The sequence below is a fragment of the Ekhidna sp. genome (genome assembly GCF_040220215.1).
In the GTDB taxonomy this organism is placed as follows: Bacteria; Bacteroidota; Bacteroidia; order Cytophagales; family Cyclobacteriaceae; genus Ekhidna.
The window spans coordinates 1-57671 of sequence record NZ_JAVJTR010000019.1; the positions used below are offsets into that span (position 1 = coordinate 1).

Below are 57671 nucleotides of genomic sequence, written 5' to 3' on the forward strand. Positions count from 1 at the left end.
ATCCAGCTGAGGGACAAATTCCCCACCCATACGCGAAAATGTAAATCCGGCAACTCCCAGCAGCACAATAGCCACAATGATTACGATAGCCTTAAAACGGAGGGCACTTTTTAGCAATGGCAGGTATGCCTTATGAATACCGCCGATTATTTTGTCACTCACCTTTTCCAACCAGCGTTCAAACTTCCCAAACCAGTTCTTTTTGTTTTGGATGGGCTTCATAAATAAGGCTGACATCATTGGCACGTACGTCAGACAAAGGAAAATGGCACCAATCATGGCAAAACCAAAGGTGTAGGCCATCGGCTGGAACATCTTACCCTCAACACCTGTCAGAAACAGGATCGGAGCGAACACAATGAGAATGATAATCTGACCGAAAAAGGCAGAACCCATCATGGTGCTTCCGGACTCAAAAGCTACCTCGTCCATGACACCTTGGTTGAACTTAATTTTACCAGAGCGTATGCGTTTCTGGATTTCATAGACCGTTCCTTCTATGATGATCACCGCACCATCTATAATAATTCCAAAGTCAATGGCACCCAAGCTCATCAGGTTGGCCCAGACATTGAATTGCTTCATCAGTATGAATGCAAAAAGCAGTGAAAGTGGAATAGTAGTGGCCGTGATGATACCACCACGCAAACTTCCCAATAGAATGACGAGCGCAAATATGACGATGAGTGCTCCTTCGATCAGGTTGGTTTGCACTGTACTGGTCGTTCTGGAAATAAGATCACTTCTGTCAATGATGGTATTGATTTCCAATCCTTCAGGAAGCGATTTCTCGACCTCTTCCATTCGCTCTTTCACATTTTGTATGACCGCATTGGGGTTAGAGCCTTTTAGCATCATGATGATGCCGCCCACCGATTCACGGCCATCCTGTGTGAATGCACCATAGCGTACCTGGTGTCCAAAATGGACTTTAGAAGCAACATCACCAATCGTGACAGGAATGCCATTTTCGGTTTTGATAACAATTTTTCGAATGTCGTCTAATGAGCGAATCAATCCTTCTCCTCTTATGAAGTTGGACATTCGATTCTTCTCAATATAAGCCCCTCCGGTATTGACATTGTTTCTCGCTAGTGCTTCATATACCTGCGATATGCTAACTTTTTGTGCGTTGAGTTTTTCAGGATTGATGGCTACCTCGTATTGCTTGATGTAACCCCCAAATGAGTTGACTTCAACTACTCCATCCAGTAGCGTGAGTTGTCGTTTTACAATCCAGTCTTGGATAGTGCGCAGGTCTGTTGGCGAGTATTTTGTTTCAAAACCCTCCTGAGGTTGGATGGTGTATTCGTAAATCTGCCCCAAACCTGTGGAAATTGGTCCCATAGTGGGACTTCCGAATTTTTGGGGAATGGTCTCCTGGAGTTCGTTCAGTTTTTCCTGCACCAGTTGGCGTGGCAAATAGGTGCCCATGTCATCTTCAAAGACGATGGTCACCACCGACAGGCCAAATCTTGAAACAGAGCGAATCTCATCTACTCCCGGAAGGTTACCCATGGCCAACTCGACCGGATAGGTGACGAACTGCTCGATATCTTCAGTAGCCAGATTGGGTGAAACCGTCATCACCTGCACCTGGTTATTGGTGATATCCGGGACGGAACCCAGATTGACCGTTGACATGGAATAGATCCCCACACCTATGAGTGCAAGTGTGAGTAAGCCCACAATGAATTTGTTCTTTATCGAGAACGATATGATTTTATTGATCATGTATGAAATGATTTAGTATCAGTTAAAATGATTCTGTTTCGATCCTTTAGAGTAGGATCGAGTTGGACGGAGTTGTCCTTATGAAACTGATATTAAACCTGAGGTGGCTGTAGCAGTGAGCCGACAAATCCTGATGTTATTGGATCTGTATAGGTGCTTCCCTGGAGAGGAAATGTAAGGATACCTAATTCACTTATAAAAGTTTGCTGAACGACAAGATGTGAATGGCAGCAATGACAAACACATAAAGGAGAACATAAATCTTCGGATTCATTGTGGTCCTGATCCGAACCAGGTTGTTCGTATGAAACCTCGATGCTATCTGCTGTGGTTTCATCCGCACACGGTGCTACCGATAGCCCTAACAGAAACAGCGATAATATGAATGCGGAAAATTTCACTATGCAAGTATAACGAAAAAGGAGTGCAACTTGTTTGCAAAGTTTAGGAGCAGTTCGCGCATGTGCCTTTGTACACCATGCTGGCACTGGCTGCCTTGAATCCGGACGGAATGTTTGTTTGAGGGATTTTAGACTGAGTTAGGCAATAAGTTTCACCACATTTGATACAATGAAAATGAATATGCTGGTCTTGCGGTTCGCATTCACAGCCTTCTTCGCAGAGGGCATATTTCACCGCACCGGTTCCATCATCAATACTGTGAATGAGCTTCTTGTCTTCAAATGTTTTGAGGGTTCTGTAGAGCGTAGCTTTATCTGCCCGTTCAAATTTTGTTTCCAGGTCACTGAGACTTATGGCAGCCCCTGATTCTACGAGCTTTCTGAGTACTAACAGCCGCATGGCTGTTGGTTTGATGTCTCTATTTTCAAGTTTTTGTTCGAGCATGATTTAAAAAGTAAATGTCTTAAAATAGTCAGGTTAAGCAGTTTAACCTGACTATAACTTTCTTATCCTTCTGAGAAGAATAAGAGTTCTATTTTGAACGGTAGCACACTTAAATAGTTAACGTTATAAATCCTTTCTTTTTAAGCTGCAAAGCATGGAGTATTCCATTGTCAACAATGGTGAGATCATCAGGAAGCTGATCAATACTAATATCAAACTTTGACAGTGACAGACCGCAGACTAACACTTGTATTCTTTGCTTGCGTGCTTTCCCCAGTAACTCCCTAAATGCTTCATTTCCTCCTATATCTTTTACCGTTTTACCGCAGATTAAAAAATGAAATTCTCCGAATGACTGCCCCCCATTTTTTTCTAAATCCTGGGCGGTAAGAATAATAGGTTTTAGTTGCTGAATATTCTTAGAAATTACCAGGTAGTTGTCTTTGGCATCTTGAATACTTTGGCCATTTGCTATTTCTGCACCTGTCACGAATAGTATTGTTAGTGCTATTGTTAAATTTCTCATTGTTTTTGTTTTTTGAAATTATCATTAATACTGAAGAAAAGAAGGCCTCCCATGATGGCAATGTTCTTAAAAAGAGGACCTACTGTAGCCAATTGCCCAACCTGAATTGTGAGGGTGATTGGAATCAAAACAGCAACCAGCGCTAAAGCTGAATACCGAGTTTTATAGCCAAATAATAAAGCCAACCCAGCTACCAACATTATAATGCCTGATAGAATCACCGAAACTTGCAGAGATCCCAATAGATAACCAATACTCCCAAAATTGGCATTTTCTATGCGTGCAATTACCTTATCTGTGTTGAAAAAATGATTTGTGCTCGCCACGATAAATATGAGGCTAAGCATTATGCGAAGTGTGACTACAGATAGATAGTCCACTTCAATTTTTGAATATTGAAATTTCATTTTGAATTTGTTTTATTGATTGAATATCAGTCCTGAATGGACATTTATATCACAGTACCTGGTTCAATCAGCTAAAAACAAATTTTCAAACTTGAGTACAAAATATATAAAGCGACAGATGCAGCATTGGAAGATGACGAAGTGAATGTGTCATACTTTATCAGGGTTTTGATGGACAGAGACAGAACGCAATTGCTACCATCAAAAATCAAGTGATGATTCACACTCTTAGATGATCCAATTTTTGCTTCACTCAGAACAGTTTCCGTAATTCCGTAGCAGCCAACATTTGAATTTGTCGCTTTGTTTTTATTAAAAACCTTCGTTTGAGGTACTTCAAGTTGGGCTTGAATAAAATTTCGTACCTGGCACGGGGCTATTAATAAAATTAGACTTAAGCCTAATACGTAGAATGTGGATTTATTTAATGAAGCTTTGAAAAACATCAGATTTGAATAACGAATAAAAATTTGGAAAGTTTGAAGTAAATGTGAATTACCGGATTTCTTGTCTTCAAAGGTTTTGAGGGTTCTGTAAAGGGTGGATTAGAATGATTGCACCTTTCGTGATTGCCAGCTGATCACTCGGTGCCAATCGAATTATTGAGTCTCAAGAATTACTGGCTCTTGTAATACAGCTCCGATTTACCTAATACTCTTAAACCATGATATCCTGTGATTTTTATTAAATCCAAGCTCATCATTTTGATATAACATTCCACCTCATGTGCCATCCCAGGTAGCTTGATTTGTCCATTGTTCCATTCCATTGCGTCAGCATCATAAACAAGGTTCCAAAGGATCAGTTTCCCAATCTCGTCTGGATTATTGGACTTAATAATATCAGCCTTGTACGTATTATCTTCTTTGAAAACGCGAACTGTCCGGACATCATCAGACGAGACCCATTTTCCAACAATGCTATCTGGTCTTTTTTGTGCTATTGTATTTACTGTCAGGCCCATGTAAAGAAGTAGTATAGAAATTAGCTTGATCCTCATTTCTTAAACGGATACACCATTTGAGTGATATAGGATTTTGGAAAATTCGGTTCCTCCTCAATGCCAATTTCACCAATATCCTCTGATTTGTAAATCTTTGGATCATCATAATTGGTTTTAAACAAATAATCCCAAACCGTAAGCCACGCTCCATAGTTTACCTGCGCATCCTCATAATCTGCGCGGTGATGCCATCGGTGTAGTTCAGCAACACAAAAAAGCTTCTTGAGTACTCCAGCCTTATAATTTAGATTAGTATGCTGCATCATCATATTGATTGCCAATAGTGCCAATGCCGCTACTACCACGGGCTGAGGAACACCAATTACAAGACATACAATGATTCCGGGTCCACCCTCTAAAATCTGATGGATGGCGTGGCGTTTTTCTCCATTCAAAAAATATAAACGCTCTGAACTATGGTGGATAGCATGCAGTTTCCAGAGCCATTGGTACTTGTGACTCTGCCAATGAACGAAGAACAAGAAAAAATCTATGATCGTCAGGGCTAAAAGCACCTGCGCCCAAAAGGGTATGTCAATGGGGAACCAATCAAAAAAAACAACATAAGTTGATAGCCAAATAAAGCTAAGCTGAGCAGACACTTTGATTAGATAATTGACGATGTAATAGGTGAAATCAAGGTTCCAATCTCTTCCATTTACCCATTCTTTTTCAAAGGGCATGAATCTCTCCAGAAATAGAGCAATTACACCGAAGAATGTAATGATAGGGACTGTCGCCAAGTATTGATTGATGCCTGTTTGCATAGCCCAAAGTATCAGGCTCCATGCAGAGATCATAAAAACCGGATAGATACTGAATTGAAAGATTTTTTTCATATCTGCTTACATTTTGTACTCTGCAAAAATGAAAAATTCGAATATTGATAGCTTGTATAAACCTGCTAAGCTTTCAACACACTGGAGGGTGAAACCCCAAACATGTCCATAAAAGTCTTTGAAAAGTGAGGCAGATCAGCAAAACCACCCACATAGCACGCAGACGTAAGAGATTTCCCATTCATGATGGCTTCAACTGTTGTCTGAAGCCTAGTCCATAATACAAATCTTCTAAATGGAATCCCTACCTGCTCTTTAAAAAGATGAGCATATCTGCTTTCTGAAAGATGAACTTTTTCAGCCATATTAGCCAGGCTAATTCCTGAATGTAATGAGGCTTTTATGTGCTTTATACTTTCTACAATTCTATCATCGAGGCTGATGGTATGGGGTTCATGACTTGCTAAATCATGGATGAGCTGTGTGATTGTCAAAATAATGTCTATGTCGCTCCCATCGACCCAGGATCGAATGTCTTTCATGATTGATGAACGGGGCAGATTATCAACACTTACAATTTCCTTATCCAACGAATAACTCTGTGCAAGCTGCTGTGTCAGATAATGAAACGGGTCTAAATAAATGAAAATCGGTGTGATGTTTGACGTATTTATGAAACGATGCTTAATGTCATGGGGTATTAGTGATAACTGGTATTCCCGCTCTATATTCAATGCATCAGCCACTTTAAAGTTTCCCTCTAACCCATATATAATCTCTGTAGCATGGTGCGTATGTGGCTTTGTTTCTAACACCTTACCGGTATAGATACCAATCCCATTTTGAAAGTAAATTCTGAAAGTATTCATTTAGTGTTTTTTAACCAAATCCAACACTTTTTCTGAATTCGTGGGCAAAGATTTGCAATTATGGATTAATTATCGGATTACAATTCTTTTTACTTCTGAGGCCCGTCCCCCGTCAAGAGTGCTACTGACTTCCAACCTAAAGAAGTATACACCTTTTCCTATAGGCTGTCCTGAGTAGTTGGTTACATTCCATTTCATATATTCTATTCTTCGTGGGCTATCATCAAAGGTATTGTTCCAGCTGTTTACCCTGCGACCATGGGTATCATATACCTCAATGGAAACAATAAGTTCTTCCCCGATCCTGTCATGTTCAAAACTGAATGTAGTGGTTCCATTGGACGATACAGGGTTGGGATAATTAATTACATCGTACAAATTCAAGAGAGGCTTATCAGATACCCTGAACTCAATAGGCCAACTGGAGGAGTTATTGTACGTATCCCAAACGGTTAACTCCGCCATGTAATAGCCAGGTTCCAGATTTTGGATGGGATAAACAATGGTTCCCTTGGTGTAATCATCAAGATCTGCGGTATAAAAATCATTGAGTATGATGGGTTCTTTATCATTAAGTACCAATTTTAGACTTTGACTAAACCCATTGGTGCTTATACTAATCCCACTTTCATCGGATAGTTTAGCAATAAAGAGGCTGTTCGATCCTACTAGGTCACCGTTTTTAAAAGTAGGTTCGTTTAGGTAGAGTTGTGCAGAGGGGGATTTGGTATCCTGTACCGCATCACGGTCAGTACCACCCAATACAAAATTTCTCGAAGCGCCAGATGCATCGATGTTGTCTTGTTCGCTGAAAGCGTAAGCCGTAATTGTTCCGTTTTGATATCTGTATGAGGAGTTTTTCGGCATAATAAAGGTAGCCTCAAATGCACCGTTCGTCACCGAGACTGCTCCTCGAAACAGAGCGTTTTCTTGTTCTTGGTATTCGAAAGGGCTGTTGTCTAACCCCAAAGTATAGCGCTCTCGCGGAATATCCAATACGGTTACAATGGCGGATCCATTAAAATAGGTTGCCTCTGTCGAATTGTCAAACACCTTACCCGAGATCGTCACCTTCTCTAATGCACTTAGGGTATCTGTTTCACTTTCCAGCTCGTCAAATACTATTTCATACCCGGGATAATTTAGCATCAGCATTGGGTCACCCATTAAGGCAAAGTTTCTATTGATAGGTCCCGCCAGGCTGTTGTTCTTCGTTTGTCTGATCACGTCTCCAAGCCTGGGATAGCGCCCATTTTGCTTGGATAACACTGCCTCCTGAAACGCTTCGTTTAACGGTAGATTAGTGGAAGAGAAAACGGCACGTGTAGTTGTGAGCAAGGCAATAGCACCACCATTCGGGTTAAGCATCATGTTTTCCCCACCAGATACAAAGATGGGATTGTCATACTGACCAAAATTGCAAGTGGCGGTCATAAACAAAGGTAGCCTATGTCTGTTTTTTAGTTCTTCCAATAGTGGTATGGTAATGACTGTTTTTAACCTATTCTCTTCATTTCGCTGCATAAGTGCGGAAGGGCTGCCATGTCCAAGAAAGTCCAGAATCAGAACGCCCTCAGTCATTTTATCCAGAAAAGCATCCTGCATGGATTCCACAGTTTTGAAATTGTCAAGATAGAGTCGACCCACATTTACCTCGGCATATCCCTCTCTCACAATTTTGTTGACTGTCTCTGACTGTCTCATGTGTACCGCACCATCGCCATCATCAGCCATATACACCGCCTCAGACCGCCACTTGCCCAGTGCATTTACACTGGTGGAATACCTGATGATTTTATTTACCACATCGTCTGCTTCTTTAGGGGTTTTTACCGGTAGTCTGCCAATTCCCACATCAAGGGTGTGATCGGTATAACCTATCGGGAAACGAGTGCCGTTGTAAAGCTCCAGCACGCCTTCGTCCCAATAGCCTTCTTCATCCTCCAAAAACCCAAAATAATCGTCAGAGGAATGGCTGTAAAGTCGGTGGAATGATTGCCTGGACTCGTATACTGGCACAAAATTGGTATTGTTGTTCAACCTGTTTTTATAATCATACGAGGCATCACCCATCAAAAGCACATACTTCAGTCGACCACCGTTCTGCCAAACATATCTGATGAAATTTCGAATAGCTGAAATATCTTGTCTGCCACCGGAAAATTCATTGTAAATCTGATTGGTAGTAACTACTGTCACAGACAATCCATCATTACCTTCATGAAATTTCGCCAGCCGTTCAGCAGCATTGAGAAAGACCGGTGCGGTAATGATGACGCCATCTATACTCGTTTGTCCTTTAATATTCTGATTGGTCACTTCTCCGAAAAAGGTTGGATTGGGAAAATCTCTGCCACTAAAAATGATGTACTCATTTAGCAGTGTATCCTGCACGGATCCGAAGCGGATGCAGTTACCGGCTTTTAAAAATTGCTGATTTTTTGGGGTTACAGGATCGGTGATATCCCATAGGTACACATCATCAGGATCGGTATTCTGGATCTGATAACTAATGGCATTACTTACGGACAGGGTGGTTCTAAATTGTGTTTGGTTACCATAGAGCTGCAAGTTCCTTTTGAAACCTAGTATGAAATAGTCAATATAAGCTCTTCCAGAAGAGCTGGCCTCTGTATCAAATCTGAAGGTAAGTCTCAAGTCATTGGAAGAAAAATTGTTTCTTGAAAACACACCATAGCTTTCCGTACCGCGGAAAGTATATCTTACCCTAGAAAAATCGCTGTAGCTAGAGACTGATGGAATGGAATCAATCGCTACGGTTCCAAGAGTGCTTTGATTGAGTAACAATTCGAAAGAACCAGGAGATTCGGACTGACCAATCAGGCGGGTAAAAACTCCTACCGAATCCAGAATACCAGGTATCTCATAGTTGAAATCCTGCCTGGAAAGTCCACTAGACCCCCCAAAGCGCTCACCAAACCATTCCCTTCCCGAACCCAGGATATTGGTTTCATCTATTTCGTGAGTGAGGTAGTCATCAAAAGTGTTGATAGTTAGAGCACCCTCATTTTGTGATTCAAGATTCTCCAGCTGCAATCCTGCATCCCCACCGAATGTTAAAAAATAATAGGCGGTATCTGAATAGAGGTTTTTCTCATAGTCGAGTGCCCCGTTCGTTTTTAGCTTTGCCTTATCAGGGGCTTGAGCAAAAAACAAGAAGTAATCCTCTACATCAAGCTTTCCATCTTGCGTACCTCTTCTAAGTAGCGGTATTTCCGGAGGGTCGTTGTACCAGGTAGCACTGTTTTCCTGCGAAAGCATACCACCATTAAACCCGTAAACTTTAATGGTATTAGCATCCAGGTTTGAAATATTAATACCTAGTGCATTGACAATAAAGTCACGATCTAACTTGTAAATACCACCCTGCGTAACGCCCAACTTATACCACGAACCTTTAGAAAACACACTCTGACCCTGTACTGCCAAAGTCAGTAATATTAGGGTCAGTGCTATAATAATTTCTTTATTCATGAATAGCTGTTGGCTTTAAAATCAAAAAATTATTTTTTATAGAGAGATTCAAGACTGAATTCTCCAATAAGCTTAACAGTAAATCAAATTCATATACAATGGAAAATACAGACATTTTAATGATCATATTATCGATTGTTAAGTAGTCTTTTTACGAACATGACTGTGCTATTTATTACTAGTCTAAAAGTCATAATTGAATATTTTAAAGTAATCAAACCCAAAAAACCTCAAATTTCTTTTACAAAAAATCCGGAGCTAAAGTTCTAATCTCCATTAGGATCGAGTCTGCTTTTTCTACATCTTCATTTTGTAGCAGTAAATAATTGAAATACAAATGACCAACCTCAATGTATGAAAGTTCTTGCGCAGGCATGTTAAAGAGATATGGATCTTTATTTGGGAGTACCTTCCTAAGGTTATGATAAAGTTGCGCTTGCATTGGCCCAGTCAGAAAGGTTGCCTTTCCAGCGTTCGCTTGCTGGGTGGCAATTGGTGCCATGAATTCGATTGTTCGTTTATCGTCTGTATTTATCGGTGAATTTTCTATGGTGGAACGAATGGCTTCAATATTGCCCAGGTAAAAAAGTCCTGCCATATGAAGTGTTGTACTTTTTTCATCACTCACTACATTTTCTATATTTTTTAAAAGCACCTCGTTTCTAAGCCTGGCATTTGTCCTTTGACCTATCAGGGCAATGCTTGGTTTTTCACTTGAAAAGTCTGCACGCCAAAACGTGGTGGTTGGGAAAACCTTGCTGAAGGTTGCCACTATTGATTCAAAACTTTCCTGAGTGAGCTGATATAAGGGAAGCCATTGTGCAAACAGACCACCTGAATCCAGCTTACTTCTAACCATCTGAAAGTGCTCCAGGGTGTACAGGCTTCCTGTTCCACTATGCCAGGGAGAGAACAAATCACCAATTATGACATCATATACCTCCTTAGTCCCTAATAAATGATTACGTGCGTCATCATGTATGATTTTCACCCGATCGTCGGTATACAGGTCATTGGTCCAAGCTGAAAAATATTTATTTGCAGCAGGAACCACATCTGCCACAATTTCAACTACATCTACGTGTTTAGCGTCATGGTTCAATGCAGCTCCGGCGGTAATCCCCGTACCCATCCCGAGGAAAAGTACCTTCTCTGGTTTCGGATGAATGAGCAACGGTATGTTGGCTTGCATCTGCTCCACCAGCGCTGACTGAGCATCTCCAAGAATGTAGGTATTGTTTAATCTCATATCTATGTTGCTATCAGACTTTACCACAGTTACAATACCATCGGCAGACTGCCAGACTCCCAACAACTGCTCTGATTCCGATAACCGAACTACCTGTGGAGAGCTGAAAAACAAGACCGCAACGGTGGCAAAAGCTGACACTGTGATCTTTCTTGAAGAGTAGCCAATCCCGGAAGACATAAGAAAGTAGAAAAGCAGAACCCCATACCCGATGGCGATTGCTTTAATGGAGACCCATACACCAATCAATTCTATAAGCACAAACCCCAACAATATGGGGCCAACTACACTCCCGAGTGAATTGAGAAAAACCATCCTACCAATGAATTTCCCGGGTACCAGATTAAATAGGGAGTTTGATTTGATGAGGTATGGAAATAAGGTGCCGAGTATAATGGCTGGAATGCCTATCACCCCCAGACTAAGAAAAAATATTGAAATCAGATAATCTGTCCATGCAGCAGTTAACCCAACATAAGAGAGACCATTGGTCATAAATTCAAAAACCCAGGGCGTACAACCAACTAAAAGTATTGAAAATAGCAGTAGAAAGAATATGATGTTTTGAATTTTAAAGGATCGTTTCACCAGGTAATGAGCAAAGGCCCCACCTATTGCCAGGGACAAAAGGAATACTACTAAAACAATCGAAAATGAATATACTGAGTTTTGCAAAACCTGTGTAAACATCTTGATCCATGCCGTTTCGACGGCCAGAGCAAGCATTCCTGAGCCAAACGCTATTATATGAAACTGTGTAATGCTCAAGACTGAAGTTGTCTTTGGGTTAGCTTGTGATGGTTGGTTAGTGGATGGCGGAGCTACCGTATATAAGTCGAGAATAATAGCCATGATGCCTATGATACCGGCCAGGCAAATAGATACGATGTAGGTGTTTTGAACCCCCAATTGGATGAACAAAAAAAAGCCGGCCAAAAAAGTACCAACCGCTGCTCCGAGGGTATTTAGTGTATAGAGTAAAGTGCCTTTCGAAGCTAAATGCGTCCTGCCAATAAACTGTGATAAAACCGGAAAAGTACCCCCCATTAGTACCGTAGGTACGAATAGAACAAGCAAGGAAAAGAAGAATTTGATGAGGGTAAGCAAAGATCTGCTGTCCCCTGCCAGCAATACCACATCTGAATAGATGTCTTCATAAAATTTCAGTCCTGGTATCAACAAAAGGGCCGATAATGCTATACCCAACTCTAGCAATCCATAAAGCCTGAGAGGACGTATCACCTTTGAGGATCTGCTACCCCAATATTTTCCACCTAAGGCCAGCCCGAGAAAAAAAGAAGCGAGGGTTGCTGCAGCGGCATAGGAAGCATTGCCAAAAACAATCCCAAGTTTGTACATCCAGACTACCTGCATTACCAAACCTGCCATTCCCGAGAAAAAAAACAGGAGTCCAATGGGTCTATGTGAAAGGGAGTTGAGGATTACTTTTTTTTCCATTCTTAAGTAAAAATTAAAACAAAAGGGGTCATTAAGACCCCTTAAGCTTCATTTAAAATGTTAAACCTACTATAAATGAAAAACTATGGGTTGGTATCAAGGCAACCAACATAGTTTGGATTATTTGCCTCAGACTGAGGAACCGGGAAAACTACATTGGAATCATACGATCCACCTTTAAAGTAGTCACCCGTCGGAAAAACATCTGAGACAGACCTGCCGTAAACCCTCACCAATCGACGTAAATCACCCTGTCTATGAGCCGTACTGTACAACCAAAAAGCTCGTTCTGCAAAATGATAGTTTAGTAATTGATTCTGGGTCATGCCAGACAGGTCTTCTGGCGGCAATCCGATCGTCGCTCTCAGTGCAGTATGAATGCTCTCAACCGTCGCGTTTTGAGTTGCCTGTGCGGCAGCTTCCGCTTCGATCAGTCTTGCTTCGATACCGGAGGCAAAAACAATAGGATCACTTGCATCATCATATTTAAGTTGATTGTAATATGGCGTAATGTCATCCTGTCCAAACGCTCCATTGTCCTCCCATGGAGTCCGTGGATCGTTGCTACTTCTATACATTAACCCATTTCCTCCCTTTCCATCTGCAATGGAAAATTGCCTCCTTACCGTACTCATTATATACACCCCATTTTGCTGCCTTAGGCTATTTTCAGAGTGTTCTACATTGTACACAAAATCATCAGGCACTGATGAAACTTCGTCGGCTGCATCAGAGATTTGACCCAAGCCTAATAAAGCCCTGGCTTTACCCACTCTAGCTAGATACTCAAGGTCAGAACCAGGTGTGGCATCAGCAATTGCATCATCAAACCAATTAATGGCAGCCTGAAACATTTGATCTGTTGTTTGGGGTTCCCCCAATATCAGATCACCACCATCTGCAGGTGCTTTACTAAATGAGATCCCGGAACAATAGGTTTCGGCAAAAAGGATATAAACATACCCTACTACACTTTCCATCTCACTTTTGGTGTTATCAAATCCCCCAAAAGTATTAATAAGGTCAACTGTAGCTTCAGCTGATGCCCTGGCGCGATGAAGGTTTCCATATACCCTGTCTATATCAAAATTCGTATTTTGAACGATTCTGGTATCAGCTTCTCTTCTTGTTGGAAATGTGCCGCTATAGTCATATTCATCTGCCATAAGACCACTCAAGATAATAAGTCCTGTAGTCGCTCCGTGTCCAGCCGCCGAACCACTAATGGCGACTGCCAGATCTCCTAAAGAGCCTGCCCTTAACGTTGCAATCCCGGCCTCACTATTCAAATTGTCCGGTGTAACAATATCAGGATCTGTTACCTCCAGCATCGAATCGCATGACGATATACCAAAAATCAGCATAGTCAGTAGCCCAATTAACCCAAGGCTATTTCTAATCGCTCGTTTCATTTTGTTGCTTTTATAATTAGTCATAATAGTATCATTTAGATTAATTAAAATGTCAGATTGAGGCGAGCCTTCCACATCCTTACAGGAGGCTGGCTTAGAAATTCTTCTGTCGTGAAGTTGGCTTGTCCAACGGAGCTTATTTCAGGATCTAATCCCGAATAATCTGTCCATACTCCAAGGTTTTGACCAGATAGCGTAAGGCTCGCCCGACTTAACCCTGCATTGCTAATAAGGGTCTTCGGTAGACTATAGGTAAGTGAAATTTCTCTTAGTCTCCAAAAAGACGCATCCTCAATATATCCTGCATTTGTACCTAAAAATTTAGAAGCAACCGCCCTAGCCTGACTTGCCAATGAGGCATTTGGATCATTTAATTCATCGGTATTGTTGTTTCCATTTCGCCAGGATCCTGTGTTGTTATAAAGTTTCTGTCCTCCACGGAAATTGAGTAAGCCCCTCAACTCCAATTGTCCATCCAAAAATTTAAGTGAAGGCATAAATGAGACGTCTGTAGTAGCGAACGGGGAACCCAAATAAACAACCTCTGTCCCTGCTTGAACTTCGCTTTGGGATATAAACCCATCTCCATTGGCATCATTGAATGTATAAGGCTCATCCCAATAACCTCCCAGCGGATAACCTTCAACATGACGTTGCTGTCCAAAGATTACTGGTTCAATTCCCTCTCCAAGCTCCTTCAATTCATTGTCCAAAAATGCACCTACAAAATTTAAGTCGAAAGCTGTTTTCCCTACTTCAAATATTCTTGCATTCATAGACACTTCCAATCCCTTATTCTGAACCGATCCAAGGTTTTCAAATCGGCCTGTTCCAACTCCTAATGATTGTGGAAGTTGTCTAAAAATAAGTGCATCAGATGTTTGCTTATTAAAATAAGTTACCTCTAGATCCACTCTATTGGAAATAAGAGCCGCATCAAAACCAAACTCAACTTCCCGCGAACGCTCAGGTTTTAATTCATCATTACCCACGCTCCCAAACGTAACGCCTGTCACATCACTTCCTCCATCTACAGTGGCAGCTATAGGATTAAAAAACCTTAGTGCATCGTTTGTACCTGGTTGTACACCCGAGGCTCCCCAAGCTCCTCTCAGCCTAAGTGAACTCACTATATCGTTACTGACATTGAAGAAAGACTCATCAGAAAGAACCCACGAAGCACTCACTTTCGGGTAAACCACAGCATCCAGTGCTGAGCCAAACGAACTACCTCTGTCTGAACGAATAGCACCTGTAACAAACAGTCGCTCATTAAAACTTACCTGCTCTTCGATAAAAACACCGGCAGTTCTTTGTTCAATAGTTTCCTCGGTACTAAAAGTCGTGGCTGCACCGGCAATGGAGCTACTCCCCGCAACCAATTGAAGTCCAGTACTTAATGTCCCTTGGGATAGATTTCCAAGGTATTGAAATCCAACAGAGGATCTTAAGCCGACACTAGATGACAGCTTATTCGTATAGGTGGCCACCACATCAAGGGTGTACACAAACTCATTAAACCTGTTTGAAAATCGAGCTCCTTCATCATAGTTAAGAAAATCCGGAGCTTTACCGGTCGGAAAAAACTGGGTATCCCATCTATTAGTGTAGTCAATACCCCCTGCAAGTCTTATTCTTAAGTTTTCAACTTTTGTCCACTCTAAGTTAAGGCCTGTAGTGTATCGATTGATCCTTTGTCTAGTATCTATGGTAAATAATTCTGCCGGCGTAAATTCACCCCATCCATCATTGACTTCCGGATCAGCTGTACCATTGAGACCTTGTGCCATAAGGGCCAATGAAAAGTTATCATTTAGTGGAAGTTCCAGGTCGCTATTGGTGTATCCGCTAGTGAAATTTGCCTCCAAGCTTTCGGTAATTTTGGCACCAAAGTTTGCACGAAAATTCATCCTTTTGATATTATTTACCGGAAGTACCCCCTCATTGTCACTTACGTTACCTGAAAGGTAATAGGTCAGGGCATCACTACCCCCTGAGACACTGGCACCAAATCCAAACAACTGGCCTTTTCTGAACGGAGATGTTTCTGAATCATTTAATGGCTGGTAAGATTCTACTCTTGTAGGAACAAAACTACCTTCCGCTGCTTCAAAATTAAACCCCGGATTGCCGCTCGCATCATAAGCCTGGTAGTTGGCAGGGTAGTTCCCTACATCCTCTACAAAACCTCTTTCCGTGTAGGCTGTCCATCGTGGTTTGCCTTTTTTTCCTTTCTTGGTTGTGATCCTTATCACCCCATTGGCAGCTATTGATCCGTATAGTGTAGCGGCAGATGGGCCTTTTATTACCTCAATCGACTCAATATCCTCCGGATTGATATCATTCAATCTGGAAGGCGACTGACCTCCGGTTTCAAAAGAAATGGAGTTGGGCTGGTTATTAATTAACACTCCATCAATGTAAATAACTGGTTCATTGGACAATGAGGCACTATTTGATCCCCTGACCCTTATTCTTGAACCCATTCCCACTGATCCTCCACTTCCGAAGATTTGAACACCGGATGCCTGTCCTTGTAACAAGTCAGACACGTTGCTTATTGGTCTTACTTTGACATCCTCATCCACATCCAGTCGAGCAATGCTATTTCCAATTTCAACCTTTCTTCGTACTCCTGTTGCTGTCACTACTACCTCCTGAAGGTTACTCACATCTTCGTTTAAAACGATATTATAATTTTGTTGATTCCCCACAGTAACTTCAACGGTCTCAAAACCCAGATAGCTGATCACTAATGTCTCACCCTCTTCGGCCTCAAGATTAAAATTTCCATCTATATCCGTTGTTGTTCCATTGGTTGTTCCTTTTATAACAACTGTTGCGCCGGGAAGACCATTGCCCTCACTGTCAGTGACTCTTCCACTAACCGGAATCAACTCTATCACAAAAACTCCAACTTCAGACTTCTTCTTTGCTCGCTGCACGTGGATGTTATTGTCTATTCGTTTGAAATTCAATGCCTTTTGCTGTGAAAGCAACGTTAAAGCATCCAACAATGACCCATTTTCAATATGGACGCTGACTTTTGATTTTAAGTCAACCTTGCTGTCATTGTAAGAAAAAGAAAATCCTGTTTTCTCATTTAGAAAATTGAACACTTCCTTCAATTCAACGTTATCACTTGAAATTGAAAGCGGAATCTCTTTTAAACTAACCTGGCCATTAGCTTTTTCTGCATAGACTGTCATGCTAAGAAGACAGTTTACGAGTAAAGCATAAAACATGGTCTTTGACATTTCTATCGTTTGTTTTAGTATATACTTGTTCATACTTTTAATTATTGGTAAAACATAGTTTTTATCAATGCTCAGGGTTTTTGAGGTAGACTATCAATTTGTTTGCAGACGGAGATGTATGCCTCAATCCCATTTTGGTTCGTCATCCTTATTGGATGACGAACTCCTTTTTAACTTGTATCATATGCATCCATCACGTTAGGGTTTTAAGGTTAATATTATGATATTGTCTTTAGTCTTTTTATAAGAAAATTCGGAGGTATAGCTCCAACCATCCAATACTTTTATGAGCGATTTATTGTCATAGCTGGCAGAATACAGCCCTCCTGCTTCGTGACCAAAATCTGCCTGAATAATTACGTCATACCACCTTTCTATTTTCTCTTTCACCTGATCAAAGGTGTCATTTTCAAAAGTGAGTATCCCGTCCTTCCAACCAACATGACTGGTTAGGTTATTGATTTTGTCCGCTTTAAACCGGTTATTCTTTTTTTCATACCTGAGAAGGTCATAGGGTCTAAGCTGGTAAGAATCACCCATGGAATGTGATACCTTTACATTACCGCTAACAACCACTATACTTGCTTCCCCTTCATCTTCAAAAGATCTGATATTGAAGGAGGTACCTAAAACAGTGGTCTTTAATTCCTTAGTCCAAATAACAAATGGTTTTGACTTATTCTCTGTGACATCAAAATAAGCTTCGCCGGTCAAATAAACTTTTCTTTCACTATGCCCAAAAAGTGAATCGATGATTAATTCACTTTCTGCATTCAGATGAATTTTAGTACCGTCTGGAAGAATGGATATGGATTTTTGCCCACGTGGGTTTTCTTTGGTTACTATTACCCTTTTTTCTTTGGCAGGAGATGCATCTGCCGCATTAAATGGACGTAATATCAAGGTGAATGCAACAATCAATGCTACTGTGGCAGCTACAGGAAGCATAATCTTCTTCCACCTAAAACCAGATCGAGGGGCCCCTTTAATTATATTTTCTAAGGTCTCTAAATATTCGTCTGACGTTAGAGGTTCTGGTTTCGCATACGAAATAGATAAAACAAGCGATCTGGCATCTGAAATAACCTGACGTTGGCCAGGGTTTGAGATAATGTATTCATTCCAAAATAGAGAAGATTCTTCATTTGGGTGCTTCACCCAAGCAACAAAAAAATCATCTGTAACAAAATCAACTACGCTGTAGTCACGGTATTTCATTGGTTTTCATGCGTTTCTACCTATCTAGTAGAATAAACCAAATGAAAGTGTCCATTTTTTGAAGAAAAAGAATTCCTACTTCAACTATTTAATGAAAAAAAGAACATTATTCCGAATTATTTACAAATACTAAACGAATATATGGCGCATAGAATCCAGTGCTCTCCCAACTAACTTTCTGGCAGAGCTTTTGTCACTCACATTCATAATGTCTTTGATCTCTTCAAACGTGAACCCTTCATAATAGTAAAGAATGATAGCTTGTCTTTGCTTTTCAGATAGCTGATTAAGAGCCTTGGTTAATCTTCCACGTTGGATCTTGGTATTTTCTTCATCAATAAGCTTCACATCACTGGTCAGGCTTATCGCCCAGTTGGCCGGAGGGTCATTCGACGGTTCAAACGACTTTAGTCGTGTTTCTTTTTTGAGAATGGACATGAGCGTACGATGCAAGGCCTTGTACAGGTATGGCCTAATCTTTTCCACTCGTTGTTCTTTACCTTGCCTTTGTTTCAGGTACAAGAAAAGGTCCTGAATTGCATCCAGAACGATGGCCCTGGATGCAAACTGGACACCAAATGTAAATAATCGGTGGACATATTCGTTATAGATATACACGAATGCTTCATCATCTCCGGCACAATAGGCTTGCCAAATTTCTTCATCTTTTCTATCAGAAAATCTCTGCTTGCCTTTTTTCAAAGATGAAGCTTTATGTACATCTAAAGGATATATTTTTTTCTCGCCCATTTGATCGGTTATTTATGCAAATGATTCATCAATGTGAACTACTCATCCCCCGGGAAGAGGAGTGTGTCTTCATGATTTTCCATTGGTCGTTTTCAAACTTCAAAACCGATGTAGCTACTCCTTTACGCTCAATTACCTGGCCCTCAGGTTCATCCGATTTCACCACGATTTTGAAGGTATAAGTCTCCGTAGTAAAGGCATACGGCATATCAATTTTCACTTTGATTTTATGATCATTGAAATCAAATGACTCAAAAGCTTCTAACTCTGGTGCCAGATGATGATCCAAATAGTGTGAAAACGATCCCTCGTCACCACCCGATTCAAATACTTCAGAGTCCTTCAGGAAGAGTTCATTTAAACCTTCCACGCTTAGTGCTTCTATACCATTCTTGTATGTAGCTATTACTTCTTTCACCTTCGTTTCTTCTTCCGACAAGTTTACATTTCCGTACTGTTCAGTGGAAGTATTGCAAGCGCAAAGAATGAATGTAATAAGCACTGTAGGTAGTATTATTTTTTTTTGAAATTTCATGTTTGTTTTTGGTTGATATGATTCGGGCAAACTGCATTTCTACAGCTTCCCCAAATCATAGGTTAATTCATAATTATTTTAAAACTCATTCGTCTTCAAGGGGTACAGTTTCTATTGATTTGATCAGGATTTTACCTGTTCCGTCTAGCATGATACCTACGTATCCATTTTTCATCTTGTCCCCATGACCATGAGTTACTGTCTTATTTCCAATGTATCCTTTATAGTGGGTACCGGCAGCTGACACACGAAGGTTGATCCAATCCTCATCCGATTCGAATTCAGACTCATCAAAAACCATTTCATCTCCCTGCACGATTCTTCCCAGCTTCATATTGTTTCCATTTACCGCCACAAATTCATGATTGTCGGCATTACTGGCATGGTGTATCAGTTTATAGGTTCCCTGAAAGGAGCTGGCATTTAAACTGACAGCCATTCCGATATTTCCATACGACTGATGAAATACAAACGCCACTGGTGTACCGTTTGCAGTTAATTTCAAGACATTGTCGCTTGCAGCTTCTGTTACTTCAGGGGCTATATTTTCCATCGCCCCGGCTATGAAGTGAAAGTCAGATCGGATGAGCTCCTCGCCGTTACCGGATGGTGTCCATGTTTTACCTTCACCTTCATCCATAGATGCCTCACCATGACTGCCATGATCATGACCCCCTGATGCTTCACCATGGTCATCTGAGGATTCTTCACCATGGTCATGACCATCCTCACTTTCGGTCATTTCAGAATGATCGTGTCCGGATTCTTCCTCTTCAGATTTTTTCCCACCGGAGCAGGCCGCAACACCCAACATTAGCATGAAGAGGATAGCGGAATAAATGGTTGATTTCAGTTCTTTCATTTTATATATTATTTGAATTGTTCAATAATTATTTTTTTGTTCCCACGCCGTATTTGTAAACCAGCTTTCCCCCAAGGTCCGCTGTTTTGGCCACCATGCCCATTCCTACCATTCCCAGTATGAGCAGGCCAATCGCCACCAATTTTTTGGTATCCAGGCTTTTCCAATAGAGGAACCATCGCAAAACAGCATATCCTGCAAAAAAGTAAAGCGTGTAATGCCCCCAATCTGAGTGCTGGCTGGCTGTGACTTCTCCCTGAAATGGGACGGAAACCATATCGATGGCCTGGTCCCCGGAGAGATACGCAGCAAAAGCACTGACAGCAGCCAAAGCATACAAACTCATCGCTCCATTTCGTGTCCAGGTGCTTTTTTTGATGACAAAAACCACATCAAACAGTAAAGCAACTGCCCATAGAGCAATAGGAAAGTGAATAATCAATGGATGGATATTTGGCATCCATTCCGGTAAAAGCGCTTCCATTTTATTCAATGGTTTCTTTTACACTTCCACATGATGGCATTTTATCACCAAAGTATGGATTTGCAATTTTAGCATCATTTGATAGCCATGAAGCACCCGCATTGTCATTGGCCATGGGGCAATAATCCACGTAAATAGCTCCCATGGTTAATTTGGAGTTTTTTACCAACTCGATCATTTCAGCACTCAACATGGCAAACATCTTTCGCTTGTCTTCAATGCTTTTGGCTTCTGAAACCATTTTTGCTCCACTGAATGCTTTGTCGCCATTTTTCACCTCTTGAAGGGCAAGGACGAGTTGTGCTGCCGCATCATTTGATTTCAAAACGTCTGACGCAAAAAGGGCGTCTTTCAATGCTGTATACTTCAGGTATGCTTCACCCATCTCCTGGCTCTTAAACATTGGGCCCATTTGGTCTGTATTTTTTTTAGTTTCATTGCCATGGCTTCCATGGCTATGCTGTGCAAAAGTCCCCCAACAGCTTACTGTCAGAAAGACCAATAGAATTGATTTTTTCATTGGAATATTATTTTATGGTTGAAAAGATTAAGGGGAAAATATGAAAAGGTCTACCTTTTGTCCCAACGTTTTAAAAAAGACATGATACACAACGTTCTTATAGTTGTGGATTACTAAAACCTTGCACGTAAAAGTGACCTTATATAAACGTATTATATCCGGAAGACCTGGAATAAAATAAGGATAGAAGCCTGCCGGGGAGGCGGCCTATCTATTTCGTATAATAGAGTGGTTAATTCTTTATAGCTATTTGTAAATTGAGCAATAAAATGCTCAACCTGATTGAGTTGGAAATTGGAAAACGAAACTTGTAATTCTTTAACAAGAATTTTGGCATCATATACCAATTTGCTGGTGAAATCATCGCAGCATTCTTCTCCTTCTGATGCAGAATGGTCATGGCTATGTGCATCATGATCATGGGCATGTGAATGGTGGCCTTCTGAATGGCTCTTTTCTTCCTGAGTGTAATTGCGTTCAAACCCTGCGACATCACCCAGATTACAGACAAAATAAACCAGAAAGGTACCCAAATAGGTACTAAGCAGGGAAAAGGAGAAAATACGGTTTTTTAAAGTTCCCACTCTGGATTTAATTCTACTTATTAAAGGTAAGTAGGATCACTCAATATTCAAAACCCTTCTTGTTTTGAAAAAACAACGGATTCTTTACAGAATACTTGAGAACACTGGTGAAAAAAATAAAGCCTATTAAAAGTTTTCATAAAGATCAGTGACACGGAAAACCTCTCTCAAACTGATGACTAAAAGTCTGCCCTCACACCAAAATTGATCATTCTTGGAGCTCCGGGCCTAAGGCCGGCAGGACGGGCAGCCACTGCATATTTATTATCAAAAACATTGCTTACCGAAAGATTGGCTGAAAGAAATTTATTGATAATAACATTGGCTGAAAGATCAAAAACCATGAACCCGTCTATACGCTCACCGGGAACTGTGTCCTCAGCACCCGGAACAGTACCAATCTCACCTTGATATTTGGTATTAAAAAATAAGGATGCTCGTTTATGCTGGATGCCCACGTTGACATATACCTGATGATTAGCAATATAGGGCAGCTGATCTCCTTTATTAACCATTCCCCAGGGTTCAAGTTCAGACTCAAAGCTCTTACTAAAATAAGCATCCGTATACGTATATGCAGCTATCACCGGCAATGAAATAGTGCTACTTGCATTTGCTGCATCAAACCCAACTTGAAACTCCAAACCTTTTGTTATAGCTGTTCCAGCATTGAACGCATCTCCTGAACCTATGCCACCTGCGGCAGCAATGTCCCTGCCAAGTAAGCTTTGGTAATCTGTGTAAAACAGCACTGCCGATCCTTCCACTTTACTGTTGGTTTTCCTGATCCCCAGTTCATAATTGGTGCTCAACTCCGGGTCAGTATCATCTGAACTGCCCGCCGGAGCGAACCCTCTGTGCACACCACTGAACAAATTGAGTTGGTCGGATAACTGATAATTTACACCTACGCCAGGCAACCAAACACTGAAGCTATTTGATCTTGTCTGTAGATCACTACCAGTTCTCTCCACATCATTTTTCCCATAGTCTTTCCGGCTCACAGTTATATTCTCATAACGGATACCCGGGGCAAAACTCCATCGGTTAACATCTATTTGATAGAGTATATAGCCGGCAAAAGCTTTTGCAGATTCTACTCTATTTGCTTGTGTACCGTGTGTTCCAGGCTGTATTAGCTTCATCATGCCATCGTTTATGGCATAAAGGTCTTCCCATTGATAGCGGTCCTCTTCGTCCTCATGCCATCTACCGCTTACATGAATATCATGCGAAACGTTCCCGGTTTCAAATTCATAATCCACTACTGACTGAACTCCCTGAGCATAGTATTCACGATTGTTAGCCCTTAGGCTTAAACTAGCTGTATCAGATGTACTTTGACCCCTTAGCAGTTGGTATGCGGCTGGGAAGGTTTCCGGATTATCAAGTACTGAGGAGAGGGACGGGCCATCAACGATACCCTGCAATTTGTACCAGTTTCTTGCAAAATCATTTCTGTAAGCAGTGGTGACAATATTGACACCACCGGGCATTTCTATGTAATGCTGAAGTGAAAACCTGGACTGCTCAGCATCCATATTGTCCAACTGTGAGGCCGCATATCGCTGATACGGATTGTCATCAAAGTCTGATGCAGTTAACCCCAGGTAGGTTTCGTTGGCGTCTTCAAATGTTTGGCCCACGGTCATATTCAAAGACTGATACACCTTAGCATCTGCTTTGGTATTAACCCCTACCTTTATTTGATAGTCTTTCTTATCGAACCCGGTATCATCTCCATTATTAAGTTCCTTAAACCCATCTGCCCCGTATTGAAAAGTCTCGACAAGAAAGCCTACCTGCTCTGATTTGGTACCTACGTAAGCGTGTAAGTTTTTGAATCCATAGCTCCCACTTGTCAATTGAAATTTGCTTGCAAACCGATTTGGGATGGGGGTGGACATGAAGTTGATGGCCCCACCTGTTGTAAACGGGCCAAACCGGATCTGGCTGGCGCCTTTGAGCACTTCCACACTATTCATACGGCCCATAGTGGGAAAATAATAGGCAGAGGGTGATGAGTAAGGTGCCGGTGCAGCCAATATGCCATCTTCCATAATGGTAATGCGAGCACTTCTTTCCAGGCTGGAGCCCCTAAGACCTATGTTAGGTCTTAGGCCAAAACCATCTTCTTCCTGGATGTTTACACCTGGTACCATTTTCATGATGTCATTCACGTTGGTGTAGTTATAGTTTTTCAGCTCTACAGCAGAAATGTATTGTACTGATCCAGGGATTTCCTTTAACCCAACTCTCCCGAGCGTGAGGCTTTGGCTTTCTATGACTAATTGAGGCAAGACGAGTATGTTTTCCTCTAGTTCTATGTTATCACCTGTACCAACTTTATCAATAGCTATCGTCAGCGAATTAAAGCCTATGCAGGAAATAGTAATTTCCTCAGAAGTGGCCGGAGCATATTCGATTTTGAAATACCCCTGTCCATCAGTCCTGGTACCTATTTGGGTATTTTCAACACTTACATTTGCATGAGGAATGCCTTTGCTTGTTCCCTTTTCAGAAACTCTACCTTCGATTGTTTTGGTTTGAGCAAAAGAGTAGACTGATATTATCATTAATAAGAATGTATATATGCCTCGCATTGGTTTGAATTGTTATTTATAATCATTCTAAATAATGCAAAGTACAGACTTTAGTAATTACCATACAATAGCCATTGCTAGTGAATTTTGAATCCTCCGATTTCATTATTACTAGTGAGGGAAATGGGTATTAAGTCCCAGTTAACTACCGGAAGATTTGCCACAACTATTTCACTTTTCCTTGTTATTTATGTTTATATCCACATCTTTCAACTCAATAAGGGAAAGTTGTTCCAAATCTCCATTTATGAATGCTTCATCTATCTCTTCCAGTTTCAGCTCTTTAGATTTTGGTTTCATATTGACATAATCCTGAATCATAACACCATTTACACGTCTGGCATTATAAGCCTTTCTGAACCGCACTCCGGTTCCTTCTTTTTCAACGTAGCTGTACGCCAGATAATCCATGCTGTAATCTTCTATATCAAACCAATAATAAAAAACGTCCTCGAAATCTTCCCCTCCTCCTTCTTCAGCAAACGTGATTTTGATTTTATGGTATTTCTTACCCTCAATCTCAGTGATGCCACCATACGATTTATTGACGGCAGGGTCATTGAGCCAAAGCGGGAGAAATGCAAAGTACATAACAGAATTCACTGAACTGGTATATGCAGCTCGGCGTTCCTCCGTTATTAATGTTTGCTCACCATTAATGAATCGAACCAATCCATCATTGCTTAACACATCTTTGATCTCATTAGCTGCTGTATCTGTTTGAATTCGCACATACTTATATGCCCATTTCTCACGCCAATACTCATAGCTAATATTGCGAAAGTCGAATGTTGCCGAGCCGTTTCTTAATTTCTCAGTTCCCGAAAAGGCGATGGTCTGATCTACCACTTCTTGCGGAGTTGGGTAGGTTCGGCACAGCCAATAATTCCTACAAACACTAATACAAACAACTTTCTTTTCATTTCTATCTTAATCTTAAACTGTTACCTATTACTGAAACGGAGCTGAGACTCATGGCCAATGCGGCAAGCATCGGACTCAACAAAAGACCAAATACAGGAAAAAGCACTCCTGCGGCTATTGGCACACCTAGCATATTGTAAACGAAAGCAAAGAACAGATTCTGCTTGATGTTTCTCATGACATCTGTGCTCAACTTCCGAGCTCTCACGATTCCATCCAACTCCCCCTTTACTAATGTTAGGCTGGCACTCTCAATAGCTACATCCGTACCTGTACCCATAGCAATTCCTACATTGGCCTGAGCAAGTGCCGGGGCATCATTGATTCCATCTCCGGCCATGGCTACAATTTTTCCCTCTTCCTGTAGCGCTTTGACTTTCTCGTATTTGTTTTCCGGTAAGAGATCTGCTTCGTATCCATCTAATCCAAGCTTATCTGCAACCGCTTTGGCTGTATTCTTATTGTCACCAGTGAGCATAATCACCTCCAGGCCTTGGTCTTGCAAATGCTTAATGGCATCAGCTGATGATTCTTTGATTGGGTCAGCTACGCTGATGAACCCTGCCACTTCCTTATCAATTACTACAAACATGACAGTTTGTCCTTCCAGCTGTCTTTGCTTCACATCTTCGTCATGCTCCTGATCCAGTGTTAAATCAAATTCCTCGAGGAGCTTTTTGTTGCCAATGGCTATTTGGAGCCCATCCACTTTGCCGGTTATTCCTTTTCCAGTAATGGAGTTAAAATCGTCAACCTTCTGAGGTTTCAGTCCTTTATTTTCAGCTCCCTCGACAATGGCATGTGCCAATGGATGTTCACTACTTGATTCGAGTGAAGCAACATTTTTAAGAATGGTTTCTGCACTGTATTTTTCATTAATGGACTTGACATCCTGCAGTGATGGTCTCCCTTGTGTGATGGTTCCGGTTTTATCAATCACCAATGTGGTCACCTTGTGCATTTCCTCTATGGCTCTAGCATCCTTTACCAAAATCCCCTGTTTCGCACCCTTTCCGGTTCCCACCATGATGGACATGGGAGTTGCCAAGCCTAAGGCACAAGGGCAAGCAATGATTAGCACGGTCACGGCACTGGTAAAGGCATAAACTAACTTAGGATCAGGCCCCCAAATCGCCCAAACGGCAAAAGCAATGATGGCAATCGAAACAACGATGGGCACAAAATAGCTGGACACTTTGTCAGCCAGATTCTGAATGGGCGCTTTCGTTCGGCTGGCTTTATTGACCATCTCAATGATCTGAGAAAGCAAGGTGTCGCTTCCAACCTTTTGTGCTTTCATTTGAAAAGAGTTGGTACCATTGATCGTTCCCCCTATCACATTATCTCCTTCCGATTTCTCAACGGGAACAGGCTCACCAGTGATCATCGATTCATCGATACTACTTTTTCCTTCAGTTATCTCTCCATCTACCGGAATCTTTTCACCTGGTTTAATCTTAATAATGTCATCCAGCTTCACATGCTCTAATGGAATTGTCATCTCTTCGCCATCTCTAATTACCGTTGCTTCAGGTGGTACCAGGTTGAGAAGCTCCTTGATGGCAGAATTGGTTTGACTTCTTGCTTTTGCTTCCAATAATTGTCCTAGTAGAATCAGGGTAAGAATGACAACTGCAGCTTCAAAATATAAGTGAACCGCTCCTCCCGTAGATTTGAATTGATCAGGAAAAATGTCAGGAAACAGCAAGGCAAAAATGCTAAACAGGTATGCAGCTCCAGCTCCCAATGTGATGAGAGTCCACATGTTTGGCGAGCGATTGATGATGGATTTGTACCCTCTCACAAAGAAATTCCAACACGAGTAAAAGATGACTGGTGTACTCAATGCAAACTGCACCCAACCCCAGGTCTTTTCGCTTGCGATCCCAGATAAAGAAACACCTATCATCTCACTCATGGCAATGAAGAAGACGGGGAGTGTGAATGCCACCGAAATCCAGAACTTGTTCAGCATTTTCTTGTATGCTTTTTGTTCCTCCGAACCATCATCGGCAGAAGCTTTTTTCGGTTCCAAGTCCATTCCACATTTCGGACATGATCCCGGATGATCCTGCTCTACTTCAGGGTGCATCGGGCAGGTGTAAATGGTTTTCGAACTTTCTTCCTTTTCTAAATCCATTCCACATTTAGGACAATCGCCTGGCTTTTCATATTTCTTATCTCCTTCGCATAGCATGGGACAATAGTATTTGCCAGATCCTCCAGTGTCCTTCTTTTTATTAATTTCTGGCATGGGATGATGATGATGCTCGTGAGACCCTGGAAGGTGAATGTCATAGCGATCTCCGTCTTTTTGCAAGGCTTCTTTAAGTGTTTCAATTGGAATATGAGACTCCATTTGAACAACCGCTTCCTTATTTGCTAAATCAACAGAAACATCAGAGATACCCTCAACTGCTTTGAGCGTTTTCTCTACATGACTCTTGCAACCATTGCAGGTCATTCCGGAAATTTGATATGTGTGTTTCATTTCATTAAAAAGTTAGTAAAACAAAGTTCGGAGGTGCAAAACTGAATCGATTTCATAATCATGGATTTGATTTACACAATCTTGTCAAGCGGTTTTCTATCCGATTGAAACATGGTCTTGTACTCTGACATGCTAAGGCCTGTTTCTTGTTTGAACTGCCCGGATAAATGATTGATGCTGGAATAATCAAGTATGGAAGCAATTTGAGAAAAGGAATGGGAACCATCCTGAATCAGCTCTTTGACCTTCTCGAGTTTCAATCTTAGGAAATACTTCTCAATAGTAATGTGTTCCCTTTGAGAGAAGACTTTGCTTAGCGATGAATAATCCCTTCCCAATTCATCAGAAATCATGGTCGATAGCTTGTTCTTTCGCTGAATAGGAAGCTGGTCAATCATGGAAATGAGAAACACCTTTATTCGCTCGACAGTGATTTCTTCCTTACTTTCTATTAATTCAAAACCATGTGCTTCAATGGTACCGGCGATGGATTCAAGATCAACTGATTTTGGATCAATCTCGAGCACTCCTAATTCAATGGAATGCACCTCCACACCGAGGGTGGTCAACTCGTCCTTGATCACTTTCTTGCAGCGATCACAAACCATGTTTTTGATGTGGAGGGTAGTCATGACATGTTTTCTTTAAAACCTCACTGACAATCCACCCCCACCGCCAAAGCGGTTATCATAACTCCCCATCAGTGAAAAGTTTCTGGACAGAAGATACTCAGCACCAGCGCTCCACACAATTTCTTTCGTAAAGTCCACATTGTTTTCCAGTTTATTTACCAATCCGGCATCCAGCTGATATTCATAATATCCAAAGACGGAGAATTTTGGAAAAAGCATTAATGATCTGCCAATACCTACCCTTGGTCTCAGTTCGTTATCAATCCGCACGTCCACATTAAACATGTATGGTGTGAACCATCGGATACCTGCCACTGCTGTGGTTTTTATACTATCCAGACTATTGCGTGTCGTATTTTCAACATTTACACCCCCAAAGACACGCACATAATCGTAGAGATAATATTCATAAGAAAACTCAGTTTCAATATTTTCATTCCAGCCATACTCTACCGCAAGATTGAACTGGTTACGGATGTTGGATGAAACTACATTTAGCGCACCTGTGTGAGAAGCAATATCTGCCATGCCCCAGATATAAAACTGATTGGTTTCGTGCACAAGCTTGGACACAGGGTAGGGCTCCATTCGCGGATCTCTCGGTGTGTCATAACTTATAACACGCGCCATTCCACCCATCATGTGATAAAGGATGTGACAATGGAAGAACCAGTCACCATATTCATTTCCATAAAACTCAATCGTTACCTTTTGCATCGGTGGCACATTGACCGTATGCTTTAAGGGAGAATACTCCCCGTTCTCATTGATTACTCTAAAAAAGTGTCCATGTAAGTGCATTGGGTGGTGCATCATGGTAAGATTGTTGAAAGTGATCCTTGTTACTTCTCCTTCATTGATCTTAATCTTGTCGGTTTCAGAAAGTGGTATGCCATTCATACTCCAGATGTACCGGCTCATGTTACCTGTCAGGTTTAAGAGAATTTCTTTTACGGGAACATCCTCCGAGTAGGTTGTCTTATCTGGGGACTTGAGGTAATCATAGTTATACTCAGAAAACAGGCCACCCTTGCCATCAGGCATATTCATTCCACCCATTCCTGCAGATTCCATATCGGTCGACGGTTGTGAAGTTTGCATCATTTTATCATCACCCATTCCGCTCATTTTAGTTTCTTCAGGATCGTCCTTTTTCATATCCATCCCCTGATGCATTGACATGTCATTTTTCGTGTTGTCCATGTTCATGCCGCTCATTCCATCCTTCATCTGCATTCCCCAGTTTTGCATCATTTTTTCGGGATCGTCTTGTTTTGGACGGAATTTCAGGGCTGGTGCTCCCATACGCATGTCCATCTTGGACATTTTCATCATCATGCCAATCTTGTCTGGTCGGGGTACTGAAGGTGCTGGCAGCATATCACCTTGCCCAAGAAAGGCAGAGGCGGTACCGGACCCATCTTGTGCAGTGATTTTAAACTCCATTTTGCCTCCTTCTGGAATAGTCACAATAAAATCATACGTTTCGGCTATAGCGATAAAGGTCTTGTTGTGGGCAACAGGCTCCACATTCAGACCATCTGCAGAAACAATGGTAGGTTCTCCACCACCAAAGGTCATCCAAAACTGCGTTGAAGCTGCGCCATTGATAATCCGCAACCTTACTTTTTCACCTGGTTTGAAATCAGGGTAATCTTGCTTTTGCTCGCCATTCACCAAAAATGCCGGGTAATAAATATCTGCTATATCGGCACTTTCCATTCTCTGCCTCCAAAAATTAAGCTGTGCTCCCAGTGCTCCTCGAGCAATCACCTGGTTCAGTGGTGTGGCTGTTCCTTTTCGCCAGTTATACCATTCCGTCCCTCTTTTTAGAAAACGAAGAACGCTCATTGGATTTTCATTGGTCCAGTCTGAAAGCACCATCACCAACTCTTTATCATATTCAATCGTCTCTTCCTTTGGTTCAATGACAATAGAGCCGTAAACTCCACTTTGTTCCTGAAGCATGGTGTGAGAATGATACCAGTAGGTACCGGATTGCTTTAGAGGGAATTCATATTTTTGGGTATGGCCCGGTTCGATGGGTGGAGTGGTCAAATAGGGTACTCCATCATAAAAATTAGGTAAAAGCAACCCATGCCAGTGAACCGAGGTTTCCACGTCCATTTCGTTTTTTACATAAATGACCGCATATTCTCCTTCAGTGAACCTAAGAGTAGGACCGGGGATGCTACCATTTATCGTCATCCCTTTCACCTCTTTGCCGGCCTTGTTCACCATTTCCTGTTTAAGTGTGATCGTGTATTCTCTGACCGGGAGATTGTCCACGTTTCCTTCAGCTGACTTTTCTGTAAGGTTTTGAGCCTGCACTGAAAACACACTTGTCAACAGAACGGATATTAGAAATACGATTTTATTGTTTTTCATAATATTTTATTTTTTCGTTAATTATTTCACAGCTCTTGATGAGCTATGAGTTTTGATAATTTTCCATTCATCGTCAATTTTTTTCAAAATGGATGTAGCTGTCGCTTTTCGTTCCACCTTGCGGCTATCTTCCTTCAAGACAATGTTGTAGATATAGGACTCAGTCGTGAAGGCATAAGGCATATCCAACACTACCGATATTTCATACTCACTAAAAGTGAATGACTCAAAATGACCAAGTTCAGGCCCAATGTGATTGGCGATATAGTCTCGATATGTTCCTTCAATTTTGCCCTGCTCTAAAACTTGAGAATCTTCTGTAAATAGGGCGTAGGACTCTGTCACATCCAGACTTTCGAGCGTCTCTTTGTATGTCTTCATTACCTTTTTTACCGCATTTTCTTCAGCGGTTAAATCAACCACCTCTTCCTGAGTTGACTCATTTTCTTGATTTTCATTCGAGGATGGGGTGACACAGGATGATACAAAAATTAGTGTCGTAAGTAGATATAATAAATTCTTCATGATGTTGGTTGTTTTAATTATTGGGTGTTTAGTGTTACTGTCAATGACTCTTTAGCCCTAAAACTTAAATCAGCTTTTGGATAAAATAGATTGAGTTTTTCCAAGAATCTGTGACTGATTCGTAGAGCCCTACATTAGAATTGAGTTCTATGAAGCTGCTAATGAAGCATAAAAGGGCGCTCATAAACCCAACTGACAATTTTGTAGGGTATATTATGTGTATTATATGATGAAGACCTGTTGAAGGATCGATATGTCCTCCGCTACCTGAGGTGGATCGTAGTTTGTGTGTTGTAGATTTACCTCGTCTACTGAAAAGACATCAAGGTATGAGACAGCAAATGCAGCAACAAACTCGAAGTTCAGAGCATTTTGCTCTACAATTGGTTTAAACTTATTCTCTACTTCTATGCTGAGGTATTCATTCTCGCAACAAGAGAATTTATCTAGGTAGGTCTTTCTGTTAGATTTGCCCTCACATTCTTTATCCATATCGACCATCCCACAATCCAGGTGCTCATGTCCCATCATCAATTTGGCTTCTACAGCAAGTCCTCCACAGAAGTGAGTTCCAACGGCAAAACCCAGATGACTTGTAAGCATCAGGAGTGCAAGCGATATGGATATAACCTTTTTCAAGCTAACAAATATACGAAAACTGAAAATGAAGGATTTACAGAATTATTGAAGAGAGTTATATAATTCCACTAAAACTCCCAATAGAATAATCTTATTACTATCAAGTTGGTTTTCGCAACTTCATAGTAAGTTTATCAAATTAAACGAATCATTCTAATAATGAAAAAAATCATCAACTCACCCAAAGCCCCGGCCCCAATTGGTCCATACTCACAAGCTATAAAAGCTGGCAACACATTATATGTTTCCGGACAAATCCCAATAGACCAAAATAGTGGTCAGCTAATTGAAACCTCCATTGAAGATGAAACCGAGCAGGTAATGAAAAACCTCGGATACATCCTCGAAGAAGCAGGACTTACCTTTAAGCATGTCTTGAAGTGTTCCATTTTTGTTTCAGACATGGGTAATTTCGCCCGCATCAATGAAGTGTACGGTAAATACTTTCAAGAAAACCCACCTGCACGAGAGACGGTAGAAGTAAGTCGTTTACCGAAAGGAGTCAATGTTGAAATAAGTTGTATTGCCCAATTCTCCTAGAGAATACACAGATAATAACTTGTTCAAACTTTTTTGGTCAAAGTGGGTAGAGAATGTTCAAACTTTTTTGATCACTTGTTCAAACTTTTTTGATTGATGCCACACACACACATGAGGTCAAAATTTGAACTTTTCATCAACATATGGAAAAAGGTCTTTAACACGGTTTATTGACCTTTTTTATTGTTCTACTATCTTTTTGGATTCTTAAGAAGACACAAAAAAACCTCTTAAAGGTTAAAGGAAGTTGATATTAGCTAGGTTCCCGGCTCATTATATTATTAGTATTAAATCCACGAGATAATTGATCCGGAGCTTGAATTTCTAATCTCATTCTAATCCCCAATATTTCTTATAAAGGACATTTAGTGATACTTTTCGCTCAAATGAAGTTAAGTAGAAAATCAGTACTGCTTTTGTTCATGATGTTGCTCAATCTACTTTTAAGCTTCATCTTACAATACATTAGTATAGAGACAACATGACAAAAGTTCTTTTAGTGGAAGATGAACCTGGTGTAGCAGCATTCATCAAAAAGGGCCTTGAAGAGGAGTCTTATCAAGTTCATGTAGCGTATGATGGACATCTTGCTATACAGCTATTATCTGGCAATCAGTTCGACCTCATCATACTTGACCTCATTTTACCTGGGATGAATGGAATTGAGATTTGTAAGAAAATACGGTCTTCTTCGTTGACCAATGCTCCAATACTCATGCTTACTGCATTAAACAGTACGGAGAATATAATTACAGGATTGGATAGCGGTGCTGATGATTATCTTCCTAAGCCATTTAAATTAAAGGAGCTTAACGCACGTCTAAGGGCACTTCTAAGAAGAAGTAATAAAACCGAAAACTCAAGTATTAGTGATGTTTTGGAAATAGAGGACCTAAAGTTGGATAGAACGTCAAAGATCGTTATCAGAGATGATAAAGAGATCAAGCTAACTTCAACTGAATACCGCCTGTTAGAATATCTTATGAAAAATCAAGGCAGAATTCTGTCAAGAGTAGATATTCTGGACAGTGTTTGGGATATCAACTTTGATATGGGAACGAATGTAGTTGATGTTTATATCAATTATCTCCGAAACAAAATTGAAAAGGGATTTAAGTCCAAACTTATTCATACTGCTATAGGCATGGGCTACATCATGCGAAGCGAGACAATTTAAAATTTTCGAGTAGTGAACATTCGAAACAAAATCACATTGATCTTTATTACGCTAACAGGTTCATTGATGTCTGTTGTGTTTGTGATCATCTACTTGTTTTCTTACGACTATACCGACACAGAATTTTTCGACAGGCTTACAGAACGCGCAAATATTGTTGCCCAAATCCGACTGGAGAAAGACGAATTAAGTACACAACTCTATGATGAAATAAGGAAAAAGCATGTTCAGATTCTACCGAACGAAAAGGAAGCTGTTTACAGAATCGAAGATATAAACAATCCGGTCATACCAAATGAACTCAGTATCGGCTTTCCCTCTACATTTAAGGATAAACTTTCAAATCAAAAAATTGCTTTCTTCAAAAGTGGTAATACTTATTTTACTGGTATTATTTATTCTGACAATGAGGGGGATTTTGTTGTCATTGCATCAGCTGACAATGTTTTTGGCAAAGCCAAAATGAATAACCTTCAGGCAATTCTTATTATGGCCCTCCTATCGAGTTTGGTCGCCCTATTTATAATCGGGAGATATTATGCTGGCAAGGTTTTAAAACCTATTGCTGAAATCACCAATCAAGTAAAAGAAATTACAGGCAGAAACCTTCATCTACGATTACATACCAAAAACAATAAAGATGAATTGGCAGAATTATCAAACACATTCAATGACTTATTAGATCGGCTTGAGACCATATTTGATCTTCAGATAACTTTTATCAATAACGCTTCTCATGAGTTAAAGAACCCTTTGGCTACAATTCTTGGAGAAACTGAATTTGTTTTAAACAAGGACAGAACTGCAAATGACTACCAGGTGTCAATTCAGAGCATTGAAAAGGAAGCAAAACGTCTTGATTTGCTGATTAATAATTTATTGGAATTAGCCCAAGCTGGTCATGAGGAGCAAGGTCTATTGGTTGATACACTAAGAGTGGATGAACTAGTTTTTCTGGCCAAGGATAAAATTGATGAAGTTAACCCTGAAAACAATGTTAAACTTGATTTACAATATTTACCTGATGACCAAAAATCTTTAATTATTCATGGGAATCAAAGTTTACTTCTTGTAGCCTTCGTTAACATAATGGATAATGCCTGTAAGTTTTCTGACAACAAGAAAGTAAATGTTAAAATTTCTGTTGCATCAAGTCAAGTTGAAATTACAATCGAAGATCAAGGAATAGGCATACCCAAGAAAGACCTGGCAAAAGTATTTGAACCATTATATCGATCAGAAAATGCTAGAGGAATCAAGGGATTTGGTGTGGGGCTATCATTAGCTCAGAAAATTATAAAGATTCACCAGGGGACACTAAATATCTATTCCGAAGTTGATAAAGGAACAAGCATTTTTATACGGCTCAATTGCATTGAATAAAAAAAGACCGGCTTGTTGCCGGCCTTTTTGCCAAAGGGAGGAGACCCTACTATGGCCTGACCACCTACTTACCAAATTAGTAACCTATTCCTTAGCCTTAATTCTTTCCACTAAGGAACAAATTATTTATAAAAGCTTTGTTACCAGAAGATTAGAATTCAATTAGAATAATTTAAAGGCCATCTCAGAACCATTGAAGTAAGATTCTAATCAGATTTTAATTTAAAACTAAAGTTCCTCTTAGCTAACCTCCGTATAGCTAAAAAAAGTAGATATGAGAACTTCATTTCTGGAATACAGCAAAATCATACTCACAAAGGTCAGTTTTGATAATTCGCTATTCAAAAAAGAATTCAGAAAAGCTTTAAGAATGCTCAAACCGCACGAAAGACATGAGTTAAAGTCCTGGGCAAAGACATACATTGTTTCCAATGAAGTGAAATTCTAATCCCGTTTTAATTTCCCTCTTAGCCCTCACTTATGCCGGAAGGGTAGATTAGCGCCTGTAATCAAAATGAAAATGAAAAGGAAACGGACACAATACATTCTATCTAGCATTGGCGTGGTAATTCTCCTACTGGCTCTTTTTACATCTTTTTACCCCGCAGGTTCTCAGGAAGGCTCATCTAAAGAGAGAGGCCTGGAAAAATTTCAGGTGACCCACCCTGTAAAAAAAGACACCTCCTTTGTTGCTGAATATATCGCCTCATTGCAAGCAATACAACATGTAGAGCTACGATCCAGAATCAAAGGAGTGATTGAAAAAATTCATATCGATGAAGGTCAGCTTGTCAAGAAAAACGATATTCTTTTCACACTCAGCCAACAAGAATTCGAAACAGAGTTGCTTCAGGCCAAAGCGGCTTTAAACAGTGCCATTGCAGAAAAAAGATCGGCAGAGGTAGAGATGAAAAATACGAAAGAACTCGTGGATAAGGGCATTGAGTCTCCTACTCAGCTTGAGATTGCAGAAGCAAGAATAGACGCTCTGCAAGCTAAAGTTGAGGAAGCTCGCTCCTTCGAAGAGCAAGCCAAATTACACCTTAACTATACAACCGTACGCGCACCTTTTGATGGAGTGATCGGCAGGATTCCCAATAAAGTGGGCAGTCTTGAAGAAGAAGGAACCTTACTGACAACAATTTCTGACAACAGTCAGATGTATGCCTATTTCAATGTATCGGAAAAAGAGTACTTGAAACTAACTGCTGAACAAAAAGATACAAACGATGAAAAAGTAACATTGCTACTCGCCAATCAAAAGGCATATGAGCATCAAGGAAAGATCCAAACACTGGACAATATGATCAAAAGTGAAACGGGTACTATTTCTTTCAGAGCGCTTTTTGACAATCCGGACAGAAACTTAATACATGGTGCATCCGGTAAAGTTCAAATCACAAAACAAGTAAAAAATGCCTTGTTGATCCCCCAGGTGGCCACTGTAGAAGCTCAAGACATACTTTACGTTTATGTGGTGGATGAAGAGAACATCCTTCACAGAAGAAAAGTAAACACTTTGTTTCGCCTGCCTCACCTTTATGTACTGGAGTCAGGACTATCTCCTAAAGATCAAATCGTATATAAAGGAATGCAGCACATTCAGGAGGGAATGAAGATAGAAACAGAAGTAATAACCTTTCTTCCCCAACCAAACACCTCGGTAATAGCCATGAGGAATTGATTTTCTCGAATTATCTAGTCCAAACATTTTCAAAAATTAAAAGACAATGTTCAATAAATTCATTGAGCGACCAGTGTTGTCTATTGTGATTTCACTGCTCCTGATTATTGTGGGTTTTCTTGCGATATTTCAAATGCCCATATCCCAATTTCCGGATATTGCTCCGCCAGAAGTAAATGTAACAGCAGAATATGCAGGAGCTAATGCCGAAACGTCAGTAAAAGCCGTGGTGCGTCCATTGGAGATGGCTATAAATGGTGTGCCAAATATGAGGTACATGGCATCCGATGCTGGTAACGATGGGACGAGTATTATTTCCATAAGCTTTGAGACCGGAACTGATGTGAGCGTTGCAGCCGTCAATGTACAAAATCGTGTTGCAGAGGTAGTAAGCAAGCTCCCTGAAGAAGTTCGCTTGTATGGAGTGAAGGTCAAAAAAGAAATCAATAGTATGCTGATGTATCTCAACATCACCACTGAAGACCCTACAATGGACGAAAAATTTATTCACAATTTCGTCCATATCAACATTTTGGAAGAGCTAAGGCGTGTCAAAGGAGTTGGATTCATTGATATTCTAGGTCAGCGAGAATATGCTATTCGAGTCTGGTTAAAACCGGATAGGCTAACGGCATACAAACTATCAGTGGATGAAGTGATCGACGCACTGCAAAAACAAAACATAGAAGCCGCTCCTGGAAAGGTTGGCCAGAGCTCCATGAAAGATGCTCAGGATATGCAATACATCCTGAAGTATACCGGTCGGTTTACTCAGGAGGAAGAGTATGCCACAATACCTCTGAAGTCTACGATAGATGGTGAAATTCTTCGCCTTGGTGATGTAGCAGATATTGAATTCAGTACCGCAGCATACGATACTTATGCTAAAGAAAACGGAAAGCCTTCCGCGGCAATCATTATCAAGCAACTTCCTGGCACCAATGCTCAAGAAGTGATTGATAACGTAAAAGCAAAAATGGAGGAGCTAAAAGAAAAGACCTTCTTACCCGGTATGGACTACACGTTTGGGTATGATGTGTCACGCTTTCTAAGTGCCTCCATGAAGCAGGTGCTAAAAACATTTATTGAAGCTTTTTTATTGGTTTCGTTGGTAGTGTTCATTTTTTTAGGTGATTTCCGTTCTACCCTCATACCAGCTATAGCAGTACCGGTCTCACTGATCGGCACTTTTTTCTTCATGCAGCTTTTCGGTTTTTCTATCAATATGATCACCCTCTTTGCATTGGTTTTAGCCATTGGTATTGTGGTGGACAATGCTATAGTAGTGGTAGAAGCAGTTCATGCAGAAATGGAAAGTACGGGAGCTAACCCGTTTGAAGCCACCAAGGCTTCAATGAAAAAGATCACAGGAGCTATTATCGCTATTACACTGGTTATGTCAGCAGTATACATACCCATTGCGTTCATGTCAGGGCCAGTAGGGATTTTCTACCGTCAGTTCTCAATTACCCTAGCTATCTCTATTATCCTCTCGGGAGTAGTAGCACTCACACTTACTCCGGCTCTTTGTGCTCTTTTGTTGAAAAACACACATCATGATAATGGGCAGGAGAAAAAGAAGAACTGGATCAGTAAATTCATATCAAGTTTCAACAATAGGTATAATCGGCTAGCCAAAAAGTACCGGGTCATTATAGAAACCATTGTAAATCGAAGAGTGATAACCTATGCTTCATTAGTTGTTTTTTGTATCCTGACTTTTGGTATTAGTTCCTTTATCCCATCTGGGTTTATCCCAAACGAGGATCAGGGTATCTTATATGCAAACGTATTGGCACCACCGGGGGCAACTGTGGAGCGAACCCAACAAGTTGTAGATGCAATACAACAAGTGGCAAACGATTTAGACGCAGTACAGTCTGTCTCCACACTTGCCGGTACAAACATATTCTCAGATGGAACTGGCGCACCTTATGGTACCGTACTGATCAATCTAAAAGACTGGAGTCTGAGAAAAGAATCTATTGAAGAGGTGACGCAATTGATGGTCGAACGTACCCGACACATCAAAGATGCTCAAATTGATTTCTTACCCCCTCCTGCCGTTCCGGGATACGGCAATGCCGGAGGTTTTGAGCTACGCTTTTTAGATAAAACCGGAACCGATGATCTTCGAAAAATGGAAGAGGTCATGCAGGAATTTGTAACTGAACTTAGAAAAAGGCCGGAGATCCAAAGTGCTTTTTCATTATTTGATAACAACTATCCGCAGTATGTCCTCAAAGTAGATCATGATCAGGCTGCTCAAAAAGGTGTATCGGTCAACAATGCTATGAGTTCATTACAAACCCTAATGGGTGGCGAATGGGCTTCCGATTTCATTAGATACGGTAAAACCTATCGCGTGATGGTGCAGGCACATCCTAGTTACAGGGGACAACCGGATGATGTACTTAAGCTGCATGTCAAAAACGAATATGGGGAGATGGTGCCTTATTCTTCTTTCATGGACATGGAAAAAGTATTGGGACCTGAGCAGGTAACACGTTACAATATGTACACTTCAGCAGAAATCAATGGAGAACCTGCAGAAGGTTACAGTAGCGGTAGTGCCATTAAAGCAATTCAGGAAGTGGCCGCTGAAAAGTTACCTCGAGGATATGATATTGCCTGGGCTGGTATGACATTCGATGAAGTAGCAACAGGAAATCAAGCTATTGTAATTTTTGGTATCTGTTTACTTTTCGTGTATCTACTCCTGTGCGCGCAATATGAAAGTTTTCTATTGCCTCTTTCAGTAATACTTTCTTTACCGGTTGGGATTTTTGGTGCGTTCCTTTTCCTGTGGATTCTTGGATTGGAAAACAATATTTATGCTCAGGTAGCTATGATCATGCTCATAGGAATGCTTGGCAAAAATGCCATTTTGGTTGTAGAATTTGCTTTACAAAAACAGAAAGAAGGTTACTCTCCTTTAAAAGCAGCTATCCAGGGTGCATCAGAACGTTTAAGGCCAATCTTAATGACATCCTTCGCGTTTACAGCAGGTTTGATTCCACTCGTGTTTTCATCAGGTGCAGGAGCAATAGGTAATAAAACAATAGGGGCAGCTGCAGCCGGAGGGATGATCCTGGGAACAGTGATTGGCGTCCTCCTGATTCCCGGATTGTATTTTGTCTTTGCCTCCATCGGCTCAAAGAAATCAAAAGCCAAAGAAGTGCATACCACAACTCAAACTGTACTATCCAACTGATCCTTGAAAACTTAAGAACGAGAATGAACTCATATATGAATAAATGGGCGACATTAGGTCTAATCCTTTTGCTATCAGCCTGTAAATCCATCTCTATATCCACAGACAAGCCGTTAAAGGAAATGCCTCCTGATTTTGAGGCTTATGCTGATACAACCAATATTGCCAATCTTTCATGGAGGGAGTATTTCGGTGACACCACTCTTGTCCGACTCATAGAACAAGCCATCACAGATAATCCTGACCTTTCTATTGCTCAGCAGCGTATAGAAATGGCAAGAGCAGATGTCACTTTTACCAAAGGAATGCTTTTGCCTGTTGTAGATGCAGCAGGATTTGCCGGACAGGCACGTACAGCAGAGTTTTCTGTTAATTGGGCAGGCAATGAAGGTGGCCAATTTTTGTCAGGTGATCCTCTTCGCCCTGCCTACACGGATTATTTCATAGGCCTTCAAAGTAGTTGGGAAGCGGATGTTTGGGGCAAACTAAAAAATCGCAAGAAGGCCGCATTGTCAAGATTTTACGCTTCATCTGAGGGTAGAAATTGGGTGGTTTCCAACCTGGTTGCTGATATGGCTTTGACCTATTATGAACTACTTTCATTGGATGAAAATTTGGAGATCATTCGTGAAACCATCTTACTGCAAGAAAATGCTCTTGAAGTAGTAAGGGCACAAAAAGAAGCAGGAAAAGCAAACAAGTTGGCGGTAGAGCAATTTGAAACACAACTTTTGAGTTTAAAAGGACTTGAAAAGGAAACACTCCAAGAAATTACTGTTGTAGAATACCGGCTGAATCTATTGATGGGACACTACCCAAAAGCCATTCAAAGAAACAGCTTCGCTTTTGAGGATTCAGTTGCATTAAGCGTGCTTCCTGGCGTTTCTTCTCAGCTACTAGTAAACCGACCAGACATAAGACAAGCCGAACTTGATCTCATGGCTACTAAAGCAGATGTAAAAGCAGCAAGAGCTGCCTTTTATCCATCATTGGGAATAACAGCAGGCTTTGGATATAATGCTTTTCAACCTCAATTCTTGTTCAGAAGTCCCGAATCAATAGCTTACAATGTGTTTGGAAACATCACTGCTCCATTATTTAACAGGTCTGCCATCAAAGCGGAATTCAACTTTAACAAAGCAAACCAGGTTGAAGCATTTTACAACTACCAGAAAACGCTGCTGGAAGCATATTCCGAGGTTTCGTTGGAGATCAGGAACATTCGCAATCTACAAGAACGATACGAGCTTAAATCCAGCGAGGTAGATGTACTTACGTCTTCCATTGATACCTCATCTGATTTGTTTAGTACTGGCAGAGCATCCTACCTGGAAGTACTGATCACCCAACAGAATGCACTACAATCAAGTTTGGAACTAATTGATGTACGAGAGCAACTTTATTATTCAAAAGTTAAACTTTATAAGGCCTTAGGAGGTGGATGGCGATGAGCATCAAACTCTAAGTCTCGATAAGTGTCAGGATTACTTAAATAAATCATTCAGAATGACTTTGACATAATAATTAAAAGAACTGTGTTTACTGGTTTGTAAACAATGCGATGTTCATCTTGATTTTTTAATATTAAAAAATGTAATTATCTAGCCTTTTGTAAACACTACTGAAAATGAAAGAAATCATCAACTCACCCAAAGCACCTGCTCCAATTGGACCATATTCTCAGGCAATAAAATCTAGAAATACCCTCTATGTTTCAGGTCAGATTCCGATTGAGCAAAGTACAGGCAACCTCATTGACAGCTCGATCGAAGATGAGACCGAGCAGGTCATGAAAAACCTGAGTTACATCCTTGAAGAAGCAGGCCTCACATTTGAACACGTGCTGAAATGTTCCATTTTTGTTTCTGATATGGGAAACTTTGCTCGCATAAATGAAGTATATGGCAGGTATTTCCAGGAAAACCCTCCTGCTCGTGAAACGGTAGAAGTCAGCGGCTTACCAAAAGGAGTAAATGTTGAAATTAGTTGTATAGCAACATTTTAAGGAATAAAACTACATTCCTTAACATTCCATCATCTGATTCTTATTTTTGCGCTCCAATCAAAATAATAGATGGATAACGTAAGAGTAAGATTTGCACCGAGCCCGACAGGAGGCCTTCACATAGGCGGACTTAGAACAGCGCTATTTAATTACCTGTTCGCTAAGAAATATAATGGCAAATTTATTCTTCGAATTGAGGATACTGACCAGGCCCGTTTCGTAGAGGGGGCGGAGGAGTATATAAAAGATACACTAACATGGTGCGGGATATCACCCGAAGAAGGACCGGATCAAGGGGGAGAATATGGTCCATATCGCCAGTCCGAGCGAAAGGAAATCTACCTACAGTATGCAGAAAAACTTATTGCAGACGGAAATGCCTATTATGCATTCGATACTCCTGAGGAGCTTGAGGCCATGCGCGAAAGACTCAAGGAAGGTCGTGTAGTGAATCCCCAATACGATACTATTACCAGGACTACCATGAAGAATTCATTGACGCTAACCGAGGAAGAGGTTAAGCGTCGAATTGATAATGGAGACCCGTATGTTATCCGGATCAAAATTCCTAAAAAGGAAGAGGTTCGACTAAACGACATGGTGAGGGGATGGGTGATGGTACACACAGAAGTATTGGATGATAAGGTTCTAATGAAGTCGGATGGGATGCCTACCTATCATTTAGCAAATATTGTTGATGATCATCTCATGAAAATCACTCATGTTATAAGAGGTGAGGAATGGCTGCCTTCAGCCCCTTTGCATGTGCTGCTTTACCAGTTTTTAGGCTGGGAAGATGAAATGCCGCAATTTGCACACTTACCATTAATCTTGAAACCAGACGGCAATGGTAAGCTAAGTAAGCGGGCCGCTGATAAAGCCGGATTCCCTATCTTTCCATTAAACTGGAATGATCCAGAAACCGGTGAAACTTCTATAGGATTTAAAGAAACAGGATTCCTGCCGGAGGCTTTGATCAATTTCTTAGCTTTCCTTGGATGGAATCCAGGAACAGAACAGGAAATTTTCTCTTTGGAAGAACTTGTAAATGAATTTTCTGAAAAAAGAATCAATAAGGCTGGAACCAAGTTTGATTTTGATAAGGCCAAGTGGTTCAATCAGCAATACATTAAAGCATCAAATTCAAAGGATTTTGCCGATGACTTGATTAAAGGGTTAACAAAAGAACATGGAATTGAATGCACATTAGAAAAAGCAGTTCAGATTATTGATCTTCTAAAAGAGCGAGTGACCTATCCAAATGAGTTTGTAGATAATAGCCTGATTCTATTTAATCAACCTCAATCATTTGATGAAAAAGTAGTTAGAAAAAAATGGGATGCAGAAGCTCCAAAGGCCTTGATGATTTTTGCTGAAAAACTGAAAGCAGCAGAAAATATTACTGCGGAGCATGCTAAAACTCTCTTTTGGCAAACATTAGAGGCCGAAGGGTATAAACCCGGTCAGTTTATGCAAACGCTAAGGCTGGTTCTTACGGGTGAGGGTTCAGGCCCTGATCTAATGACCATTATTGAGATATTAGGTGGTGAGAATGCATCAAATCGAATCAAATTGTCCATTGATTTGTTAAACAATCAAAGCTGATGTTATGAGTAAAAAAGACAAAGCACGCGTACATAAAGATTTAGACGGACTTGAGTTAAATGTTGATTCATTTGGTGAGATTTCATCCAATATGCCCATCGATAAACTGAATAAGTTTCTCAACAAAAATGTTGAAGACAAAAAGCTAAAAGATCGGGAAGACCTGGATGACCTGAAGAAAGACAAATAATCAATTTGCTCCCCTCCTTCTCAATTGACTAATTTCGCATCCATTCAATTGAGGAGATATGAAAAAAATCGGCATTATCAAGGAGGGAAAAGTTCCAATAGATAAACGAGTTCCACTTACACCTCAGCAAGCAAAACAAGTCAAAGAAAATTTTGATGTTGAGGTATTAGTGCAATCAAGTGATATCCGCTGCTATACCGATGATGACTACCGAAACGCAGGGCTTACGATAGTAGAATCGGTCGCTGATTGTGATATTATCCTTGGTGTAAAGGAAGTGCCAATAGAAAAGCTGATCCCTAACAAAACCCACTTCTTTTTCTCGCACACCATCAAAAAACAGTCTTATAACCGAGACTTGCTGAAATCCATTCTTGACAAAAAGATCAAACTCATTGATTGGGAAACACTGACCAATGAAAATGGGAATCGCATTATTGCCTTTGGCCGGTGGGCAGGTATAGTGGGTGCTTATAATGGTTTATGGACTTATGGGAAAAGGTATAATCTATACAACATTAGAAGAGCGCATGAATGCTTTGACTATGAGGATCTTAAGTTAGAGTATAAAAAAATAAAGCTGCCAAATATTAAAATTGCCTTAACTGGCGGAGGGAGAGTGACCAGAGGTGCAATGGAAGTGCTATTGGGAGTTGGCATTAGTCAGGTTACCCCTCATGATTTTTTAACAAAACGCTTTGACGAACCAGTCTTTACACAGCTCAACTCAAGAGATTATAATAGACGAAAAGATGGTGGTGAATTTCATAGGAATGAGTTTTACAAAAATCCAGAGCTATACGATGGCGATTTCTTAAAGTATACAAAGATGACCGACATTCTGGTTGCCTGTGCATATTGGGATCCATCTGCACCGGTATTGTTTCATAGAGAAGACATAATAAAGGATGATTTCGACATCAAAGTTATCGCTGACATCACATGCGATATCGAGGGTTCAATCCCTTCCACAAAGAAACCTACTACAATTGACGACCCCATCTATGACTACAATCCTAGCGATGATGAAATTGAGCAGGCGTTAACCGATGAAGGAAATATTACTGTCATGGCAGTTGATAATTTGCCCTGCGAGTTGCCCCGGGATGCATCGGAGAGCTTTGGAAATGAGCTGGTAAATAATGTAATTCCTCATTTGCTCGGATCAGATGAAAAAGGAATAATCCACCGAGCAACAATTACTGAAGCCGGACATCTCACCGAAAAGTATGCATACCTCCAGAGTTATGTGGATGGAAAATAAATAAGAAAGTCCATCCGTCATACGAATGGACTTTCTTTTTAATCTATTCAACGTGGCTTAGAAGTCTGTCTCATCTTCTCCATCCAATTCCTCGAACGCTTCTTCGATATCTGCGATCACATCCTCCAAGATTTCTTCCAAAATCTCTTTAGTTCCGTCATTGTATTCGATATAAGCAACATCGTCGATAAAGATAATGTCACCAACTTTAACATCGTCAATTAGAACCTCCAAGTCCACATAATCATTCGCATCAAAATTCGGATTTGGCTCATCATTTTCGTCGTACTCATTGGCATCATACCCTGCTATATCAACACTTCCTTTCAATTTAATATTACCATACTGCACATGTCCTTCGATATCAGTAGGTTCCTCCTTTTCAGTATTCTCAAAAGTTAGCAAAACTGAAACTCCAACTAATGTTTCTCCACTTTTTGTAACTGATGCACTCGCTTTTGAAGTCAAGTTATCTGAGTCATCAAAATCTAAAAGGAAAGTAAAAGGAGTTACAACCAAATCAATAGATGCTTTTTCAGGAAATCCTTCGCTAGACCAGTCAGCACTAGCAGAAAGTGAAATAAATGTTTCTCCATCAACCTTAAGTGTACCTTCAATTACAGTTGGATAATCATCTTCATACGTGCCCCACTCATCCGAAGTAGTAATGGTGATAAACTGTAGATCTGTGATCTTCAATTCGGCATTGTTAGTAGTTGATCCTTCCGATGGGAAGTTTACAATAAAGAACTCTGAATCACCAGTTCTTTCAAATGCTTCTATGTCAAAATTCCAGGTGTGTACACCTTTGATTTCGTCGAACGAAAATTCATCATTATTAACTCTGCCTGCAGGGCCATAAACGAAGTAATTTGAGATGATTTCAAACTTGGCTTTAACCCAGCTTTTATCAGCAGTTCTAGCAGAGAATTGATCAAAATCTGAAAAAAGTTCTGCAAAAGCAGTTAAGGCAGTCACTCCCTCAGAATCAACAATAGAAACGATATCAGCAGCAGCATCTTCACCCGCAGAGACAATTTTGGCAGAAGCTTCTTTAGCGGTTAAAACCGCAGGGTCACCTGAATCATCATTTTGACAACCTGTCACAAAGACCAGGGCCAACATTAATAGGGCAAGTAGTTTTTTCATTGATAGTAGTTTTAAAAAGATTTAAGGATTTTATATAATTATTTTAATGAGTCATAAAGTGAGAAATAAACCCCTAAGAGTCCTGAATAATTATTTCAGTTATTTCTTCTCAATCTAGATACTTCATTTAACAAAAATAATGCCATGAGATTGCTATTAGCAATACCCTTAATGAGGTATTTTGTATAATGGGGCAAAAAAAAAGCCAGACCCTAAAGTCTGGCTAAAAATGTATTTTTTGTTCGATGAACTAGCCATTCATGCTGACCAAAAACTCATCATTATTGGCCGTGCCTTTCATTTTGCTCAACAAGAATTCCATCGCTTCATTGCTATTCATGTCAGACATAAATTTGCGAAGAATCCAAACTCTTTTCAGCTCCTCAGGATCCATCAATAAATCTTCTCTACGTGTACCTGATGCCGGAACATCAATCGCCGGATATACTCGTTTATTAGATAGCTTTCTGTCCAATTGAAGCTCCATGTTACCCGTTCCTTTGAATTCTTCAAAGATAACCTCGTCCATTTTAGATCCGGTTTCAATAAGTGCTGTTGCAATAATGGTTAATGAACCACCGTTCTCGACATTTCTCGCTGCTCCAAAGAATCTCTTCGGCTTGTGAAGCGCATTTGCATCCACACCACCGGAAAGAATTTTACCTGAGGATGGTACCACTGTGTTATGAGCTCTTGCCAATCGAGTGATCGAATCTAATAGGATCACCACGTCATGACCACATTCTACCATTCGCTTTGCTTTCTCAAGCACCATGTTAGATACTTTCACATGTTTATCAGCTTGCTCATCAAAGGTAGATGCGATTACTTCTCCTTTTACGGAACGAGCCATGTCAGTAACCTCCTCTGGTCGCTCATCAATAAGCAACACCATTAAGTAACATTCAGGATGATTCTCAGCAATTGCGTTAGCCACATTTTTTAATAGAACAGTTTTACCAGTCTTCGGCTGAGCCACGATCATTCCTCTCTGCCCTTTTCCAATTGGTGAAAATAGGTCTAATATTCTCGTGGAATAGTTATCAGCCTTGGTGCTAAGGTTTAATTTTTCTTGCGGGAAAAGTGGAGTTAAATATTCAAAAGCTACACGATCTCTAACTTCCTCAGTAGTCTTGCCGTTTACGGTTTCCACTTTTAATAAAGCAAAATATTTTTCACCATCTTTCGGTGGTCGGATTTGTCCCTTTACGGTATCCCCAGTCTTCAAACCAAAAAGTTTGATCTGAGAAGGAGAAACATAAATATCATCCGGGCTAGCCAAGTAGTGATAATCGCTTGATCGAAGGAAGCCATAACCATCCTGCATGATTTCAAGAACACCTTCGTTCTCAATCACACCATCAAATTCTTTGATTTCTTCGTTGTAAGCCTCTTTCCTTCTCCGCTTTTCCTGACGTTCAGCCTCGCGTTCCGATCTCTGGCTATCCCTCTCTTGCTTCTCCTTGGTATCGCCTTCCTTCTTTTCTTTGTCGTCATGCTTCCTGTCATCACGTCGCTTATTATCTGGTCGGTCTTTGCTTTCCTTCCTATCAGACTTTTCTTCCTTAGGGTCCTTGTCCGATTTTTCTTCCTTACGAGGAGGTGCGTTTTTCTTAGCAGCAGGTTTCTTTTCTGATTTCTCTTTTGGCTCTTCTGCCAATGCTCCGCCTAAAGTTTCGCTCTTAATTTTTTTTATTTCGCCTTCCGGCATGCTGGCTTGCTGATCCAGGATAGCATAGATAAGATCCTGCTTTGCAAGTTTCTTATGATTCTTAATTCCTAGTTTTTCTGCTATTTCTTTCAATTCTGATAGCAGCATAACACTAAGATCATCTAGTGTGTACATAACTGTGTATAAAAGTGGGTTTCAAAATTTTTTAGTAAAATAATTCCGAAGAATTTGTGGTAATCGCCTGTTTGCTTTGCTAAGCAGAAAAACCCGGATGAGTTTTTCGTGGATTGCTTCGCAATAATAGACCATCCACCACAATAACACAAACCTCAGATAAAAATTTACCTTTTCTTAAATAGCAACATAATTCATCTCAAAATCATTTTTCTTTGCGACCTGATATTAAATCCACATTCCAATGTTGCAGGTTGCTACCATAGAAAAAGATTTTGACCGCTGTGTTAAAGGGCTCGAAAAGAGAGGCGTAGAAGGGTCGGATATTCTACTCAAAGATGTATTAAAGCTTGACGATCAGCGTAAAAAGCTACAAGGTGCATTGGATGAACTTTTGTATGAATCAAACAAACTCGCCAAAGAAATTGGTCAGCTTTTCCAACAAGGAAAGAAAGATGAAGCAGAAACTGCTAAACTTAAGACTGCAGATTTAAAACAAAAAAGTAAAGCACTAAGCGAAGAACTTAACGGCATTGAAGTTTCCCTAACTAAGCACCTTTACAACATTCCGAATATTCCTCATGAATCTGTTCCTCCTGGTAAATCTGACGAAGACAATGAGGTCGTCATACTGAATGATAGCAATATACCTGACTTAGGTGAACACAAAAAGCCGCACTGGGATTTGATCGAAGAATTTGACATTGTTGATTTTGAGCTAGGGAATAAGGTAACGGGCGCTGGATTCCCTTTTTACAAAAAACAGGGAGCTAGATTGGTGCGTGGAATGATCAACTATTTTCTGGACAAAGCGGCTGAAGCCGGGTACGAAGAAGTGCAGCCACCTGTTGTGATCAATGAAGCTTCCGGGCTCGGAACTGGTCAGCTCCCGGATAAAGAAGGTCAGATGTATCACATGGAGGCAAATGATTTGTATCTCATTCCAACGGCAGAAGTACCAATCACCAACATGTATCGTGATGTGATCTTAAAAGAAGATCAACTCCCGATTAAGCATGCGGGTCACACACCGTGTTTTCGTAGAGAGGCAGGTTCTTGGGGGTCCCATGTAAGGGGTTTGAACCGATTGCATCAGTTTGATAAAGTAGAGATCGTACAGGTTGTAGAGCCCTCTAAATCTTACGAAGTACTTGATCAGATGGTAGCCCATGTGGAAGAATTGATCAAATCTCTAAGACTTCCTTACCGTATTTTAAAGCTATGTGCTGGTGACCTTGGGTTCACATCAGTCATTACCTATGATTTTGAAGTGTACTCTGCCGCCCAGGAAAAATGGCTGGAGGTTAGTTCCGTTTCAAATTTTGAGACCTTCCAGGCTAACAGACTAAAGCTGCGCATCAAAAACAATGAAGGAAAAAAAGAGTTAGCTCATACACTCAATGGTAGCGCATTAGCATTGCCACGAATCATCGCTGCTTTGCTGGAAAACAATCAAGCTGGCGATCATATCAAAATGCCTGAGGTCCTACACCCTTATCTTGGTTTTAAGGAGATTAGAAAAGGCTAGCGACCTCTGATGTAAAGTCGCTGGGCAATTTCTTGGGTGATTATTAAATTCATAGCCTAATAAATCAAAAGCTATGAAGAGATTAACCTTTCCGCTGGCAGTTCTTTTACTCTGGGCTTGCCAGCCACAAGAAAAGCAAACCCTGGATCTCAACTATCCGGAGACAAAAAAATCAGATACAACAGACAACTATTTTGGTACAGAAGTGCCTGACCCTTATCGATGGCTGGAAGACGACACATCTGATGAAACAGCAAATTGGGTGACAGCCCAAAATCAGGTGACCAACGCATATCTCAGCAATATTGATTTTCGGGATGAAGTGAAGGCACGACTCACAGAACTTGAGGATTATGAAAAAGTAAGCGCTCCTTTCAAAGGAGGAGATTACTATTATTTCTATAAAAATGACGGTCTTCAAAATCAATCGATTTTGTATCGAGTGAAAAATTTTGAGGATGAGCCTGAGGTTTTTCTAGATCCCAACTCATTTTCCGATGATGGGACAACTGCTCTTGGTGGACTTAGCTTTTCCGATGATTACAAATACACGGCTTATAATATTTCGGAAGGAGGATCTGATTGGAGAACGGCCTTCATCATGGATACTGAAACAAAAGAATTGCTAGATGATAAGATCAAATGGATCAAATTCTCCGGAATGAGCTGGTATAAAAATGGTTTCTTCTACCAGAGATTTGATGAACCGAAAGAAGGTGATGAGCTCTCTGCTGCCAATCAATATGGAAAAATATACTACCACAAGATGGGCTCTGATCAATCGAAAGATCAATTGATCTACTCCAACCCTGATAATCCTGAAAATCGATTTGGTGCAAGTGTGAGCGAAGATGAAAGATTTCTTTTTATCTATTCCTACACCGGAACCAGCGGAAACGAACTATATGTAAAAGACCTGTCCGATCCTTCAGGTGAATTCAATCCGATTATTACTGGTTTTGAAAATGACCACTACATCGTTGACAATGATGGGGATGACCTAATCATTCACACAAATCTGGAAGCTCCGAACAACAGAATTGTGCGTGTGAACTACAAAAATCCTACTTCAGAAAACTGGGAGGACTTAATCCCTGAAACAGAAAACGTAATGACAGCCAGCACTGCCGGCGGTAATATTTTCACTTCCTACTTGATAGATGCTAAAACTTCGATCAAGCAGTACGACTATCAGGGCAATTTGGTAAGAGAAGTTGAACTACCGGGAATTGGCACAGCCAGTGGTTTCGGAGGCGCCATGGAGGACGAGGAGTTCTTTTATGGTTTCACTTCATTTACCGTTCCATATTCTGTTTATAAGTACAACATCGCATCAGGAGAATCTGAGCTTCACAGAGGGCCGGAGCTGGATTTCAATCCGGATGAATACGAAACCAAGCAAATTTTCTACACTAGCAAGGACGGCACTAAAGTGCCAATGTTCATTGTCCATAAAAAGGGTATTGAAATGAATGGCAAGAATCCTACCTGGCTCTATTCATATGGAGGCTTTAATATCAGCCTAAAGCCATCATTCAGTACATCTAGATTGGTCTGGCTGGAAAACGGTGGTGTGTTCGCTATGCCAAACATACGGGGAGGTGGTGAGTATGGTGAAGAATGGCATAAAGCTGGCACTAAGCTTCAAAAAATCAATGTTTTTGATGACTTTATCGCTGCAGGTGAGTACCTCATCAATGAAGGATATACTTCTTCAGGTTATCTGGCTCTTCAGGGTGGATCGAACGGTGGACTTCTCGTAGGTGCTACCATTAATATGCGACCGGACTTAGCGAAGGTGGCCTTCCCAATGGTTGGTGTAATGGACATGCTGCGCTATCAGCACTTCACAATCGGGCGTGCCTGGGCAGCAGACTATGGTACTTCTGAAGATTCTGAGGAGATGTTTAAGTACCTCTACTCCTACTCTCCTGTTCATAACATTGATCCGAATGCAACGTATCCGGCAGTGATGGTAACTACTGCTGACCATGATGATAGAGTGGTCCCGGCACATTCATTTAAATACGCCGCTACGCTTCAGGAAAAAAATCCTGACAACCCCAACCCACTGCTCATCCGTATTGAGACGAAGGCTGGACATGGGGCCGGGATGTCCACAGAAAAGCGAATCGAACTGAATGCCGATATGTACTCATATGCATGGTACAATATGGGTGTAATCCCGGAATTGGCTAAGAAAAAAATGTAAACGATCATAACTACACATTAAACCCTGCCTCTCACAGGAGCAGGTTTTTTTAATTTTAGACCATGCTAGAAATCAGAAAAGGTGAAAAAAAAGATCTTTTTGCAGTTCTTGACTTGATCAAAGAGCTTGCAGAATATGAAAAGGCACTGGACCAGGTTGAAAATACAGTGGCACGAATGGAAGCTGATGGCTTTGGAGAGGATCCAGTTTATGGATTTCTCATCTGTAAAGAAAATGGTAAGATCATTGGTACATCTATTTACTACTACCGCTACAGTACCTGGAAAGGGAAACGACTTTACCTGGAAGATCTGGTTGTAACAGAATCCAAACGTGGGGTTGGTGCAGGTAAGCTACTTTTTGAAGCTACATTAAACATTGGCAAAGAAACGAACTGTTCAGGAATGATGTGGCAGGTGCTGGACTGGAACGAACCAGCGATCAACTTTTACAAAAATTACGATACCAGATTTGAAGACAACTGGATCAATTGCAACATTGATTTTTAAACCTCTTCAAGTACCGTTCGGAAAGCAGCCATTTTTGTCCCATATCGAATGATTGATTTCTTTTGAATCTTTGGAGCCACAGTGTTCAAATAAGTTTCAAGATGTCCCAATGTTTCGGCCATATATTGAATAGCATAAGTTGATCCCGTATCGTCCTGACCTTCAGAAAGCATTTTCATCATTCTGTACTCCATAAAAAAACCAGTATCCATCACTTCGGGAATATGGGTTTCTTTCATCCATCCGATCCAATCTTGTTCTACATCAGCGTCTATATTGACCGTAACATTGTATAATATCATTCGTCGATTTATTAGGTTTGGCAAAGTAAGGAAACGAAGAACTAACATCTTTAGGTTTCAAACAATTTAATCTAACTGCCGGTTATTGTGGGCATGAGCGTATATTCTATAAAAGACCTGGAGCATTTATCAGGAATTAAAGCACACACCATACGAATTTGGGAGCAACGTTATGATCTATTTTCACCCCAGCGGACGGCAACAAACATTCGTTTTTATAATGATGATGATTTAAAGCTTATTCTAAACATAGCTTCCTTAAAAAACCACGGCATCAAAATCAGTAAAATCGTGGCAATGCCCGAGGATGTTTTGGCTGATGAGGTCCGAAAAATTGAGTTTGAAGATCTATCACATGAAGACCAAATAAGTGCACTCACCTTGGCCATGATTGATTTAGACGAAAAAAGTTTTGCCTCATTGCTTGAGTTGAGCATAGAGAAAATGGGATTTGAAAAGACCATGGTTGAAATTATTTACCCATTTATGAGGAAAATAGGGATTCTTTGGCTGACCAATGCTATCAACCCCGCGCAAGAGCATTTTATTTCACAGTTAGTCAGACAAAAGCTAATCGTTGCGACGGATCACACACAAACGAATGAAAATGGTCCACTTTTCCTCTTATTCTTGCCGGAAGGGGAGCTTCATGAACTGGGTCTTCTCTATGCGAACTTCTTATTAAGATCCAGAGGTGCTCGAACTGTTTTTTTTGGTCAGACTGTTCCACTTGAAGCCTTAGAAGAAGTATACCATAAGCTCAACCCGGACTACCTAATGACCTCAATAACAACTTCACCTGAATCAAAGGACGTGCAGCAATACATAAAACGTCTGGGCACTAGATTTAAAAACAGTATAGTTTATATAACAGGAAGTCGAGTTGTAGGTCAGGATATTGAAATTCCCACCAATGTTTCTGTTCTGAATCAGTTTGAAGATTTAAATCAGATCACTCGAGATATCGCTATCAACAAATCTCAAGGGTAAGCCTTCTTTTAACAAATTGAGCTAGAGAGGCATCCAGTCTGTCCGGATTTAATGTGCATTTAGCCCGCTTTAATTAAATCAATACAACAGTTTTTTTTGAAAAAATGCAGAAAGTGTAAGTTTTTCTGCAAGAATGATATGCAATAGTTTCTCTCCTTTGATTTAGGAAATCTAAACGAGTTATTGGATATCAAAATGAATAGTAATTAGTCAAAATAATGGCTTTTCAATCATGTATTTAATTTTTGTTTAATCTTTTTATTTTTTTATTAAACAAAATATCTATAACTTCGTTTAAATTTTACAACCAAACGTTAAACAATATGACAGCTTTAGAATTCGGTTATAGAATAGAAAACTTAACAAGCTCCCTGAAGCCTTATGCTTTGAAATTGACCAAAGACGGAGAAGATGCGAATGACCTATTACAGGAAACCGTATTCAAAGCCTATAACAATCGAGATAAATTTCAGGATGGCACCAATCTAAAAGCCTGGATGTATACCATCATGCGTAATACATTTATTACCAATTATCAGCGTATGGTGAGGAGAAATACGTTTATTGATACAACAGAGAATAACCACTTCATTAACTCATCAGGTTCTGTCATTGAAAACAACGCAAAAGGAAACTTCGTAATGAGAGACATTAAGGCATCCATTGACAGCCTTAAAGACATTCATAAAGTTCCTTTTACCTTGTATTTTAGAGGTTTCAAGTATCACGAAATCGCTGAAAAACTAAATATTCCAATCGGAACTGTGAAAAATAGAATTCATATCGCCAGAAAGGAATTGAAAAAGGGACTTAAAGTATATGCAAACTAAGAATTTCCATAGTAGAGTTGTTGTGATAGGGGCCGGATTTTCCGGCCTTTCTTGTTCCTGCCATCTGGCAAAGATGGGCTACAATGTGACCCTCCTTGAAAAAAATGATCAGCCTGGAGGAAGAGCCAGGAGCTACTCTGATAAAGGTTTTACCTGGGATATGGGGCCGTCTTGGTATTGGATGCCCGATGTGTTTGAGAAGTTCTTCTCCACTTTCGATAGAAAAGTTTCTGACTACTACCAGTTAGACCGGCTTGACCCCTCTTATCGAATCAAGTTCAAAAATGATACAATCGACATCCCAGCAACCATGTCTGAGCTTGAAAAACTTTTTGAAAACATTGAGCCGGGTAGTAGCAAAAAACTACAATCCTTTTTAAAGCAAGCAAAGTATAAATACAATGTAGGAGTTAAAAAACTGGTGTACAAACCAAGCCGGTCACTGCTTGAATTTGTTGATTTGAAATTGCTTCTTGGTCTTCTCCAGATGGATGTATTCACCTCTATCTCCAGGCACGTTCGCAAACACTTCAAAGATGAGCGGCTTATTCAGTTGATGGAGTTCCCCATTCTTTTTTTAGGAGCTACTGCTGAAAACACACCTGCCCTTTACAGTCTTATGAATTATGCAGACCTATCTCTGGGTACTTGGTATCCCAAAGGTGGTATGAATTCAGTGGTTCAAGGCATGGTTAAGCTTGCCGAAGAATTAGGGGTTGAAATAAAGTTAGGTGAGGAAGTAACCAACTTTTCATTCAGTGGAAAGAAAGTGGCTGCTGTAGAAACAGCTACTAAATCTTATGAATGTGACATGGTTGTGGCTGGAGCAGATTATCATTACATTGATCAACATATTCTCCCTCAGCACTTTCAGAATTACAGCAAAAAGTATTGGGATTCAAGAGTACTGGCCCCTTCATCTCTCCTGTTCTACATCGGGGTAAGCAAGCAGCTGCCAAATCTGAAACATCACACACTTTTCTTTGATGAAGACTTCAAACAACACGCGACCGAAATTTATGATACTCCACAATGGCCAAGCAAACCATTGTTATACGTCTCAGCAACTTCAAAAACTGATGATGCCGTCGCACCAAAGGGAATGGAAAACCTCGTAGTATTGATACCGGTAGCCCCGGATATTGAAGACACAGAAGAAATAAGAGAAAAATATTTCAATCTAATAATGGATAAGCTTGAGACATTTACTGGAGAGAATATTCGTGATCATATCATCACCAAAAGAAGCTATGCGCATAAAGAGTTTATTGAGGATTATCACTCATTCAAAGGCAATGCATACGGGCTAGCAAATACATTACGTCAGACTGCAGTCTTAAAACCCTCTTTAAAAAATAAAAATCTTAAAAACTTCTATTACACTGGTCAGTTAACTGTCCCGGGACCTGGCGTACCACCATCACTCATTTCAGGTGAAGTGGTGGCAAAAGAAATGGGTAAAGATTTCCCTATTTTTAAAAACCAATGATTGATCTCTACACGAAGACCGCCTTTGATTGCAGTAAGTTGATAACCAAGACTTACAGTACTTCATTTTCCATGGGCATCCGCACATTGAACAAGAAATACCATGCTCCTATTTATGCGATTTATGGTTTTGTAAGATATGCAGATGAGATTGTGGACACTTTTCACGATCACAATAAAAGTGAGCTGCTACAGCGATTTAAGGATGATACGTACAGATCAATAAAAGAGAAGATTAGCTTAAATCCGATATTACATTCATTTCAGGATGTCGTAAATACATACCAAATAGATCATGATTTGATCGAGGCATTTCTAATTAGCATGGAAATGGACTTGAGCAAAACAGATTATTCGGATCCTGATTACAAAAAATATATTTACGGGAGTGCTGAAGTCATAGGTCTCATGTGTCTGAAGGTTTTCTGTAACGGAAATGAAGAAAAGTATCAAGAGTTACTAACTCCAGCTCAGCACCTTGGCTCAGCTTTTCAAAAAGTAAACTTCCTCAGGGACATCAGGAGTGACTATGATGAAAGAGGAAGAGTATATTTTCCGGGAGTCGATTTTAAAAATTTTAGCAATGAAGAAAAGAAGAAAATTGAAGACGATATAAAAAAAGAGTTTAAAGAAGCTTTGATTGGAATAATAAAGCTTCCCAATGGAGTGCGGGCAGGTGTTTATCTGGCGTATATCTATTACACCGTGCTTTTCAAAAAAATATCTCGTCTTTCACCTGACAGAATAAAAAATGAAAGAATTCGAGTGCCAAATGGGAAGAAATTTCTATTACTTATTAAATGCTACTTTTTACATAAATTCAATTTCATTGTGAAATGAACAAGACTAGCATTACGTTCGTTATAAAAACGATAATCCATCAGGTTAAATGTCGATACTAATAAATGTACTTATTGTGATTGGCACCTTCCTTTTTATGGAAGGAGTTGCATGGTTTACTCATAAATTTATCATGCATGGGTTTTTATGGAGCTGGCATAAGTCACATCATAAAGTGCACAATCATGCACTAGAAATGAATGACCTTTTTGCATTGGTTTTCAGCATCCCGTCCATACTCACTATCTACCTTGGATATAATAACTATACAGAATTCTGGTGGCTTTTGTATATTGGTATAGGCATTCTATGCTATGGGGTTTTCTATTTTATCTTTCACGATATAATAGTGCACAGACGAATAAAGATTCCGTTTAAAGCTAAAAGCAAGTATATGAAGCGCATCATGCGTGCCCATTATGTACACCATGAAAAACACACTAAAAAGGAGGCCGAAGCTTTTGGGTTTTTATATGCACCAAAGAAATACGAGAAATAACGTTTTTGCATTATCATTTGATAAATTGCACAAAATCGTTACATTTGATCATCGTTAAAGAATCGGCTTCTTTTAATTAACCAATAAAAAAGCGAGCTAAATGGCAGATCAAAAAAAAGAAGAGGCTTGGGGTCCAATCGAAGGGTTCTCCAACTATGAAATCTCCAATAGGGGAAAAATTCGAAGTAAAAGCAGAAAGGTATGGCACAAAGGGAGTAAGACGCAC

49 protein-coding genes (1 of these 49 running past the window's edge) are annotated in these 57671 nt (G+C 40.4%); 20 read left to right on the top strand and 29 right to left on the bottom strand.

Going from position 1 to position 57671, the window contains the following annotated elements:
- The 26 genes from RIC88_RS12810 to RIC88_RS12935 form a co-directional block, all read right to left on the bottom strand.
- Positions 1-1734 (bottom strand): efflux RND transporter permease subunit (locus tag RIC88_RS12810; protein WP_350217940.1); only part of this gene is annotated, 1734 nt, incomplete at its 3' end.
- Positions 1735-1826: 92 nt separating this feature from the next.
- Positions 1827-2135: a DUF6660 family protein gene (locus RIC88_RS12815; protein ID WP_350217941.1), complete on the bottom strand. Its 309-nt coding sequence runs from the start codon at positions 2133-2135 to the stop codon at positions 1827-1829.
- A gap of 43 nt (positions 2136-2178) precedes the next feature.
- Positions 2179-2580: a Fur family transcriptional regulator gene (locus RIC88_RS12820; protein ID WP_350217942.1), complete on the bottom strand. Its 402-nt coding sequence runs from the start codon at positions 2578-2580 to the stop codon at positions 2179-2181.
- 109 nt (positions 2581-2689) lie between these two features.
- Positions 2690-3106, bottom strand: a complete 417-nt coding sequence (locus tag RIC88_RS12825) for a sulfur reduction protein DsrE (protein ID WP_350217943.1) — start codon at positions 3104-3106, stop codon at positions 2690-2692.
- The gene (locus RIC88_RS12830) at positions 3103-3513 is read right to left on the bottom strand and encodes a DoxX family protein (RefSeq protein WP_350217944.1); all 411 of its coding nucleotides are present in this window, start codon (positions 3511-3513) and stop codon (positions 3103-3105) included. Before RIC88_RS12830 ends, RIC88_RS12825 begins: the two co-directional genes overlap by 4 nt.
- Before the next feature lie 616 nt (positions 3514-4129).
- Positions 4130-4513 carry a DUF2147 domain-containing protein gene (locus tag RIC88_RS12835; RefSeq protein ID WP_350217945.1) on the bottom strand — a complete coding sequence of 128 codons (384 nt, stop codon included), beginning with the start codon at positions 4511-4513 and terminating at the stop codon, positions 4130-4132.
- Positions 4510-5355, bottom strand: a complete 846-nt coding sequence (locus RIC88_RS12840) for a sterol desaturase family protein (RefSeq protein WP_350217946.1) — start codon at positions 5353-5355, stop codon at positions 4510-4512. The genes RIC88_RS12835 and RIC88_RS12840 overlap by 4 nt, the downstream gene beginning before the upstream one ends.
- A 65-nt stretch (positions 5356-5420) precedes the next feature.
- Entirely contained in the window at positions 5421-6164 is a 744-nt protein-coding gene (locus tag RIC88_RS12845) for an AraC family transcriptional regulator (RefSeq protein ID WP_350217947.1), read from the bottom strand.
- Positions 6165-6233: 69 nt separating this feature from the next.
- Positions 6234-9659 carry a type IX secretion system sortase PorU gene (porU, locus tag RIC88_RS12850; RefSeq protein ID WP_350217948.1) on the bottom strand — a complete coding sequence of 1142 codons (3426 nt, stop codon included), beginning with the start codon at positions 9657-9659 and terminating at the stop codon, positions 6234-6236.
- Positions 9660-9900: 241 nt separating this feature from the next.
- Positions 9901-12366 (bottom strand): fused MFS/spermidine synthase, encoded by a 2466-nt coding sequence (locus RIC88_RS12855; protein WP_350217949.1) that lies wholly within the window; start codon positions 12364-12366, stop codon positions 9901-9903.
- An 83-nt stretch (positions 12367-12449) separates the two neighbouring features.
- Positions 12450-13802, bottom strand: a complete 1353-nt coding sequence (locus RIC88_RS12860) for a hypothetical protein (protein WP_350217950.1) — start codon at positions 13800-13802, stop codon at positions 12450-12452.
- 20 nt (positions 13803-13822) lie between these two features.
- Positions 13823-17068, bottom strand: coding sequence for a SusC/RagA family TonB-linked outer membrane protein (locus tag RIC88_RS12865; protein ID WP_350217951.1), 3246 nt, complete (start codon positions 17066-17068; stop codon positions 13823-13825).
- 165 nt (positions 17069-17233) lie between these two features.
- Entirely contained in the window at positions 17234-18253 is a 1020-nt protein-coding gene (locus RIC88_RS12870; RefSeq protein WP_350217952.1) for a FecR family protein, read from the bottom strand.
- Positions 18254-18382: 129 nt separating this feature from the next.
- Entirely contained in the window at positions 18383-19003 is a 621-nt protein-coding gene (locus RIC88_RS12875; RefSeq protein ID WP_350217953.1) for an RNA polymerase sigma factor, read from the bottom strand.
- Positions 19004-19031: 28 nt separating this feature from the next.
- On the bottom strand, positions 19032-19538 hold the full coding sequence (locus tag RIC88_RS12880) for a nuclear transport factor 2 family protein (protein ID WP_350217954.1): 507 nt from the start codon (positions 19536-19538) through the stop codon (positions 19032-19034).
- 85 nt (positions 19539-19623) lie between these two features.
- Positions 19624-20400: a hypothetical protein gene (locus tag RIC88_RS12885; RefSeq protein WP_350217955.1), complete on the bottom strand. Its 777-nt coding sequence runs from the start codon at positions 20398-20400 to the stop codon at positions 19624-19626.
- Between the two features lie 28 nt (positions 20401-20428).
- A complete protein-coding gene (locus tag RIC88_RS12890; RefSeq protein ID WP_350217956.1) occupies positions 20429-20884 on the bottom strand; it encodes a DUF2231 domain-containing protein in 456 nt (151 codons plus the stop codon).
- Between the two features lies 1 nt (position 20885).
- Positions 20886-21404 carry a DUF3347 domain-containing protein gene (locus RIC88_RS12895; RefSeq protein WP_350217957.1) on the bottom strand — a complete coding sequence of 173 codons (519 nt, stop codon included), beginning with the start codon at positions 21402-21404 and terminating at the stop codon, positions 20886-20888.
- 152 nt (positions 21405-21556) lie between these two features.
- Complete coding sequence (locus tag RIC88_RS12900) at positions 21557-21988, bottom strand: hypothetical protein (protein ID WP_350217958.1); 432 nt, start codon at positions 21986-21988, stop codon at positions 21557-21559.
- A gap of 179 nt (positions 21989-22167) precedes the next feature.
- Entirely contained in the window at positions 22168-24564 is a 2397-nt protein-coding gene (locus tag RIC88_RS12905; RefSeq protein ID WP_350217959.1) for a TonB-dependent receptor domain-containing protein, read from the bottom strand.
- Between the two features lie 198 nt (positions 24565-24762).
- A complete protein-coding gene (locus RIC88_RS12910; RefSeq protein WP_350217960.1) occupies positions 24763-25440 on the bottom strand; it encodes a DUF6503 family protein in 678 nt (225 codons plus the stop codon).
- A gap of 76 nt (positions 25441-25516) precedes the next feature.
- Positions 25517-28006 (bottom strand): heavy metal translocating P-type ATPase, encoded by a 2490-nt coding sequence (locus RIC88_RS12915; protein WP_350217961.1) that lies wholly within the window; start codon positions 28004-28006, stop codon positions 25517-25519.
- 71 nt (positions 28007-28077) lie between these two features.
- Positions 28078-28638 (bottom strand): AraC family transcriptional regulator, encoded by a 561-nt coding sequence (locus RIC88_RS12920; protein ID WP_350217962.1) that lies wholly within the window; start codon positions 28636-28638, stop codon positions 28078-28080.
- Positions 28639-28650: 12 nt separating this feature from the next.
- Complete coding sequence (locus RIC88_RS12925; RefSeq protein WP_350217963.1) at positions 28651-31026, bottom strand: multicopper oxidase domain-containing protein; 2376 nt, start codon at positions 31024-31026, stop codon at positions 28651-28653.
- A 21-nt stretch (positions 31027-31047) separates the two neighbouring features.
- Entirely contained in the window at positions 31048-31551 is a 504-nt protein-coding gene (locus RIC88_RS12930; protein ID WP_350217964.1) for a YybH family protein, read from the bottom strand.
- Positions 31552-31773: 222 nt separating this feature from the next.
- Entirely contained in the window at positions 31774-32190 is a 417-nt protein-coding gene (locus tag RIC88_RS12935) for an HYC_CC_PP family protein (RefSeq protein WP_350217965.1), read from the bottom strand.
- A gap of 159 nt (positions 32191-32349) precedes the next feature.
- Here RIC88_RS12935 and RIC88_RS12940 point away from each other — a divergent pair, with 159 nt between their 5' ends.
- The 11 genes from RIC88_RS12940 to RIC88_RS12990 all read left to right on the top strand — a co-directional run bounded on the left by RIC88_RS12940 (position 32350) and on the right by RIC88_RS12990 (position 45252).
- Positions 32350-32730 carry a RidA family protein gene (locus RIC88_RS12940; protein ID WP_502880005.1) on the top strand — a complete coding sequence of 127 codons (381 nt, stop codon included), beginning with the start codon at positions 32350-32352 and terminating at the stop codon, positions 32728-32730.
- A gap of 481 nt (positions 32731-33211) precedes the next feature.
- On the top strand, positions 33212-33907 hold the full coding sequence (locus tag RIC88_RS12945; RefSeq protein WP_350217966.1) for a response regulator transcription factor: 696 nt from the start codon (positions 33212-33214) through the stop codon (positions 33905-33907).
- Positions 33908-33919: 12 nt separating this feature from the next.
- Positions 33920-35290 (top strand): HAMP domain-containing sensor histidine kinase, encoded by a 1371-nt coding sequence (locus RIC88_RS12950; protein ID WP_350217967.1) that lies wholly within the window; start codon positions 33920-33922, stop codon positions 35288-35290.
- A gap of 274 nt (positions 35291-35564) precedes the next feature.
- Positions 35565-35738 carry a hypothetical protein gene (locus RIC88_RS12955; RefSeq protein WP_350217968.1) on the top strand — a complete coding sequence of 58 codons (174 nt, stop codon included), beginning with the start codon at positions 35565-35567 and terminating at the stop codon, positions 35736-35738.
- Between the two features lie 72 nt (positions 35739-35810).
- On the top strand, positions 35811-36974 hold the full coding sequence (locus tag RIC88_RS12960) for an efflux RND transporter periplasmic adaptor subunit (protein ID WP_350217969.1): 1164 nt from the start codon (positions 35811-35813) through the stop codon (positions 36972-36974).
- A gap of 46 nt (positions 36975-37020) precedes the next feature.
- On the top strand, positions 37021-40188 hold the full coding sequence (locus RIC88_RS12965) for an efflux RND transporter permease subunit (protein ID WP_350217970.1): 3168 nt from the start codon (positions 37021-37023) through the stop codon (positions 40186-40188).
- A gap of 23 nt (positions 40189-40211) precedes the next feature.
- Complete coding sequence (locus RIC88_RS12970; protein WP_350217971.1) at positions 40212-41639, top strand: TolC family protein; 1428 nt, start codon at positions 40212-40214, stop codon at positions 41637-41639.
- A gap of 176 nt (positions 41640-41815) precedes the next feature.
- Complete coding sequence (locus RIC88_RS12975) at positions 41816-42193, top strand: RidA family protein (protein WP_350217972.1); 378 nt, start codon at positions 41816-41818, stop codon at positions 42191-42193.
- Positions 42194-42262: 69 nt separating this feature from the next.
- On the top strand, positions 42263-43798 hold the full coding sequence (gltX, locus tag RIC88_RS12980) for a glutamate--tRNA ligase (protein ID WP_350217973.1): 1536 nt from the start codon (positions 42263-42265) through the stop codon (positions 43796-43798).
- Positions 43799-43802: 4 nt separating this feature from the next.
- Entirely contained in the window at positions 43803-43988 is a 186-nt protein-coding gene (locus tag RIC88_RS12985) for a hypothetical protein (protein WP_350217974.1), read from the top strand.
- A 58-nt stretch (positions 43989-44046) separates the two neighbouring features.
- Positions 44047-45252 (top strand): NAD(P)-dependent oxidoreductase, encoded by a 1206-nt coding sequence (locus tag RIC88_RS12990; protein WP_350217975.1) that lies wholly within the window; start codon positions 44047-44049, stop codon positions 45250-45252.
- Positions 45253-45309: 57 nt separating this feature from the next.
- Here RIC88_RS12990 and RIC88_RS12995 read toward each other — a convergent pair whose 3' ends face one another.
- Positions 45310-46401, bottom strand: a complete 1092-nt coding sequence (locus RIC88_RS12995; RefSeq protein ID WP_350217976.1) for a hypothetical protein — start codon at positions 46399-46401, stop codon at positions 45310-45312.
- Between the two features lie 250 nt (positions 46402-46651).
- On the bottom strand, positions 46652-48247 hold the full coding sequence (rho, locus tag RIC88_RS13000; RefSeq protein ID WP_350217977.1) for a transcription termination factor Rho: 1596 nt from the start codon (positions 48245-48247) through the stop codon (positions 46652-46654).
- 244 nt (positions 48248-48491) lie between these two features.
- Between rho and serS the strand changes: the two genes are divergently transcribed.
- The 3 genes from serS to RIC88_RS13015 all read left to right on the top strand — a co-directional run bounded on the left by serS (position 48492) and on the right by RIC88_RS13015 (position 52496).
- Positions 48492-49775 (top strand): serine--tRNA ligase, encoded by a 1284-nt coding sequence (gene serS, locus RIC88_RS13005; RefSeq protein WP_350217978.1) that lies wholly within the window; start codon positions 48492-48494, stop codon positions 49773-49775.
- A gap of 73 nt (positions 49776-49848) precedes the next feature.
- Positions 49849-51987, top strand: coding sequence for a prolyl oligopeptidase family serine peptidase (locus RIC88_RS13010; RefSeq protein ID WP_350217979.1), 2139 nt, complete (start codon positions 49849-49851; stop codon positions 51985-51987).
- 62 nt (positions 51988-52049) lie between these two features.
- On the top strand, positions 52050-52496 hold the full coding sequence (locus tag RIC88_RS13015) for a GNAT family N-acetyltransferase (protein ID WP_350217980.1): 447 nt from the start codon (positions 52050-52052) through the stop codon (positions 52494-52496).
- Here RIC88_RS13015 and RIC88_RS13020 read toward each other — a convergent pair.
- Positions 52493-52798, bottom strand: a complete 306-nt coding sequence (locus RIC88_RS13020; protein WP_350217981.1) for a DUF4286 family protein — start codon at positions 52796-52798, stop codon at positions 52493-52495. The genes RIC88_RS13015 and RIC88_RS13020 overlap by 4 nt on opposite strands.
- A gap of 93 nt (positions 52799-52891) precedes the next feature.
- Here RIC88_RS13020 and RIC88_RS13025 point away from each other — a divergent pair, with 93 nt between their 5' ends.
- The 6 genes from RIC88_RS13025 to RIC88_RS13050 all read left to right on the top strand — a co-directional run.
- Complete coding sequence (locus RIC88_RS13025) at positions 52892-53788, top strand: MerR family transcriptional regulator (protein ID WP_350217982.1); 897 nt, start codon at positions 52892-52894, stop codon at positions 53786-53788.
- Between the two features lie 323 nt (positions 53789-54111).
- Positions 54112-54618 carry an RNA polymerase sigma factor gene (locus RIC88_RS13030; protein WP_350217983.1) on the top strand — a complete coding sequence of 169 codons (507 nt, stop codon included), beginning with the start codon at positions 54112-54114 and terminating at the stop codon, positions 54616-54618.
- The gene (crtID, locus tag RIC88_RS13035) at positions 54608-56107 is read left to right on the top strand and encodes a bifunctional phytoene desaturase/3,4-desaturase (RefSeq protein ID WP_350217984.1); all 1500 of its coding nucleotides are present in this window, start codon (positions 54608-54610) and stop codon (positions 56105-56107) included. The genes RIC88_RS13030 and crtID overlap by 11 nt, the downstream gene beginning before the upstream one ends.
- Positions 56104-56946 carry a phytoene/squalene synthase family protein gene (locus tag RIC88_RS13040; protein ID WP_350217985.1) on the top strand — a complete coding sequence of 281 codons (843 nt, stop codon included), beginning with the start codon at positions 56104-56106 and terminating at the stop codon, positions 56944-56946. The genes crtID and RIC88_RS13040 overlap by 4 nt, the downstream gene beginning before the upstream one ends.
- Before the next feature lie 49 nt (positions 56947-56995).
- The gene (locus RIC88_RS13045; RefSeq protein WP_350217986.1) at positions 56996-57445 is read left to right on the top strand and encodes a sterol desaturase family protein; all 450 of its coding nucleotides are present in this window, start codon (positions 56996-56998) and stop codon (positions 57443-57445) included.
- A gap of 100 nt (positions 57446-57545) precedes the next feature.
- On the top strand, positions 57546-57671 hold the 5' portion of the coding sequence (locus RIC88_RS13050) for an NUMOD4 domain-containing protein (protein ID WP_350217987.1). It continues 366 nt past the right edge of the window; the window shows 126 of its 492 coding nt (coding positions 1-126); it begins with the start codon at positions 57546-57548; its stop codon lies off the right edge, out of view.

Excerpts from the sequence above, each read along its gene's own strand:
- RIC88_RS12845 (WP_350217947.1), bottom strand. The coding sequence starts at position 6,164 with ATGAATACTTTCAGAATTTACTTTCAAAATGGGATTGGTATCTATACC.
- RIC88_RS13025 (WP_350217982.1), top strand. The coding sequence starts at position 52,892 with ATGAGCGTATATTCTATAAAAGACCTGGAGCATTTATCAGGAATTAAA.
- RIC88_RS12945 (WP_350217966.1), top strand. The coding sequence starts at position 33,212 with ATGACAAAAGTTCTTTTAGTGGAAGATGAACCTGGTGTAGCAGCATTC.
- RIC88_RS12925 (WP_350217963.1), bottom strand. The coding sequence starts at position 31,026 with ATGAAAAACAATAAAATCGTATTTCTAATATCCGTTCTGTTGACAAGT.
- RIC88_RS13040 (WP_350217985.1), top strand. The coding sequence starts at position 56,104 with ATGATTGATCTCTACACGAAGACCGCCTTTGATTGCAGTAAGTTGATA.
- RIC88_RS13010 (WP_350217979.1), top strand. The coding sequence starts at position 49,849 with ATGAAGAGATTAACCTTTCCGCTGGCAGTTCTTTTACTCTGGGCTTGC.
- RIC88_RS12820 (WP_350217942.1), bottom strand. The coding sequence starts at position 2,580 with ATGCTCGAACAAAAACTTGAAAATAGAGACATCAAACCAACAGCCATG.
- RIC88_RS12955 (WP_350217968.1), top strand. The coding sequence starts at position 35,565 with ATGAGAACTTCATTTCTGGAATACAGCAAAATCATACTCACAAAGGTC.
- RIC88_RS12880 (WP_350217954.1), bottom strand. The coding sequence starts at position 19,538 with ATGAAATTTCAAAAAAAAATAATACTACCTACAGTGCTTATTACATTC.
- RIC88_RS13020 (WP_350217981.1), bottom strand. The coding sequence starts at position 52,798 with ATGATATTATACAATGTTACGGTCAATATAGACGCTGATGTAGAACAA.
- RIC88_RS12970 (WP_350217971.1), top strand. The coding sequence starts at position 40,212 with ATGAACTCATATATGAATAAATGGGCGACATTAGGTCTAATCCTTTTG.
- RIC88_RS12825 (WP_350217943.1), bottom strand. The coding sequence starts at position 3,106 with ATGAGAAATTTAACAATAGCACTAACAATACTATTCGTGACAGGTGCA.
- RIC88_RS12995 (WP_350217976.1), bottom strand. The coding sequence starts at position 46,401 with ATGAAAAAACTACTTGCCCTATTAATGTTGGCCCTGGTCTTTGTGACA.
- RIC88_RS12885 (WP_350217955.1), bottom strand. The coding sequence starts at position 20,400 with ATGAAAGAACTGAAATCAACCATTTATTCCGCTATCCTCTTCATGCTA.
- RIC88_RS13015 (WP_350217980.1), top strand. The coding sequence starts at position 52,050 with ATGCTAGAAATCAGAAAAGGTGAAAAAAAAGATCTTTTTGCAGTTCTT.
- RIC88_RS12830 (WP_350217944.1), bottom strand. The coding sequence starts at position 3,513 with ATGAAATTTCAATATTCAAAAATTGAAGTGGACTATCTATCTGTAGTC.
- RIC88_RS12865 (WP_350217951.1), bottom strand. The coding sequence starts at position 17,068 with ATGAACAAGTATATACTAAAACAAACGATAGAAATGTCAAAGACCATG.
- RIC88_RS12985 (WP_350217974.1), top strand. The coding sequence starts at position 43,803 with ATGAGTAAAAAAGACAAAGCACGCGTACATAAAGATTTAGACGGACTT.
- RIC88_RS12905 (WP_350217959.1), bottom strand. The coding sequence starts at position 24,564 with ATGATAATATCAGTCTACTCTTTTGCTCAAACCAAAACAATCGAAGGT.
- RIC88_RS12990 (WP_350217975.1), top strand. The coding sequence starts at position 44,047 with ATGAAAAAAATCGGCATTATCAAGGAGGGAAAAGTTCCAATAGATAAA.
- serS (WP_350217978.1), top strand. The coding sequence starts at position 48,492 with ATGTTGCAGGTTGCTACCATAGAAAAAGATTTTGACCGCTGTGTTAAA.
- RIC88_RS12975 (WP_350217972.1), top strand. The coding sequence starts at position 41,816 with ATGAAAGAAATCATCAACTCACCCAAAGCACCTGCTCCAATTGGACCA.
- RIC88_RS12890 (WP_350217956.1), bottom strand. The coding sequence starts at position 20,884 with ATGGAAGCGCTTTTACCGGAATGGATGCCAAATATCCATCCATTGATT.
- RIC88_RS12835 (WP_350217945.1), bottom strand. The coding sequence starts at position 4,513 with ATGAGGATCAAGCTAATTTCTATACTACTTCTTTACATGGGCCTGACA.
- RIC88_RS12960 (WP_350217969.1), top strand. The coding sequence starts at position 35,811 with ATGAAAAGGAAACGGACACAATACATTCTATCTAGCATTGGCGTGGTA.
- RIC88_RS12940 (WP_502880005.1), top strand. The coding sequence starts at position 32,350 with ATGAAAAAAATCATCAACTCACCCAAAGCCCCGGCCCCAATTGGTCCA.
- RIC88_RS13045 (WP_350217986.1), top strand. The coding sequence starts at position 56,996 with ATGTCGATACTAATAAATGTACTTATTGTGATTGGCACCTTCCTTTTT.
- RIC88_RS12920 (WP_350217962.1), bottom strand. The coding sequence starts at position 28,638 with ATGACTACCCTCCACATCAAAAACATGGTTTGTGATCGCTGCAAGAAA.
- rho (WP_350217977.1), bottom strand. The coding sequence starts at position 48,247 with ATGTACACACTAGATGATCTTAGTGTTATGCTGCTATCAGAATTGAAA.
- RIC88_RS12870 (WP_350217952.1), bottom strand. The coding sequence starts at position 18,253 with ATGAAATACCGTGACTACAGCGTAGTTGATTTTGTTACAGATGATTTT.
- gltX (WP_350217973.1), top strand. The coding sequence starts at position 42,263 with ATGGATAACGTAAGAGTAAGATTTGCACCGAGCCCGACAGGAGGCCTT.
- RIC88_RS12895 (WP_350217957.1), bottom strand. The coding sequence starts at position 21,404 with ATGAAAAAATCAATTCTATTGGTCTTTCTGACAGTAAGCTGTTGGGGG.
- RIC88_RS12875 (WP_350217953.1), bottom strand. The coding sequence starts at position 19,003 with ATGGGCGAGAAAAAAATATATCCTTTAGATGTACATAAAGCTTCATCT.
- RIC88_RS13030 (WP_350217983.1), top strand. The coding sequence starts at position 54,112 with ATGACAGCTTTAGAATTCGGTTATAGAATAGAAAACTTAACAAGCTCC.
- RIC88_RS12915 (WP_350217961.1), bottom strand. The coding sequence starts at position 28,006 with ATGAAACACACATATCAAATTTCCGGAATGACCTGCAATGGTTGCAAG.
- RIC88_RS12840 (WP_350217946.1), bottom strand. The coding sequence starts at position 5,355 with ATGAAAAAAATCTTTCAATTCAGTATCTATCCGGTTTTTATGATCTCT.
- crtID (WP_350217984.1), top strand. The coding sequence starts at position 54,608 with ATGCAAACTAAGAATTTCCATAGTAGAGTTGTTGTGATAGGGGCCGGA.
- RIC88_RS12965 (WP_350217970.1), top strand. The coding sequence starts at position 37,021 with ATGTTCAATAAATTCATTGAGCGACCAGTGTTGTCTATTGTGATTTCA.
- RIC88_RS12855 (WP_350217949.1), bottom strand. The coding sequence starts at position 12,366 with ATGGAAAAAAAAGTAATCCTCAACTCCCTTTCACATAGACCCATTGGA.
- porU (WP_350217948.1), bottom strand. The coding sequence starts at position 9,659 with ATGAATAAAGAAATTATTATAGCACTGACCCTAATATTACTGACTTTG.
- RIC88_RS12860 (WP_350217950.1), bottom strand. The coding sequence starts at position 13,802 with ATGACTAATTATAAAAGCAACAAAATGAAACGAGCGATTAGAAATAGC.
- RIC88_RS12930 (WP_350217964.1), bottom strand. The coding sequence starts at position 31,551 with ATGAAGAATTTATTATATCTACTTACGACACTAATTTTTGTATCATCC.